The 55454-nt window shown below is 61.8% G+C and carries 57 protein-coding genes (1 of these 57 running past the window's edge); 22 read left to right on the top strand and 35 right to left on the bottom strand.

Annotated elements, in window-relative coordinates; genetic code table 11:
- On the bottom strand, positions 1-838 hold the 5' portion of the coding sequence (locus tag E5X88_RS18150) for a lytic transglycosylase domain-containing protein (RefSeq protein WP_292163672.1). Its footprint begins 68 nt before the window's first position; 838 of the gene's 906 nt are visible here — the first part of the coding sequence; the start codon lies at positions 836-838; its stop codon lies beyond the left edge, outside the window.
- A gap of 180 nt (positions 839-1018) precedes the next feature.
- On the opposite strand from E5X88_RS18150, the gene E5X88_RS18145 reads away from it, so the two are divergent.
- Complete coding sequence (locus E5X88_RS18145) at positions 1019-1588, top strand: methylated-DNA--[protein]-cysteine S-methyltransferase (protein ID WP_292163670.1); 570 nt, start codon at positions 1019-1021, stop codon at positions 1586-1588.
- 12 nt (positions 1589-1600) lie between these two features.
- Here E5X88_RS18145 and E5X88_RS18140 read toward each other — a convergent pair whose 3' ends face one another.
- Complete coding sequence (locus tag E5X88_RS18140; RefSeq protein ID WP_292163669.1) at positions 1601-1927, bottom strand: hypothetical protein; 327 nt, start codon at positions 1925-1927, stop codon at positions 1601-1603.
- Positions 1928-2256: 329 nt separating this feature from the next.
- On the opposite strand from E5X88_RS18140, the gene E5X88_RS18135 reads away from it, so the two are divergent.
- Entirely contained in the window at positions 2257-2469 is a 213-nt protein-coding gene (locus E5X88_RS18135; RefSeq protein WP_023678332.1) for a cold-shock protein, read from the top strand.
- Between the two features lie 328 nt (positions 2470-2797).
- Here E5X88_RS18135 and E5X88_RS18130 read toward each other — a convergent pair whose 3' ends face one another.
- From E5X88_RS18130 to E5X88_RS18120, 3 genes are all read right to left on the bottom strand, one after another.
- Positions 2798-3409, bottom strand: a complete 612-nt coding sequence (locus E5X88_RS18130) for a glutathione S-transferase family protein (RefSeq protein ID WP_292163668.1) — start codon at positions 3407-3409, stop codon at positions 2798-2800.
- Positions 3410-3522: 113 nt separating this feature from the next.
- Positions 3523-4377, bottom strand: a complete 855-nt coding sequence (locus E5X88_RS18125; protein WP_292163667.1) for an EAL domain-containing protein — start codon at positions 4375-4377, stop codon at positions 3523-3525.
- Entirely contained in the window at positions 4374-5267 is an 894-nt protein-coding gene (locus tag E5X88_RS18120) for an EAL domain-containing protein (RefSeq protein ID WP_292163665.1), read from the bottom strand. The genes E5X88_RS18125 and E5X88_RS18120 overlap by 4 nt, the downstream gene beginning before the upstream one ends.
- A gap of 210 nt (positions 5268-5477) precedes the next feature.
- Here E5X88_RS18120 and E5X88_RS18115 point away from each other — a divergent pair, with 210 nt between their 5' ends.
- Positions 5478-6680 carry a pyridoxal phosphate-dependent aminotransferase gene (locus E5X88_RS18115; RefSeq protein WP_292163663.1) on the top strand — a complete coding sequence of 401 codons (1203 nt, stop codon included), beginning with the start codon at positions 5478-5480 and terminating at the stop codon, positions 6678-6680.
- A gap of 67 nt (positions 6681-6747) precedes the next feature.
- On the opposite strand, the gene E5X88_RS18110 is transcribed toward E5X88_RS18115, so the two are convergent.
- Both E5X88_RS18110 and E5X88_RS18105 read right to left on the bottom strand, forming a co-directional pair.
- Positions 6748-8265 carry a DHA2 family efflux MFS transporter permease subunit gene (locus tag E5X88_RS18110; RefSeq protein WP_292163661.1) on the bottom strand — a complete coding sequence of 506 codons (1518 nt, stop codon included), beginning with the start codon at positions 8263-8265 and terminating at the stop codon, positions 6748-6750.
- Between the two features lie 91 nt (positions 8266-8356).
- The gene (locus E5X88_RS18105; RefSeq protein WP_292163659.1) at positions 8357-8752 is read right to left on the bottom strand and encodes a cupin domain-containing protein; all 396 of its coding nucleotides are present in this window, start codon (positions 8750-8752) and stop codon (positions 8357-8359) included.
- Positions 8753-9095: 343 nt separating this feature from the next.
- On the opposite strand from E5X88_RS18105, the gene E5X88_RS18100 reads away from it, so the two are divergent.
- The 3 genes from E5X88_RS18100 (at position 9096) to E5X88_RS18090 (ending at position 12488) form a co-directional block, all read left to right on the top strand.
- On the top strand, positions 9096-11147 hold the full coding sequence (locus E5X88_RS18100) for an elongation factor G (RefSeq protein ID WP_292163657.1): 2052 nt from the start codon (positions 9096-9098) through the stop codon (positions 11145-11147).
- Between the two features lie 478 nt (positions 11148-11625).
- A complete protein-coding gene (locus E5X88_RS18095; protein ID WP_292163655.1) occupies positions 11626-11991 on the top strand; it encodes a hypothetical protein in 366 nt (121 codons plus the stop codon).
- Positions 11988-12488: an isoprenylcysteine carboxylmethyltransferase family protein gene (locus E5X88_RS18090; protein WP_292163654.1), complete on the top strand. Its 501-nt coding sequence runs from the start codon at positions 11988-11990 to the stop codon at positions 12486-12488. Before E5X88_RS18095 ends, E5X88_RS18090 begins: the two co-directional genes overlap by 4 nt.
- 52 nt (positions 12489-12540) lie before the next feature.
- Here E5X88_RS18090 and E5X88_RS18085 read toward each other — a convergent pair whose 3' ends face one another.
- Complete coding sequence (locus tag E5X88_RS18085; protein WP_292163652.1) at positions 12541-13437, bottom strand: LysR family transcriptional regulator; 897 nt, start codon at positions 13435-13437, stop codon at positions 12541-12543.
- Between the two features lie 87 nt (positions 13438-13524).
- Positions 13525-14499 carry a thioredoxin-disulfide reductase gene (gene trxB / locus E5X88_RS18080; RefSeq protein WP_292163650.1) on the bottom strand — a complete coding sequence of 325 codons (975 nt, stop codon included), beginning with the start codon at positions 14497-14499 and terminating at the stop codon, positions 13525-13527.
- Positions 14500-14760: 261 nt separating this feature from the next.
- On the opposite strand from trxB, the gene E5X88_RS18075 reads away from it, so the two are divergent.
- Positions 14761-15246: an Lrp/AsnC family transcriptional regulator gene (locus tag E5X88_RS18075; RefSeq protein ID WP_292163648.1), complete on the top strand. Its 486-nt coding sequence runs from the start codon at positions 14761-14763 to the stop codon at positions 15244-15246.
- A gap of 99 nt (positions 15247-15345) precedes the next feature.
- Here E5X88_RS18075 and E5X88_RS18070 read toward each other — a convergent pair whose 3' ends face one another.
- From E5X88_RS18070 to E5X88_RS18045, 6 genes are all read right to left on the bottom strand, one after another.
- Entirely contained in the window at positions 15346-16005 is a 660-nt protein-coding gene (locus E5X88_RS18070) for an HAD family hydrolase (RefSeq protein WP_292163646.1), read from the bottom strand.
- A complete protein-coding gene (locus tag E5X88_RS18065) occupies positions 15998-16570 on the bottom strand; it encodes an SIS domain-containing protein (RefSeq protein WP_292163645.1) in 573 nt (190 codons plus the stop codon). Before E5X88_RS18065 ends, E5X88_RS18070 begins: the two co-directional genes overlap by 8 nt.
- A 7-nt stretch (positions 16571-16577) precedes the next feature.
- Complete coding sequence (rfaE1, locus tag E5X88_RS18060) at positions 16578-18068, bottom strand: D-glycero-beta-D-manno-heptose-7-phosphate kinase (protein WP_292163644.1); 1491 nt, start codon at positions 18066-18068, stop codon at positions 16578-16580.
- A gap of 151 nt (positions 18069-18219) precedes the next feature.
- Complete coding sequence (locus tag E5X88_RS18055) at positions 18220-18867, bottom strand: LysE family translocator (RefSeq protein WP_292163643.1); 648 nt, start codon at positions 18865-18867, stop codon at positions 18220-18222.
- A 129-nt stretch (positions 18868-18996) separates the two neighbouring features.
- Positions 18997-19878 (bottom strand): alpha/beta hydrolase, encoded by an 882-nt coding sequence (locus E5X88_RS18050; protein ID WP_292163642.1) that lies wholly within the window; start codon positions 19876-19878, stop codon positions 18997-18999.
- On the bottom strand, positions 19871-20299 hold the full coding sequence (locus E5X88_RS18045) for a thioesterase family protein (protein WP_292163638.1): 429 nt from the start codon (positions 20297-20299) through the stop codon (positions 19871-19873). The genes E5X88_RS18050 and E5X88_RS18045 overlap by 8 nt, the downstream gene beginning before the upstream one ends.
- Before the next feature lie 348 nt (positions 20300-20647).
- Between E5X88_RS18045 and rfaD the strand changes: the two genes are divergently transcribed.
- From rfaD to waaC, 3 genes are read left to right on the top strand one after another with little or no spacing between them, the layout of a single operon-like run.
- Positions 20648-21598 carry an ADP-glyceromanno-heptose 6-epimerase gene (gene rfaD / locus E5X88_RS18040; RefSeq protein ID WP_292163636.1) on the top strand — a complete coding sequence of 317 codons (951 nt, stop codon included), beginning with the start codon at positions 20648-20650 and terminating at the stop codon, positions 21596-21598.
- Positions 21571-22578, top strand: coding sequence for a lipopolysaccharide heptosyltransferase II (gene waaF / locus E5X88_RS18035; RefSeq protein WP_292163634.1), 1008 nt, complete (start codon positions 21571-21573; stop codon positions 22576-22578). The genes rfaD and waaF overlap by 28 nt, the downstream gene beginning before the upstream one ends.
- Positions 22575-23564 (top strand): lipopolysaccharide heptosyltransferase I, encoded by a 990-nt coding sequence (gene waaC / locus E5X88_RS18030; protein ID WP_292163632.1) that lies wholly within the window; start codon positions 22575-22577, stop codon positions 23562-23564. Before waaF ends, waaC begins: the two co-directional genes overlap by 4 nt.
- Positions 23565-23763: 199 nt before the next feature.
- Here the strand turns inward: waaC and greA are convergent, their stop codons facing one another.
- Both greA and E5X88_RS18020 read right to left on the bottom strand, forming a co-directional pair.
- Entirely contained in the window at positions 23764-24237 is a 474-nt protein-coding gene (greA, locus tag E5X88_RS18025) for a transcription elongation factor GreA (RefSeq protein WP_126034333.1), read from the bottom strand.
- 284 nt (positions 24238-24521) lie between these two features.
- Positions 24522-25076, bottom strand: coding sequence for a tetratricopeptide repeat protein (locus E5X88_RS18020; protein ID WP_292163629.1), 555 nt, complete (start codon positions 25074-25076; stop codon positions 24522-24524).
- A 198-nt stretch (positions 25077-25274) separates the two neighbouring features.
- On the opposite strand from E5X88_RS18020, the gene E5X88_RS18015 reads away from it, so the two are divergent.
- From E5X88_RS18015 to E5X88_RS18000, 4 genes are all read left to right on the top strand, one after another.
- The gene (locus tag E5X88_RS18015) at positions 25275-25700 is read left to right on the top strand and encodes a DUF3775 domain-containing protein (RefSeq protein WP_292163627.1); all 426 of its coding nucleotides are present in this window, start codon (positions 25275-25277) and stop codon (positions 25698-25700) included.
- Between the two features lie 166 nt (positions 25701-25866).
- The gene (locus E5X88_RS18010; protein ID WP_292163814.1) at positions 25867-26778 is read left to right on the top strand and encodes an extensin family protein; all 912 of its coding nucleotides are present in this window, start codon (positions 25867-25869) and stop codon (positions 26776-26778) included.
- Positions 26779-26982: 204 nt separating this feature from the next.
- Positions 26983-27783, top strand: coding sequence for an extensin family protein (locus tag E5X88_RS18005; RefSeq protein WP_292163626.1), 801 nt, complete (start codon positions 26983-26985; stop codon positions 27781-27783).
- Positions 27784-27871: 88 nt separating this feature from the next.
- On the top strand, positions 27872-28579 hold the full coding sequence (locus tag E5X88_RS18000; RefSeq protein WP_292163625.1) for an LssY C-terminal domain-containing protein: 708 nt from the start codon (positions 27872-27874) through the stop codon (positions 28577-28579).
- A 37-nt stretch (positions 28580-28616) separates the two neighbouring features.
- Here E5X88_RS18000 and E5X88_RS17995 read toward each other — a convergent pair whose 3' ends face one another.
- Positions 28617-29642, bottom strand: a complete 1026-nt coding sequence (locus E5X88_RS17995) for an NAD(P)-dependent alcohol dehydrogenase (RefSeq protein WP_292163623.1) — start codon at positions 29640-29642, stop codon at positions 28617-28619.
- Positions 29643-29769: 127 nt separating this feature from the next.
- On the opposite strand from E5X88_RS17995, the gene E5X88_RS17990 reads away from it, so the two are divergent.
- Complete coding sequence (locus tag E5X88_RS17990; protein ID WP_292163622.1) at positions 29770-30684, top strand: LysR family transcriptional regulator; 915 nt, start codon at positions 29770-29772, stop codon at positions 30682-30684.
- Positions 30685-30760: 76 nt separating this feature from the next.
- Positions 30761-32074 carry a hemolysin family protein gene (locus E5X88_RS17985; RefSeq protein ID WP_292163620.1) on the top strand — a complete coding sequence of 438 codons (1314 nt, stop codon included), beginning with the start codon at positions 30761-30763 and terminating at the stop codon, positions 32072-32074.
- 186 nt (positions 32075-32260) lie between these two features.
- On the opposite strand, the gene E5X88_RS17980 is transcribed toward E5X88_RS17985, so the two are convergent.
- The 8 genes from E5X88_RS17980 to E5X88_RS17945 all read right to left on the bottom strand — a co-directional run bounded on the left by E5X88_RS17980 (position 32261) and on the right by E5X88_RS17945 (position 41696).
- Positions 32261-32869 (bottom strand): DNA ligase, encoded by a 609-nt coding sequence (locus E5X88_RS17980; protein ID WP_292163618.1) that lies wholly within the window; start codon positions 32867-32869, stop codon positions 32261-32263.
- Between the two features lie 283 nt (positions 32870-33152).
- Complete coding sequence (locus E5X88_RS17975; protein ID WP_292163617.1) at positions 33153-33491, bottom strand: hypothetical protein; 339 nt, start codon at positions 33489-33491, stop codon at positions 33153-33155.
- A gap of 25 nt (positions 33492-33516) precedes the next feature.
- Entirely contained in the window at positions 33517-34077 is a 561-nt protein-coding gene (locus E5X88_RS17970) for an ATP-binding protein (RefSeq protein WP_292163615.1), read from the bottom strand.
- 2 nt (positions 34078-34079) lie between these two features.
- Complete coding sequence (locus E5X88_RS17965; RefSeq protein WP_292163613.1) at positions 34080-36392, bottom strand: SpoIIE family protein phosphatase; 2313 nt, start codon at positions 36390-36392, stop codon at positions 34080-34082.
- A 68-nt stretch (positions 36393-36460) separates the two neighbouring features.
- Positions 36461-37636, bottom strand: coding sequence for a class I SAM-dependent methyltransferase (locus E5X88_RS17960; protein ID WP_292163610.1), 1176 nt, complete (start codon positions 37634-37636; stop codon positions 36461-36463).
- Complete coding sequence (locus E5X88_RS17955; RefSeq protein WP_292163608.1) at positions 37633-38154, bottom strand: ubiquinone biosynthesis methyltransferase UbiE; 522 nt, start codon at positions 38152-38154, stop codon at positions 37633-37635. The genes E5X88_RS17960 and E5X88_RS17955 overlap by 4 nt, the downstream gene beginning before the upstream one ends.
- 278 nt (positions 38155-38432) lie before the next feature.
- On the bottom strand, positions 38433-40061 hold the full coding sequence (locus E5X88_RS17950) for a bifunctional diguanylate cyclase/phosphodiesterase (protein ID WP_292163606.1): 1629 nt from the start codon (positions 40059-40061) through the stop codon (positions 38433-38435).
- Positions 40062-40505: 444 nt separating this feature from the next.
- Complete coding sequence (locus E5X88_RS17945; RefSeq protein ID WP_292163604.1) at positions 40506-41696, bottom strand: helix-turn-helix domain-containing protein; 1191 nt, start codon at positions 41694-41696, stop codon at positions 40506-40508.
- 182 nt (positions 41697-41878) lie between these two features.
- Between E5X88_RS17945 and E5X88_RS17940 the strand changes: the two genes are divergently transcribed.
- Positions 41879-42181 (top strand): hypothetical protein, encoded by a 303-nt coding sequence (locus E5X88_RS17940; protein ID WP_292163602.1) that lies wholly within the window; start codon positions 41879-41881, stop codon positions 42179-42181.
- 112 nt (positions 42182-42293) lie between these two features.
- Entirely contained in the window at positions 42294-42524 is a 231-nt protein-coding gene (locus tag E5X88_RS17935) for a hypothetical protein (protein WP_292163601.1), read from the top strand.
- A gap of 455 nt (positions 42525-42979) precedes the next feature.
- On the opposite strand, the gene E5X88_RS17930 is transcribed toward E5X88_RS17935, so the two are convergent.
- The gene (locus E5X88_RS17930; RefSeq protein WP_292163600.1) at positions 42980-43585 is read right to left on the bottom strand and encodes an NADPH-dependent FMN reductase; all 606 of its coding nucleotides are present in this window, start codon (positions 43583-43585) and stop codon (positions 42980-42982) included.
- A gap of 92 nt (positions 43586-43677) precedes the next feature.
- Between E5X88_RS17930 and E5X88_RS17925 the strand changes: the two genes are divergently transcribed.
- Positions 43678-44046, top strand: coding sequence for a helix-turn-helix domain-containing protein (locus E5X88_RS17925; RefSeq protein WP_292163599.1), 369 nt, complete (start codon positions 43678-43680; stop codon positions 44044-44046).
- A gap of 30 nt (positions 44047-44076) precedes the next feature.
- Here E5X88_RS17925 and E5X88_RS17920 read toward each other — a convergent pair whose 3' ends face one another.
- From E5X88_RS17920 to E5X88_RS17895, 6 genes are all read right to left on the bottom strand, one after another.
- Positions 44077-44361, bottom strand: a complete 285-nt coding sequence (locus tag E5X88_RS17920; protein ID WP_292163598.1) for a hypothetical protein — start codon at positions 44359-44361, stop codon at positions 44077-44079.
- Between the two features lie 171 nt (positions 44362-44532).
- Entirely contained in the window at positions 44533-44928 is a 396-nt protein-coding gene (locus E5X88_RS17915; protein ID WP_292163597.1) for an acyl-CoA thioesterase, read from the bottom strand.
- A gap of 274 nt (positions 44929-45202) precedes the next feature.
- Positions 45203-45733 (bottom strand): dihydrofolate reductase family protein, encoded by a 531-nt coding sequence (locus E5X88_RS17910; RefSeq protein ID WP_292163595.1) that lies wholly within the window; start codon positions 45731-45733, stop codon positions 45203-45205.
- 379 nt (positions 45734-46112) lie between these two features.
- Positions 46113-46661, bottom strand: a complete 549-nt coding sequence (locus tag E5X88_RS17905) for a dihydrofolate reductase family protein (RefSeq protein ID WP_292163592.1) — start codon at positions 46659-46661, stop codon at positions 46113-46115.
- Between the two features lie 229 nt (positions 46662-46890).
- Positions 46891-47817 (bottom strand): SRPBCC family protein, encoded by a 927-nt coding sequence (locus E5X88_RS17900; protein WP_292163590.1) that lies wholly within the window; start codon positions 47815-47817, stop codon positions 46891-46893.
- On the bottom strand, positions 47814-48155 hold the full coding sequence (locus tag E5X88_RS17895; protein ID WP_292163587.1) for a metalloregulator ArsR/SmtB family transcription factor: 342 nt from the start codon (positions 48153-48155) through the stop codon (positions 47814-47816). The genes E5X88_RS17900 and E5X88_RS17895 overlap by 4 nt, the downstream gene beginning before the upstream one ends.
- 614 nt (positions 48156-48769) lie before the next feature.
- On the opposite strand from E5X88_RS17895, the gene E5X88_RS17890 reads away from it, so the two are divergent.
- A complete protein-coding gene (locus E5X88_RS17890) occupies positions 48770-50962 on the top strand; it encodes an adenylate/guanylate cyclase domain-containing protein (protein ID WP_292163585.1) in 2193 nt (730 codons plus the stop codon).
- 11 nt (positions 50963-50973) lie between these two features.
- Here the strand turns inward: E5X88_RS17890 and E5X88_RS17885 are convergent, their stop codons facing one another.
- Together E5X88_RS17885 and E5X88_RS17880 are read right to left on the bottom strand one after the other, a co-directional pair.
- The gene (locus tag E5X88_RS17885) at positions 50974-51432 is read right to left on the bottom strand and encodes a YHS domain-containing (seleno)protein (RefSeq protein ID WP_292163812.1); all 459 of its coding nucleotides are present in this window, start codon (positions 51430-51432) and stop codon (positions 50974-50976) included.
- Positions 51433-51514: 82 nt separating this feature from the next.
- Entirely contained in the window at positions 51515-52105 is a 591-nt protein-coding gene (locus E5X88_RS17880) for an ankyrin repeat domain-containing protein (RefSeq protein WP_292163811.1), read from the bottom strand.
- Positions 52106-52455: 350 nt separating this feature from the next.
- On the opposite strand from E5X88_RS17880, the gene E5X88_RS17875 reads away from it, so the two are divergent.
- Together E5X88_RS17875 and E5X88_RS17870 are read left to right on the top strand one after the other, a co-directional pair.
- A complete protein-coding gene (locus E5X88_RS17875; RefSeq protein ID WP_292163584.1) occupies positions 52456-54072 on the top strand; it encodes a GMC family oxidoreductase N-terminal domain-containing protein in 1617 nt (538 codons plus the stop codon).
- A complete protein-coding gene (locus E5X88_RS17870) occupies positions 54069-55280 on the top strand; it encodes a mandelate racemase/muconate lactonizing enzyme family protein (RefSeq protein ID WP_292163582.1) in 1212 nt (403 codons plus the stop codon). Before E5X88_RS17875 ends, E5X88_RS17870 begins: the two co-directional genes overlap by 4 nt.
- Positions 55281-55454: the final 174 nt, after the last annotated feature.

Below are 55454 nucleotides of genomic sequence, written 5' to 3'. Positions count from 1 at the left end.
TGCGCTTGGCGTCGTAATAATAGCCGCTCTGGTAGAGCCGGTCGGCGCGCTTGGCGTTGCCGCCGGCCACCAGCCAGGCGCCGCGCAGATATTTCACCGCATATTTCAGATTGGTCTCGGCGTCGAACAGCCCGCTCGCTGGCCCGTCATAGCCCATGCCGCGCGCCGTCGCATGCTTGATCTGCATCAGCCCCCAATGGCCGCGATTGTAGGCCTTGGGATTGAAGGTGCTCTCACGCTTGACGACGCGGCGCACCAGATCGACCGGCACCTCATAAAGCGCGGCATACTTCTCGATCAGCCGCTCGATCTCGCCGCGCGGTCCCGTCGAGTACTCCCTGGCAGGGCTGGTCGAAAGCAGGGCGGACGGATTCTCAGGCACGGCATAGGCGACCTGCTGAACGCCGGGCATCGTCTTGCCTGTCTCGCCGGTGGCCGGCACGGCGGCAGCGGCCGTCGCATAGACAGGCGCTGCGCTGGCTGGCGCAGCATCGGCCCTCATGCCCGAAGGTGCTGTGGCAGCCAGCGGGCTCGGGCCGGCAAAGGCGGCCGGCTGGGCAGCTGTCGCGGCGGGGTCGACAGGCAATGCCGCCGTCTGGACAGGCAGTGCTGCCGTCTGGACAGGCAATGCTGCCGTCTGGACAGGCGCGATGCCGGACGATTCCGGCAGCACCGAAACCGTGTCGGGCAGCACCAGCGCAAAACCGGCATCAGCGTCCGCGGCGGCGGTTTCAGTCAGGGAAGGCGCGGCCTTCATCTGCGCGGTCGAAGTACAGCCGCTGAGACCGGCCGCAGCGAGCATCACGCCGATCGCGGGAAAGATGATTTTTGCTGGCAAGCCGCGCTCGGGTCCGGTTCGTCTGTTAAGAAGTCCTTACACCAGCACCTTGGCCCGGGCAATCCGCAGCCTGTTGTGGACTTCAGATGGTTTTCGGGTGGCAACAGCAGCCTGAAAATGCGATATCTCGTTCTCGATATGTACCGGATTCCCATCCGTTTCTTCGGAAAGGAGCACATCATGGAAAGCACCTCCCAGGCCACCGCCGGCCACGCGGTCTTCGAAACCGTGATCGGCTTCATGGGCATCGCCTGGAGCGAGGCCGGACTGACCCGGCTCTGCCTGCCCCAGCGCAACCGCGACGCGGTGGAACGCCGGCTCTTGCACCATGCCGGCATCGCCGCTTCGAGCGCCCGACCGCAATGGGTCACCGAGCTGATCGCAGCGATACAGGCCTATGCGGCCGGCGAAGACGTCGATTTCTCCGGCGTGCCGGTCGATCTCACCGGCGTCGACGATTTCCGCCTCGCCATCTACGACGCGGCGCGAAAGCTCGCCTTCGGCGAGACCACCACCTATGGCGAACTGGCCAAACGCGCCGGCCATGCCGGGCTGGCGCGTGAGACGGGAGCGGCGCTCGGCGCCAACCCGGTGCCGCTGGTCATTCCTTGCCACCGCATTCTTGCCGCCGGCGGCAAGATCGGCGGTTTTTCCGCACCGGGCGGCTCGACCACCAAGGAAAAGATGCTGGCGATGGAAGGCGTGCGTGTAGGCCCGCCGCCACCGGCACAGGTGTCGTTCGGCTTCTGAGACCAGGCGTCGCTAGTCCTGCAGGATGCGCCGGCGGAAACGCCGGTCTGTGTCCACCCGCTTGCATTTATAGACGATGCAGGACTTCGTGTCGGCGCTCGGCACCGAAGCGCGTGCCCTGACCTCGCCCATGTTGCAGAAACGCTGGCTCCGAACATAGCGGTCGTAGAGCGGCAATCCCGGGGTGCGCGTCGACTGGTAACGCAGGATGACCGCGCCTTCCTGCGCGATCGTCGCCCGCACCCTGCCGCAGCTCATGCGGCTCGGGTCATAGCGCGAGATCGCCTGCGCCTCGGCGGCCACCAGCGTCAGGCAGGCCGCAAGCAGAACTGTTTTCATGGTTCTCTCCCAAAACAGGACCGGACGCGCGAAGGCGGCACGATCCTTCCCCGCAGCGTGCGCGACAAGCGATGCGCCCCTCCGCAACACGCGACGCTGCAACGCTTTCACGCGATTGGGGCGGCCGTTGGGCAGCGCCACATCAGCGCCTTTTTTCGCGCAGTCTTGTTTTTTGCCGAGAAGCGGACTATATCAGGTCCATTGATATTTCGGCCGATCGATCCGGGCCTCGCGATATTCGCGTTTGCTGACGTCTATCTCCAAAATCTCGATACAAACCGGCTGGACTTCGGTTCGGTCAAGCTAAAGCAAACGTAAGGACTATCGAAATGGCTACAGGTACGGTCAAGTGGTTTAACTCCACCAAGGGTTTCGGCTTCATCCAGCCTGACAGCGGCGGCGCGGACGTTTTCGTCCACATCTCCGCAGTCGAGCGCGCTGGGCTGTCGACCTTGGTCGAAGGCCAGAAGATCAACTTCGAGATCGAGCAGGACCGCCGCACTGGCAAGTCGTCCGCTGGGTCTCTGAGCAAGGCAGCCTGATTTTGCGAATGGCGCGCGCCGGAGCGACAGCTCGGGGCGCGCGCGGCAAGTCACGGATGTACTGACGGTCGCGCGAGAAGCGCGCCGGAGCGGAAAGACCCCGACAAGCCGAAGCAGCAGATTGCTGCCGGCCCGGCCAAAACGCTCCCAATCAGGCTACCAAGCATGGGAAGGCGGGATTTTGTCCCGCCTTTTTGCTGTCCGGATTTCATCTCTGTTCGGATTTTCCGCCACGGCCGAAGGCCGCAAGCCCGACCGGGCGTCGCGCCCGTTGGCGCGCCCCGTCCGGAGCGAGCCGCGGAGCGGCGACGAGCGTGAGGACTGAGAACTACCCCAGCCACTCCATCGGCACATGCCCATCATCGGCCTCGACCCGTTTCAGCCAGGCCGCCACCGCCGGATAGGCGTCGAGCTGAAAACCGCCCATCTCGGCCGTATGCGTATAGGCGTAGAGCGCGATGTCGGCGACGCTCAATGCCTCACCGGCAAAGAACGCACTGCCTTCCAGATGCTTGTTCATCACGCCGAGCGCCTTGTTGCCGCGCTCCAGCGTCGCCGCCAGCCGTTCCGGCGTCGCGTCCTTGGCTCGCTCGGGAAAGGTCAGCAGCGCTCTGCGCACCGCGATATAGGGTTCGTGGCTGTATTGCTCGAAGAACAGCCATTGATAGGCCAGTGCTCGCTCGTATCTGTCGGCCGGGAGGAACCGCGTGCCTTCAGCGAGATAGAGCAGGATGGCGTTGGATTCGGCCAGCCGCCGGCCGTCGTCAAGTTCGAGCAGCGGCACCATGGCGTTGGGGTTCTTGGCGACATAGTCGGGCTTGCGCGTGTCGCCTGTATGCGAGCTCACCTCGACATTGGTGAAGGGGATGCCGAGCTTGGCCATCAACAGGCGCGGCTTGTAGCAATTGCCGCTGTCGATCATTCCATAAAGTATGGTCATTTTTGCTCCCATCGCCGCGCGCCTGTGGGGCACGCCTTTACCGGCAATTATCCCGGCAGCAACGGCTTCATCCAGTGATTTGTTTTGGCGCAACCATCAGCGCCGCTGATACATCACCCAAACAGCGGCACGACCTTGTTGTCCATGCCAAGCAGCATATCGATGGGCAGCGGCTCCTCGTCGAAGACCGTGCCGGCCAGCGCCGGCCGCGCCAGATGATAGCCCTGCAAAAGATCGACGCCGCCATCCAGCGCGACGCGCAGATGGGTGGATTGCTCGATCCCTTCGACCAGCACCTTGGTGCCGCGGTCGTGCAGCGCGGAGACCAGCGGCCGGAAAAATCGTTCGGCGGCGGCATGGCGGCAGAATTCCGCGAACCAGACGCCGTCGATCTTGACGATGTCGGGCTGGACAAGGGCCACCCGTTCTTCCGTCGAATGCCCGGTGCCGAAATCGTCGATGGCAATGCGGATGCCGTCGCGCCGCATCTCGCGCACCAGGCTGACGAGCACCTTGTCGTCGGCCGCCTGCTCGGTGATCTCGCAGATCAGCATGCCGGGGTGCAGGTCGAACTCGGCGAGATGCCGGGTCATCAGCCTGATCTCGGCCAGCGCCCGCCCGGGGTGATCGTTGATCAGCGGATTGTAGTTGAAGAACAGGTCGAGTCCCTCGACGCCGATGTTGCGGAAGTTCCGGAGATGCAGCACGCGGCACATCGTCTCGACGAAGAGGCGATCCGGCATGGGTACGCCCTCGAAAAACGCGGGTGGCGCCACCGGCCTGCCGGCGCGGTGCGGCTCGATCAGGCCTTCGACCGCGACGGCCTTCAAGAACCTGCCGCGCGGCGCGAAGATCGGCTGATAGGCGCTCCGCAGCCGGAACGCGCCATAGACGCCGTATTCGATCCCGACCTCGTCGGCAAAGATCGCCTCGCCGACATTGCGCCGCCTGTCGGGCCGCCCGGTCATGGCGCCACCTTGCGCCCGAAAGCCCGTTTCGGCCGCGGCGAAGGCGAGACGGCCGCCGGCGCCCCGCCGGCATCGGGCACGGTCACAGGCGTCTGCTTGTCCTTGCCGAAGACATGAAAGCTGGTCGGCGCAAGCTCGGGGCGTGCCAGCGCGAACCCCTGCACCATCGAGGCTCCCGATTTCTCGGCCAGTTCAAGCTGCCAGCCTTCCTCGATACCCTCGAACACCGTGCGGATGCCCTGCTCTTCGAAACTTGCCACCATGGCGGTCAGCAAGGCGAAGCCAGCCCCTGACTCCATCAGTTGCATGATCCAGTGGGCATCGAACTTGACGATGTCAGGCCTGAGTTCCTTGATGCGGTTGATGTCGGACTCGTCGGCGCCATAATCGTCTACGGCGATGCGAAACCCATTGGCCCTGAGCGCCTCGATGAAATTGTAGAGCGTTTCCTGTGACGCCGATTTCTGCTCGGTCACCTCGCAGACGACGCGGTTCGCATCGATGCCCGCTTCATGCAGCACCAGCCGCATGTCACGCAGTGCGCTGTCGGCGATGCTGCGTTCGGTGAACACCGATGGATCGAAATTGATGAAGATGGATGCCTCTTGCGGCAGGCAGGCGCCGGCGTTCAAAAGATGCAGCGTCCTTGTCAGGGCCTCGATATGCAAGCGGTCGACCGTCGGACAGGTGCTGAAAAAACTCATCGGCGACTGCGGCTCGCCGTCACGGAACGGCCGGATCAGCCCCTCGAATGCGGTGACGGACAATTTGCCGTTGCTGAAGGCGAAGATCGGCTGGAAAGCGCTCTGCAGCGTGTAGATGCCCCAGACACCTCTGGCGGTGCCGTCATCATGACGGACGATATGGGCAAGCCCGATGCTGCGCGACACGGTTCCTCGCTTTGCGAGACTGGCGGAATGGTGTTATCCGGCAACCCGGGGTTTTACCGCCAGTAGGTGAATTTATTGTTGCCGGATTTGTCGTTGCCGAGGATTTGAGGCCTGGCGCATCCGACAATGCTTGCGCTTGGCGGAATGATGCGACATGAGAGACGCCGCGGTCGGACGGACCGCCTAAGCCCACAAGGAGACACCATCGTCATGGCCTTTCTTGCCGACGTCCTTTCCCGCGTAAAGCCTTCCGCGACCATCGCGGTGACGCAGAAAGCGCGCGAGCTGAAAAACGCCGGCCGTGACGTGATCGGACTGGGTGCCGGCGAACCGGACTTCGACACGCCGGACAACATCAAGAACGCCGCGATCGAGGCCATCCGCCGCGGCGAAACGAAATATCCGCCGGTTTCCGGCATCGTACCGCTGCGCGAGGCGATCGCGAAAAAATTCAAGCGCGAGAACAATCTCGACTACCGGCCGGAGCAGACCATCGTCGGCACCGGCGGCAAGCAGATCCTGTTCAATGCCTTCATGGCGACGCTGAACCCCGGCGACGAGGTCATCATCCCGAGGCCGTACTGGGTCAGCTATCCCGAGATGGTGGCGATCTGCGGCGGCACCCCGGCCTTTGCCGACACCGCCATCGACAACGGCTTCAAGCTGACGGCGGCGGCGCTGGAAGAGGCGATCACGCCGCGTACCAAATGGCTGTTGATGAACTCCCCGTCGAACCCGTCGGGCGCCGCCTACACCGAGGCGGAATTGCGCGCTCTGGCCGACGTGCTGTTGAAGCATCCCCATGTCTGGGTGCTGACCGACGACATGTACGAGCACCTGATCTATGGCGACTTCGTCTTCAGGACCATCGCCGAGGTCGAGCCGAAGCTTTATGAGCGCACGTTGACCATGAACGGCGTCTCGAAGGCTTATGCCATGACTGGCTGGCGCATCGGCTACGCGGCCGGGCCCGTGGCGCTGATCAAGGCGATGGACATGATCCAGGGCCAGCAGACCTCGGGCGCCTGCACCATCGCGCAGTGGGCGTCGGTGGAGGCGCTGAACGGCCCGCAGGATTTCATTGCGAAAAACAAGGCGATCTTCCAGGCTCGGCGCGATCTCGTCGTGTCGATGCTCAATCAGGCGCGCGGCGTCACATGCCCGTCGCCCGAAGGCGCCTTCTATGTCTATCCGTCGTGCGCCCAGTTGATCGGCAAGAAGACCAAAGCCGGCAAGGTGATCGACAGCGACGAAGCCTTCTGCTCGGAACTGCTCGAGGCCGAGGGCGTGGCGGTCGTTTTCGGTTCGGCGTTCGGCCTCGGCCCGAACTTCCGCATCTCCTACGCCACGTCGGAGGCGTTGCTCGAAGAGGCCTGCACGCGCATCCAGCGCTTCACCGCCTCGCTGACCTGATCAGGCGCATCTCGAACACCAAAAACCCGGCCGCGAGCCGGGTTTTTCGTGGCGATAGGCATCAGCCTCATCCCTGCTGATTGGTTTCGCGCGCCGAACGTGCCTCGGCCGGCGCCAGAACGGCGACCAGAAGCCCGGCCGTGACAAACGAAACGATGGCCGCCGTCAGCATCGCCGCATGAAAGCCTCCGGCGTAGGCGGCTGCGAACAGATCGCGCAGGCCCTCCTCGCCCGTCGCCACATCGGCTGCGAAATCATGTCTTGAAACGGCGGCTCGGGCCACCGCTTCGGCATTGGCGACACCGGCATTTTCAAGATGCGCCGTCAGCAGGGTTGTTGCCCGCATGCTCATCAAGGCGCCAAGCAGCGCGATACCGATGGCGGCGCCACCCTGGCGGGTCGCGTTGATCACAGCCGACACCATGCCCGAACGCTCGCGCGGCGCAAACGACATCGCGGCGGCGCTGCCTGTCGGGATGGCCAGCGCGTTGCCGAGGCCGCCGACGGCAAATAGCAGGCCGATCGTCAGATAAGGTGTCGAAGGTCCAGCCCAGCACATGCCCAGCATGGAAATACCGGTCGAAACATAGCCTGACGTCATCAGCGCCGAGTGTCCGTAGCGATGACTGAGCCTGCCGATCGCCGGCGACACGACCATCTGGACAAGGAACAGCGGCGCCATGCGCAGGCCTGTCTGTGTCGGCGACCAGCCCTGTGCCTGCTGCAGGAACATCGAATAGAGGAAGACGCCGGTGTAGGAGGTGAGGCCGAGCGCGAACGAGGCGACATTGGCGACGGCAAAGCGAATGTCGCGGAACAGGCCAAGCGGCAGCATCGGCCTTGGCGTACGCGCCTCGAAGACGAGGAAGGTTGCCAGGCCGGCCAAGCCAACAATAAGGGCCGTGACCGTCCGCCGATCGCCCCAGCCGTTTTCGCCCGCCGATATCAGGCCGAAGGTCAGCGCGCCCAGCCACAAAATGCTGAGCGCCAGGCCGACAAAGTCGAGATGGGCATGCTCGGGATGCGCGGTTTCCCCGATCGAGACCGCACCCAGCGCGATCGTGACCAGGCCGAGTGGCAGGTTGATCAGGAAAATGCTCTGCCATCCGGCGGTTTCGACCAGGACACCACCGAGGATAGGACCAGCAAGCAGCGAGACAGCGGCAAAGGAAGCCCAGCCGCCGATGACGCCGGCGCGCTCGCGGGTATCGGGAAACGCCTGCGTCAGGATCGACAGCGCACCCGGAATGAGCACCGATCCGGCTATTCCTTGCACCACCCGGCCCGCCAGCAGCACCTGCAGGTTGGGTGCGATGGCACAGATGGCGGAACCGGCCATGAAGATGCCGACGCCCGCCAGCCAGGAGCGCTTGCGCCCGTAGCGGTCGCCGATCAGGCCTGCCGACAGCATGAAGGCCGACAGGCAAAGCGTGTAGGCGTCGATCACCCATTGCAGCCCGGCGAAATCGATACCGAGCGCAGTCTGGATCGTCGGCAGGGCGACGTTGACGATGCTGATGTCGAGCAGTGCGACGAATGTGCCGAGATAGACGGTGGCAACAAGAGGCAGGCGACGGTTCGACATGGCGACTCCAGACATGAGGTGGACCAAGGCCGCGCACCAAGCCGGCCAGGCAGGCGTTAGGACCGATCACAATCGCCCGTCGCGCCCCGGCTCAGCCGCCATATTGCTCGTCGGTCACCTTCTCCAGCCATTCGGCATGGACGCCGTCGAGCGCCTCCTGCATGGCGATATGCTCCATCGCCGATTTCGGACCGGCGCCGTGCCAGTGCTTTTCATCGGGCGCGAACGAAATGACGTCGCCGGCCCTGATTGCCTGTATCGGTCCGTTCCAGCTTTGCGCGAGGCCGGCGCCCGATACGACATAGAGCGTCTGGCCTAGCGGATGCGTATGCCAGTGGGTACGCGCGCCAGGCTCGAAACCGACCATGACGGCGCGCAGCCGCGCCGGCGCTTCCTTCTCGATGATCGGCGTCTGCAACACACGGCCGGTGAAGTACTTTTCCGGCGCGATGATGGTCGGCACGCTGCCGCAGGCAATGATCTTCATCGTCGCGATTCCTCAAGCTGACGGCGGACCGGTCGGCGACGGCCGTTCCTTTTTGCCGCAAGAAACGGGCACTTTCGTCCGATAACCCTCATGGCGCAACCGCTTTTGCGGCTTTTCGGCGACTGGCCTGTCGCGGGATTTGATGGGAAGCCTAGGCTCGCATCCGCAATTCGCCGATCATCGCTCAACATCCGCGACATCAGGCCATCCTCAAATCCCTTGCCCTCCCGGCTAACCCGTGGGACGATGCTCTTGGGTAGGTGGCAAACTGAAAAAAGCCCCGCCCGCGACGGTCGACAGGCCGGCCGCCGCTCCCAGGGAAACGCCTGAGTGGAGGTCTGTCATGGGAACTCGCGCCGGAGGACGACGCACGGGACCGAAATGCATTGCCATAGTCGGTCCCTTTGCAAGCGGTAAGACGACACTTCTCGAAGCCATATTGGCCCGCACGGGCGCCATTCCCCGCCAGAATCCCGTTTCCTCGGGAAACACCGTTTCCGATCATTCGCCCGAGGCACGTGCCCACGCCATGAGCGTCGAGGCGACCTTTGCCACCACCGAATTCATGGACGAGCAGCTCACCTTCGTCGATTGTCCCGGCTCCATCGAATTCTCCTTCGAGGCAGAGCCGGTGCTCGCCGCCTGCGACATCGCCGTGGTCGTCGCCGAAGCCGACGAGAAGAAGATCCCTGCCCTGCAGCTGATCATGCGCAAGCTCGACGATCTCGGCGTGCCGCGCATCTTGTTCCTCAACAAGGTCGACAAGGCGATATCAGGCGTGCGCGACACGCTGAAGATGCTGCAGCCGGCAAGCTCGGTGCCGTTGCTGCTGCGCCAGATTCCGCTGCGCAAGAACAGCGTCGTCATCGGCTCGATCGATCTGGCGCTGGAGCGCGCCTACATCTATCGCGAATATGCCGAAAGCGAGATCGCCCAGATTCCGGGTGATGACAAGGCACGCGAGCTGGAGGCGCGCTTTTCCATGCTGGAGACGCTCGCCGATCATGACGACCAGTTGATGGAACAGCTGCTCGAAGAGATCGAGCCGCCGAAGGACGCGATCTTCGACGACCTCGCCGCCGACCTGCGTGACGGCGCGGTGACGCCGGTGCTGATCGGCACCGCCGAGAAAGGCAACGGCGTGCTGCGCCTGCTGAAGGCGATCCGCCACGACGCGCCCGACGTCGAGGCGACCCGCAAGCGCCTCGGCGCGCCCGACGGAAACATGACGGTGGTCCAGGTGATGAAGACCATTCACACCGCGCATGGCGGCAAACTGTCGGTATCGCGCATCCTGTCCGGCCAGCTTGCCGACGCCTCCGAGCTCTTCCTTTCGAACGGCGCCACGGCAAAAGTCTCCGGCATCTACAGAATGCTCGGCAAGGATCAATCCAAGCTCACCTCGGCCAAGGCCGGCGACACGGTCGCGCTCGGCAAGCTGGACGACGTCACGACCGGCCAGACACTGAGCTCGGCCAAGGGCGGCATCAAGCCGCTGGTAACGCTGGCGCCGCCGCAACCGGTGTTCGCGTTCGCGCTACGGCCGAAGGAACGCAAGGACGAGGTGAAGATGTCGGCGGCCATTCAGCGCCTTGCCGAGGAAGATCCCTCGCTCAGCCTGCGCCACAATCAGGATTCGGCCGAAACCGTGCTGTCGGGCCATGGCGAGATGCATCTGCGCGTCGTGCGCGAGCGGCTGGAGGGCAAGAACCAGATTCCGGTCGAAGGCCATCCGCCGGCCGTGCCCTATCGCGAGACGATCCGCAAAGCGACGCAGCAGCGTGGCCGCCACAAGAAGCAGTCGGGCGGCCATGGCCAGTTCGGCGACGTGGTGATCGAGATCAAGCCGCTGCCGCGCGGCTCCGGCTTCCAGTTCACCGACACCATCACCGGCGGCGCCGTGCCGAAAACCTATATCCAGTCGGTCGAAACCGGCGTGCGCGACTATCTGAGATCCGGGCCGCTTGGCTTTCCGGTGGTCGATGTCGCCGTCAACCTGTCCGACGGCTCCTACCATTCCGTCGATTCGTCGGACATGGCTTTCCAGATGGCGGCGAAGCTGGCGATGAAGGAAGGTATGGCCGCCTGCTCGCCAGTGCTGCTCGAACCGATCATGAAGGTCGAGATCGTCACGCCGTCCGACGCGACCTCGAAGATCATCGCCCTGATCCCACAGCGGCGCGGCCAGATCCTCGGCTACGATGCGCGGCCCGGCTGGCCGGGATGGGATGTCGTCGAGGCGACCATGCCGCAGGCCGAGATCGGCGACCTGATCATCGAGCTGCGTTCGGCGACCGCGGGCGTGGCCAGCTATCGTGCCGCCTTCGACCATATGGCCGAACTCACCGGCCGCCTGGCCGACGAGGCATTGAATGCCAACGGCAAGGCTGCCTGACCCTGGATTTGGCCGACAGTATCTCGGCCAATACACGCAAGCGGCGTCCGGAATGATCCGGACGCCGCTCTCCTGCGGACCGTCTTCGTGGGAGGCGAAACGGCAGGTCCGCCGCATGTGCCGCCAGCGCCTGATGGCTGCAGCGGAAGAATGGTTGGGACGCGGTAGCCGCCTGAGCCCGGTTCGTCCGAGTGATGCCCCCATCTCCCGCACGAACCACACCGCGTCCTATCATCTGCTTAGTCGATGCCGGGCGCTTACGATATGTTACCTGAGGTTACATGTCACTGTTACGTGACAATTTCGGTCGGCCTTCCGTCGGCACCGGCAGCTTTCGGGCAACAAAAAAGCCGGATCAACGAAGATCCGGCTGAGTTTGATTGGAAGTGCCTGTTAAGGCTAACCTCCAGAGGGGAACACTCGAGGGCGCAAATGGGAGGAGAACGCGCCCAGGAGATGATCTATATATGTGCTCATCATGCCCAAGAAACAAGCATCTATTTTGCAACACACGCATGCAAAAAGACGCAGGCTGTGGTCTAACCCATTCTTTGACCCCATAGGACCAGCAGAATCATCGAAATGCAGTGCGCAGCCAGCCAAGAATCATTGGGAAACGGCGAATCAGAGCCGATTCTTGCTCCAGGCGCAGAAAACAACGAATGACGTCGAATCGGGCAGCACGCGTTTATTTTTGCGGCAATCCCGCACCGCCCCGAAAATCGGTTCCTATTTTGCTGCGCTGACCTTCGCTTCGGAAAGCGCGATGCGCAGATTCGAAAAGTACAAGAGCGCACTTGTGCATCCAGGTGAACGCACGTCGCTCTGGAAGGAGCCTCGATGAAGACACGTCAGGCGATCGCCGGCAGCGCGCTGTTCTTCATCGCAGCGCCCGGCGTGGTCGCGGGATTGCTGCCCTGGCTGTTGACCGATCGCTATCATCTGCCATGGTCGACCCTGCCCGGCTTGGTCCCGGTCGGCTGGGTGCTGGTTGTCGTCGCGACGGCCCTGCTGCTTCATGCCTTCGCCCGTTTTGCGCTCGAAGGCCTGGGCACGCCGGCCCCGGTCGCGCCGACGGAGCGACTGGTTGTCGGCGGCATCTACCGCCATGTCCGCAACCCGATGTATGTGGCGGTGCTGTCGATCATCCTTGGCCAAGCGCTGCTGTTTTCGAGCTGGATCCTCCTCGCCTACGCCGCTGTCGCTGCCATCGCCATGGTCTTGTTCGTGAAGTTCCATGAGGAACCGACGCTCGCCCGCCGCTATGGCGCTGACTACGAAGCCTACCGCCATGCTGTTCCCGGCTGGCTGCCCCGCCTGACGCCGTGGCGCGGCCAGTAAAAGATGATCGTCTGCGATGCAGAGCGGAAAGCGGTTTGCAGAAGGGATTGGTTTAGAACGACCAGCTACGCGCCTTGGCAATAATGAAATCGCGAAAGACATGCAGTTTCGCCTGGTTCTTCATCGCATCGGGATAGGCGAAATAGGTGTCGAAGGACGGTACTTCGGTCTCCGGCAGCAACTGCACCAGCCCTGAGTCCTTGCTGATGACATAGTCGGGCAGCATGGCGATGCCGGCGCCACCCTGTACCGCGCGCTTGATCGACAAGATGTCGTTGATCTGCAGCGTCGGCACCCTTTGCCCACCCTCGAAATCGCCGACCGTTTCCAGCCAGTTCAACTCCGACAGATGCGCCGGCACCGGCACGCCGAAGGTGACGATGCGATGGGTTCTCAACTCGGCGATCGACGCCGGCTTGCCATATTTGTTCACATAGGAGGGAGCCGCGTAGAGGTGGAAATGCACGGTGAACAGGCGGCGCTGGATGAGATCCGGCTGCTGCGGCTGGCGCAGCCGGATCGCGCAGTCCGCCCGGCGCATGGTGAGGTCGAGTTCCTCGTTCGCCAGGATCAACTGCAGGCTGATCTCGGGATAGAGATCGATGAATTCCTGCACGCGCTCGGTCAGCCAGCCGGCGCCGAGCCCTACCGTGGTCGTCACCCTGAGCACGCCGGAGGGCCGGTCCTTGGCCTCGGTCAGCCGCGACTTGATCGTCTCCAGCTTCATCAGCACGTCATGCGCCGTGCGGAACAGCATCTCACCCTGCTCGGTCAGCACCAGACCGCGGGCATGGCGATTGAACAGCGGCACGCCGACGTCATGCTCGAGCGCGCTGACCTGCCGCGAGATCGCCGATTGCGACAGATGCAGCGTCTCGGCGGCATGGGTGAACGACCCCGCCTCCGCCGCAGCGTGAAACACGCGTAGCTTATCCCAGTCCAACGCCATGATGCCCCTCGTTCTGTTTTTGGCGTCTGCCTGTTTTTAGCCCCTGAATGAAAAATCAGGCTTTTGCGCGGCTTTTCGGCCGCTTCCTTACTCCGCCGCTTCGCGGTGAACTTCGATCCCGGCGAGATACTTTTCCGCCTCGAGCGCGGCCATGCAGCCGAGCCCTGCCGCCGTCACCGCCTGGCGGTAGATGTCGTCGGTCACGTCGCCGGCGGCGAACACGCCCGGCACGTCGGTGCAGGTCGAATCCGGCGCCGTCCACAAATAACCGTTCGGCTTCTGCTTCAGCTTGCCGGCGAACAGCTCGACCGCCGGCGCATGGCCGATCGCCACGAACACGCCGTCGACCGTCAGATGCATCTCCTGGCCGGTCACCAAATTGCGCAGCTTCAGCCCTTCCACCGAAGGCGGCAGCGGCATCTTGCCGGACTGACCGGTGATCTCGTCGACGACGGTGTCCCAGATGACGCGGACATTGTCCTTCTTGAACAGCCGCTCGCTCAGGATGCGCTCGGCGCGGAAGTCGCTGCGCCGGTGGATGACTGTCACGCTCTTTGCCAGGTTGGAGAGGTAGAGCGCCTCCTCGACCGCCGAATTGCCGCCGCCGATCACCGCGACATCCTTGCCGCGATAGAAGAAGCCGTCGCAGGTGGCGCAGGCCGATACGCCGAAGCCCATGAAGGTCTGTTCGCTCGGGATGCCCAGCCATTTCGCCTGCGCGCCGGTGGCGATGATCAGTGCGTCGGCGGTATAGACGGTGCCGGAATCGCCCTTGGCGCGGAACGGCCGCACATTGAGGTCGACCTCGGTGATGATGTCGTTGATGACGTCGGTGCCGACATGCTCGGCCTGCTTCAGCATTTGTTCCATCAGCCACGGACCCTGGATCGGATCGGCGAAGCCCGGATAGTTTTCGACGTCGGTGGTGATCATCAGCTGACCACCCTGCTGCAGGCCGGCGACCAGCATCGGCTTCAGCATGGCGCGGGCGGCGTAGATTGCCGCCGTATAGCCGGCGGGGCCGGAGCCGATGATGAGAACGGGTGCATGCTTGGTGGTCATGGACTGGCCTTCACAACAACCGGACGCGAATGAAGCGTCCGGCACAGGGGTCTAATATCGGCTCTAATCTAGGTGTTGCAGACGACGCCAGCAAGACGACCTGGCCTTCGTCCCCGGAAAGCTTGGGCACAAACAGGCGATCCATGAACATCTTGCATGGTAACTGTCCGAAAATCACCGGCTGAAGGGGATGGAATGGACACCAAAGTCGTTTAATTACAAAATCACGAAAGATTCTTGCGTGAAGCGCCGAAGGTATCCATGCCGCTCAAAGCCGATCTCGACGCCATCGACTGGAAGATCCTGCGCGAGCTTCAGCAGGACGGGCGCATGACCAATGTCGAGCTGTCCGGCCGCGTCGGCATTTCGGCGCCGCCGTGCCTGCGTCGTGTCAGGCGGCTGGAAGAGACCGGCATCATCCGCGGCTACCGCGCCTTGCTCAACGCACCGGCGCTCGGCATGGACGTCGTTGCCTTCTGCCTCATCGGCCTGCATCACCAGGCCGACGCCGAGCTGAAAACCTTCGCCGAGCGCACACGCGGCTGGCCGATCGTGCGCGACGCCTGGATGGTGTCGGGCGAATCCGACTTTTTGCTGCATTGCGTTGCGAGCGACCTCGGCACCTTCCAGACCTTCGTCATCGAGGAGCTGGCCTCGGCGCCGAATGTCGATACGGTGCGCACGGCACTGACCATCCGCCGCGTAAAGGACGAGGGCCTGGTGGCTTTCAATGGGGTGAGAGCTTAGAGCATTTTGCAGCCAAGTGGGTTCACTTGGCGTCATAGAAATGCGGCTAAAACAAATAGATAGAGCGGGATGCCCAGTTCAGTTTGAACGCGTCCCGCGCTAACCCTTGCCGAGTTCGGCGATGGCGTCGCAGAGTTTTCTGTGATCATTGCCGGTCATCAGTCTGCGCGTCGCGAAAGCACCAGCGCCGGCGATCCGATTGGATCCGCCGCGCACCAGCCAGCCCTCGCCCAGCCCGGCTCGCCGGCCGGCTTCCATGTCATCGGCCTTGTCGCCAACGATGATCGATCGGCCGATATCCACGCCCAGCAGATCGCGGGCGCGCAGAAGCATGCCCGGATTGGGCTTGCGCATCGGATGATCCCCTGCTGCCAGTTCACCGGTCCCGCTCGAATGGTAGGCGCAGGCGAGCACCAGATCGATCCGGCAGCCCTGCACTTCGAGAAGCGCCAGCAGCCGGGCATTGACTGCGGCGAAATCCGACCAGCCGAAATAGCCGCGAGCTATACCTGACTGGTTGGAGACCACGATCGCAGGAAGGCCTGCGATGTTGGCCGTTCGGATCACCGGCAGCATCTCCGGCCGCAGCACGATGTCGGCCGGATCGCTGGGATAACCGGTATCGACATTGATGGTGCCGTCGCGATCGAGGAACAGTGCCGGTGTGCCGGCTGGAAAAATCGCGGTGCCGATCCGTTCGACCCACAAACCGGGCTCTTCGAGCGGATACGGCTTCACGACAGCGTCCCTGTCAGCCATCGCAGAGGCGCGCTTCGACCATTTCGCACAGATGATGATAGAGGCACAGATGTCCCTGCTGGATGATCGGCGTCGAGGTCGAGGGCACGTTGAGCAGGACATCGCAGAGCGGCTTGAGCCTGCCGCCGGTATCGCCGGTCAGGCCGATCACCGTCATGTCCATCATGCGTGCCTGTTCGGCGGCGGCGAGGATGCTGGGCGAGTTGCCGCTAGTCGAGATGGCGAGCAGCACGGCACCCGCCGAGCCATGCGCCTCGACCTGGCGCGAAAACACCGTGTCGAAGCCGTAATCATTGCCCCAGGCGGTCAGCACCGCCGCATTGGCCGGCAGCGCGATGACATTGTAGGCCTTGCGCTCCTTCAGGAAACGGCCGACCAGTTCGCCGGCGATGTGGATGGCGTCGCTGGCCGAACCGCCATTGCCGCAGATCAGCAGCGCCTTGCCCTGCGAAAGCGCCGCGACGACGGCGGTAACGGCCCGCTCCATCTCGCTGGTGAGGTCGCGCTCGACCATCGCCGAGATCGCGGCCGCCGAGCGGACCAGGTAATCGTTCAGTTCGGACATGAAAACCTCAGTTTGTATTGCCGGCGCGCAACTTGCCGATGGTGCCCGTCGTGCTTTTGCCGGCGACGAGATCGACCAGCACGACGCGTCCACCCGCCTTCTGCACCACGTCTGCACCGACCACCTGATCGATCGTGTAGTCGGCGCCCTTGACCAGTATGTCGGGCGTCAGCGCCTCGATCAGGGCGAGCGGCGTGTCTTCCTCGAAGACGACGACGGCGTCGACCGAGGCAAGCGCCGCCAGCACGCAGGCCCGGTCATGCTCGTCGTTGACCGGACGCCCCGGCCCTTTTAGCCGGCGCACCGAGGCATCGCTGTTGAGACCCAGAACCAGCCGGTCGCACTGGCTGCGTGCCGCATGCAAAAGGCCGACATGGCCGGCATGGAGGATATCGAAACAGCCATTGGTGAAGCCGACGCTCAGGCCTTCGTCCTTCCACGCCGCCACCAGCCTGGCGGCGGCAGTGGCATCGAGGATCGCATCCTTGTGGGCAACCGGTCCGTGCGAGCGAAACAGCGCGCCGGTGAGTTCCTCGACCGTCAGCCGCGCGGTACCACGCTTTCCCACCACCACGCCACCCGCCGCATTGGCGATGGCGGCGGCCATGATGCGGTCGGCGCCCGCGGCAAGAGCCAGCGCAAACGTCGCGATCACCGTGTCGCCGGCGCCCGAAACGTCGAACACTTCCCGCGCCTGCGTCGTGATGTGGCGGGCATCGTCCCGGCTGACGACGCTCATGCCTTTTTCGCTGCGCGTCGCAACGACGAAATCGAAGCCATGTGCCGCGATCAGTTCACGCGCCGCGGCCACGATCTCGTCGTCAGCAAACACCGCGCGTCCGACCGCCTCGCCGAGTTCCTTGCGATTGGGCGTGATTGCCGTCGCCCCGGCATAGCACGCATAATCACGCCCCTTCGGATCGACCAGAACCGGCTTTCCCACCTCGCGGCAGATCGAGATCAGCTCGCTTGCGACGCCGTCGAGCAACATGCCCTTGCCGTAGTCGGACAGGATAACGATGTCGGCTTGCGTAAGCGCGGCGCGGAAATGCCGGATCAGCGTCGCGCGCTCCGCATCGTCCAGCGGCTTGATTTCCTCTTCGTCGAAGCGCAGCACCTGCTGGTTGAGCGCGCTGAAGCGGCTTTTCGACGACGTCATGCGGTTCGCGTCCTGCGTGAGGCCGCCGGTGTCGACGCCAGATTCCCCAAGCATGCGCATGAGATTGTCGCCGGCCTGATCGTCGCCGATCACCGAGACCGGTATCGCGGCGGCGCCGAGCGAGACGATGTTGGAGACGACGTTGCCGGCGCCGCCCATCGCCGACGTTTCGCCACGCCCGCGCAGCACCGGAATAGGCGCTTCAGGCGAAATCCGCTCGATGACGCCGTTGACGAAACGGTCGAGGATGAAATCGCCGACCACCAGCACGGTGACGTTGCCGAACCGCGAGATGGCGCGGTGAAGGGGGTCGGGAGAAGGCAGGTATTGCTCGTTCATGTCATCCGCGACGTGCAATGAAAGCCGGTCCCGATGCTGTGAAAACGCCGGACTGGCAGGGCTGGTCGTTCATGGCGAAGCCGATATACCGCAATTCGGCCCAGCGCAACGGCAGGCATCGAGCAAGTCACAGCCGACTGCCGTTGACGGATCAGCTTTTCTGCAAAGCGACATGAACACCCAATCCGACGAGCACCACGCCGCCCGCGCGCCGCATGAGGCGCTGCGCGTGGCTCGAACGCCGCAGCCCGGTGATCAGCGCGCCTGCCAGCACCACGCACACGACATCCGCAGAGGAGAACATCAGATTGACGATCGTCCCGAGGACGAGGAACTGGAGCCAGACGGGAAATGTCGCCGACGCGTCGATGAATTGCGGCAGGAACGCCATGAAGAAGATCGCGGTCTTGGGATTGAGCACTTCGACGGTGATGCTCTCGAAAAAGGCGCGGCGGGCAGATTTCGGAACCATGCCTGAGGCAACGGAGCCTGAGAGGACGGCATCGTCTTGCGCCTTGGCGCGAAACAGCGAAACACCCAGCCAGATCAGATAGAGCGCGCCGGCCAGCTTGACCGCCACGTAGAGCGTCGGCACGGCGTGGAAAAGCACGGACAACCCGGCAGCAGCGGCGATGACATGCACATAGCCGCCAAGGTGAATACCCAACACCGCCATCAGGCCGGACCAGCGGCCACGCGCCATGGTTTGTGCAGCCGCGTAAAGCATGGCCGGGCCGGGGATGTAGGCGAAGATCGCCGTGGTGGCGAAGAAGGCGATAAGCAGTTCGGTCGATGGCATTGCCTTGCTCCTGTCGCGCTTCGCTGGCGGGTCGTCGACTGAAGCGAGAGCTTTGCGGCGGCACTGTGACGCTCCAGCACCGGTCTTGTGACGATGGGGATGGTCGTGAGGTACGCCCGGTTCCCGAACTCACGCGAGATCGGCCAAAAACTCTCTCAGGCGTCGCGCCGTTTCTGCCGGAAATTGATCGACGAAGAAATGGCCTCCCGGAAGCGAGGCTTCGGTCACATTGGAACAGCGCTTGCGCCACTCCGAGGGAATATCGAACAGGGACGCCATTGTGCCGGACGAGCCGTAAAACACGAGCGTCGGGCAAACGACCTTCCGGTCGAGATCGGCTGTATCGTGCTGGAGATCGATGCTCGCCGCCGCCCGGTAGTCGGAGCATGAGCCGTGAACCATGTCGGGAGCGCGCCACGCACGCCGATACTCGGCCATCATCTCGGGGTCGAAATCCGAGATCTTGGTTGCACCCCAGCCAACAAGGCAGGTTTCATAGAAGAAGTCGGGATCGCTGCCGATAAGGCGTTCGGGGAAAGGTTCGGGCTGCGAAAGAAAATACCAGTGCCAATAGGCGCCCGCGACCTTCCGGTTGGTGTCCATGAACATCGCGTAGGTAGGCACGATGTCCATCACCGTGAGCGACAGCACCGCGTCGGGATGGTCGAGCGCCATCCGGTGTCCGGTACGCCCACCCCGATCATGGCCAACCATGTGAAAGCGGTTGAATCCAAGATGACGCATCAGGCCGACCTGATCGGCCGCGAAAGCGCGGAAGGCGTAGTTCGAACAATCCGGCAAGCATTTCGGCTTCGCAGAATCGCCGTAACCGCGAAGATCGGCACAGACAACGGTGAAATGGCTTGCGAGTTGCGGAGCAACCCGCGCCCACATGGCCCGGCTCTGCGGAAATCCGTGCAGCAGGAGCACTGGTGGTCCGGAGCCACCCACGTCGCAGGCGACATCGATTCCCTCGACCGAGACGATCTTGTGCTCGAAGCCCTCAAACATGACCGGTCTGCTCCGACTTGGCCGAAACGCGCGCCAGGAATTTGAGATGGTCGACGACCGCCCTCTCGTGGAAGCCTTCGCCGATCAAACCGCATTCGTCCCTGCAGGACACCTTGAAGCGCAACTTGCGCCCTTCCACGGCGACCAGTTCGACCTCGGCGGTGACCGTCATGCCGACCGGCGTGGCGGCGATGTGACTGACGTCGACAAGGGTGCCTACGGTTCTTTCGTGGCTGCCGAGAAACGGGCGCAATGCCTCGACGCATGCCCACTCTATGAAGCCGACCATGAAGGCTGTCGCAAAGACCGGCGGCATGTCGCCGAAGCCCGTGAAGGCCGGCGCCATGGCCGGAACCGTGAGCGTGCCGTCGACACGCAGGCTCTGGAGGAAGCGAAGACCGGGCTCTAGATTTGATGTCATGGTTGTATTGAAGATATGCGAGAACTTGACCGCCGATAGCGCGGCTGTCGCTCGGCGTTGATGAAAACCCGGTATAGGGCTTCCAACGGAAATGAAGAGCGATTCAACTACCGGTACGGCAGACCTTATTTCGAAAACAGTCCCGTCGATCCATCCCTACATTCGTCGTAGCTGGTCCCGACAATCCCGCTTATGTCGCCGTCGAATTTGAACCGGAATCAATACGGACTGTTGGCGCAATTGCGGCGTCCGGCCAGTCCGGACAGCCAGTGTCTTTATCGACAGGCCTGCCAGCGTCCCCTATAAGGGCCGGATTCGGCAAGCAACCGCAGGTCAGGGCCTATTAACATGATCATCGTCACGGGCGGCGCCGGCATGATCGGCTCCAACATTGTCGCCGCGCTTAATGCCGAAGGGATTAGCGACATCCTCGTCGTCGACGACCTGACCGACGGCCACAAGATCGCCAATCTCGCCGACCTCCAGATCGCCGACTATCTCGACAAGGACGATTTTCTGGCGCGCCTCGAAGACGGCGGACTCGGCCGCATCGAGGCTGTTTTCCACCAGGGCGCCTGCTCGACCACCACCGAGTGGAACGGCAAGTTCATGATGGAGGTGAACTACGCCTATTCGAAGCGGCTGCTGCATGCCTGCCTCGAGCTGCGCGTGCCTTTCCTCTATGCCTCCTCCGCCTCGGTCTATGGCGGCGGCGCCGACTTTCGCGAGGAGCCGGAATGCGAACGCCCGCTCAACGTCTATGCCTATTCAAAGAAACTGTTCGACGACTACGTCCGCCGCACCGTCTTCGACACCGATCATTCGCCGGTGGCGGGCCTTCGCTATTTCAACGTCTATGGACCGCGCGAGGCGCACAAGGGTGCCATGGCCTCAGTCGCCTTCCATCTGTTCAACCAGGTCGAGCAAGGCCAGAACCCGAAATTGTTCGGCGCCTATGATGGATTTGGACCCGGCGAGCAGAGCCGCGACTTCATCCATGTCGGCGATGTCGCCGACGTCAATCTGTGGCTGTGGAAACGCGAATTGAGCGGCATCTTCAACTGCGGTACCGGCCGCGCCCAGCCGTTCCGCACCATTGCCGACACGGTGATCGGCACGCTGGGCAAGGGGCAGATCGAGTTCATCGACTTCCCCGACCACCTCAAGGGCAGCTACCAGAGTTTTACCCAAGCTGATATGTCCCGGTTGCGCGCTGCCGGTTACAATGGTCAGTTTCGCACAGTGGAAACCGGCGTCAGAGACTATGTCGAATGGTTGAAAGCCCAGCGATCCTCGTGATCGGCCCCCGCTGGGTGGGCGACATGGTGATGGCGCAGTGCCTGTTCTCGGCGCTGAAAGAGCTTCACCCGACCACCGCGATCGACGTGCTGGCCCCGGCATGGGCGGCACCGCTGGTCAAGCGCATGCCCGAAATACGCCACCAGATCGATCTGCCGCTGAAATCCGGCGTGCTGGAATTTCGCATCCGAAGGCGCTTCGGCCGCCGGCTGCGCGGCCGCTACGACATGGCCTATGTCATGCCGGGAAGCTGGAAGTCGGCGCTGGTCCCGTTCTTTGCCCGCATCCCGCGCCGTGTCGGCCATCTCAAGGAAATGCGCTACGGGCTGCTGACCGACATCGTTCCCTTGCCCGACGGTGTGAAACGGCGCACGGCGCAAGCCTATTTCGGCCTCGCGCAAGGGGGCACGTTCCGCGCCCCAAGGCTTGCTGTCGACACGAAAACCCAGGCGGCATTGCTGGGCCGCTTCGGGCTGGAGGCGGAAAAATTCGTCGCGCTGATGCCGGGCGCCGAATTCGGCCCGGCCAAACGCTGGCCGAGTGAACACTATGCCGGCCTTGCCCGCGCCATGATGGCGAAAGGGCTGAAGGTCGCGCTGTTCGGATCGAAGAACGACGCCGACGTCACGGCGGAAATCGCCACGCTTGCGCCGGGTGCTGTCGACCTCGCCGGCCAGACGCGGCTGGAGGACGCCATCGACCTGATCGCCGCGGCCAGGCTCGCGGTGTCGAACGACAGCGGGCTGATGCATGTTGCCGCAGCGGTCGGCACGCCGATCGTTGCCGTCTACGGCTCGACGTCGCCGCAGAATACGCCGCCGCTCGCCGAGCACCGCGAACTGGTCTGGCTCGGCCTGTCCTGTTCGCCCTGCCACCAGAAAATCTGCCCGCTCGGTCATCTCAACTGCCTGAAGACGCTTGAGGTCGCGCAGGTCGCGGCGGCTGTGGAACGGCTGCTGGAAATACCGGCCGCCGTATGAAGGTTCTCATCGTCAAGACATCCTCGATGGGTGACGTCATCCATACCTTTCCGGCCGTCGAGGATGCGCGCCGGAACCGGCCCGATGTGTCGTTCGACTGGTGTGTGGAGGAGGCTTTTGCCGGCATCGTGGCGCTGCATCCGGCGATCGCGACCATCCGCACCGTGGCGATCCGGCGCTGGCGCAAAAGCCCGCTCGGCCGCGGCACATGGCGCGAGGCGGCGGGCTTGCGCCGCGCCTTGCGGGATTGCCGCTACGATCTCGTCATCGATGCGCAAGGATTGCTGAAATCGGCCCTGGTGGCGAAACAGGCCGCGGCGCCGATCGCCGGCTTCGATGGCTCGAGCGCCCGCGAACCTTCGGCGGCTTTGTTCTACGACCGCCGCTATGCCGTGCCGCGCGACCTGCATGCCATCGAACGCACAAGGCGGCTGTTCGGGCTGGCGCTCGGCTATGAACCGGATTTTTCCGGGATCGAGTCCGGCATTGTGCCGCCGGCCGGCGGTTCGACCTTTGTCGGCGAAAAACCCGCCTTCCTGCTGCACGGCACCAGCCGCGAGGACAAGAAATGGCCGGCCGACGACTGGATCGAGACTGCCCGGCTTCTCGTGGAGAGAGGCATGACGCCGGTCACCACCTGGTCGAACGACAGGGAAAAGGCGGTTGCCGAAGCGGTTGCCGAGGCCGTTCCGCAGACCGTTCTGGTACCGAAATCGCCGCTTGCCGAGATCGCCGCGATCATCGGCCGGTCAGTGCTGGTCATCGGCGCCGACACCGGCCTCACTCACCTCGCCAGTGCTTTCGGCCTGCCGACCGTCGCCGTGTTCCTGGCGACGGAACCCGGCCTGACCGGCCCGCGCGGGCCGTTCTCGTCAACGCTTTTGGCCGCGCCCGGGGGGCGTGTGACGCCAGCGGAAGCGATGGCGGAGGCCGAGAGGCTGCTGGAACGCCGGGCGCCTGGTCGGGCCGGCGCCGGCAAGAATTGATTTGTTCAATCAATTCAATCGGAAAGATCAGCGCCGCCCCCCAATCGCCTGCCGGCACCTTCTCCCCGTATAGTGACGAGGAGAAGGGGGCTGGCCGCGAGCTCGACGCTTATTCTGCAACGCCGGTGATTGGCGAAACCCGGCGCAATCCTCGGGTTAAAACAACGCGATTCAGGAGCAAATCCTGCCCGTTTTACCCCTAGATAAATTGCACCTGGACGATCTCGTAACCCCGCGCACCGCCTGGCGCGTTGACCTCGATCGCGTCGCCGACTTCCTTGCCGATCAGCGCCCGCGCGATCGGTGAGGAAATCGAGATACGGCCGGACTTCACGTCCGCTTCCTGGTCACCGACGATCTGGTAGGTCTTCTTCTCTTCCGTGTCCTCGTCGACCAGTACCACGGTCGCGCCGAACTTGACCTTCTCGCCGCTGAGCTTGGTGATGTCGATCACTTCGGCACGCGCGATGAAGTCCTCAAGCTCGTGGACGCGGCCCTCATTGAGGCTCTGCGCCTCTTTCGCCGCGTGGTACTCGGCATTTTCCGAGAGATCGCCATGCGAGCGCGCTTCGGAAATTGCCTCGATAATGCGCGGCCGCTCTTCCTGCTGGCGCCAGCGCAGTTCTTCCTTCAACGACGCGAACCCCTCGCCTGTCATCGGAACCTTGTTCATGATGCCTGACCTTTCCTGCCGCCGCCCCCGCTTTCCGGGAGCGACCTTGTCGATGGTACAAAAAGAAAACGGTCCGGCAGCCTCGGGCTAACGGAACCGTCTCACCGCAATTTTTCCCAATATAGCAATCTTCGCGGGTTTTTCACGCCAAAAAAATCGGTTTTGAGAAATTCACCCGTCATTTGTGGAAATGCCGTCGCGGCAGCGCGGCTGGCAGGACGCGCGGCAACAAAAAACCGGCTGCGATTGCTCGCAGCCGGTTTGAGGAGCGTTCGGGGGTCGAGTCAGCTCCTCGTGAAGTGGTCGATCTGCTGGGACAGCATGCCGTATTCGCGAGATCCCTTGCCGGTGCGCTTCTCGATCTCGCGGAGCTGTTCCTGGGCGCCGGCGAGATCGCCGATCTGCAGATGGGCCTCGCCGAGATATTCGCGCACCAGCGTGTAGTTCGGGTCGATGCGCAGCGCTTCCTCGTAATAGCCGAGGCCGACGGTGACGCGGCCGGAATGGCGATGCGAGTAGCCGAGATAGTTGAGGATGCGTGGGTCTTTCTTGTCCGCAGCCAGGCTGAGCACGGCGATCGCCTCGTCATAACGTCCGGCCATCGCCAGGGCGCGGCCGGCTTCATAGATGTTGTCGTCATCCAGCATGCCTTGCTTGGGTGCCGCGCATTTCTTCAGTTTCTTGTCGTAGACGTAGCCTTTCTTGCATTTCGTGACGGTCTCGTTGCCGCCACCGCCTCCGGCGCCACCTCCGCCGCCCTCGCCCGCCGAAAACACCGGGGCCGCAAACAGCGGCAGGGCGGCAAGCGCCAGAACCTGGATCAGCAATCGTCTGCGCATCGAAACCTCCTTGAAACACGACAATGCGAGGCTAACGCCGGGCAGAAGCCGTTTCATCCCGAAAAAGAGTGCGGCCGCCAGAAGCTTTTTGAAACCGTCCGCAACGGCCGCAAAATTGAAGAACCGAAGGTGACGTGACGAGCGCCGCAAATTCGCTATCATCCAACACACGATAAACGGAGCATGCGGAGAAGGCCAGTGCGGCGGCGCGTTGAAAGGGAATGGGAACTTTCGATCGGTCCCGACACCGTGCGCCTGTTTATCCTCAAGGCGAAGGCGCTGAGTGCTGCCGTCAACGAAGACTATGCCGATGGCGCCGAGCACGAGATAGAGTTCGACGGCGAGCAGCACGACAACCATCACCATGACGGCCTCGCAGAGGAAAGTTCCGAAAACCTCACCGAAGAAGAACTGCGCGAACTGATCAACGACCTCAATGTCGACGAGGCGGCCGAACTCATCGCGCTGGCCTGGGTTGGCCGTGGCGACTACGACGCCTCGGAATGGGCGGACGCGGTGACCGCCGCGCGCGAGCGCGTCAACAAACGCACGGCGAAATATCTGCTCGGCATGCCGCTCCTGGCCGATTGGCTGGAGGAAGGGCTGGAAGCGATCGGCGCGTAACGCCGCGGTTACTGTTCGTGATCGGCCAAAACCCTCGTCCAGGGCAACTTCCGCACGCACCCGCCGTTAAGGACGAATGGCGGCGCTAACCCCTCCCGGATCGATCGGATCGGTCGGATTGACCAGATTGGCTGGACTGAGCAGATTGGCGCCACCTTTGGCGGTGATGATGCTGTTCGCGGGTGCGGCCCTGGCCAAAGCTCCAAAATTGCCTGAAAGCGTGCCCGTCCCGGAGCTCAATCAATCGCAACCAGCGCAAAAAGCCGCGCCCGCCGACGCGCCGGTCCCCGAGCCGCGCCCTGCGGATGCGCCAACGCCTGGTCAGCCCGCGACCGACAAACCGAACCAGCACAGACCCGACCAGCACGAGGAAGCCCGGCCGGAGCCGCCGGCAGTCGCTCCAAAACCGGCCGAAAAGCCCGCTGAGGCGGAGCCGCCGGCCACCGCCCCGAAACCACCGGAAAAGCCGGCGCAAACGCAGGAGAAAGAAATCCCTCCCGACCCGCGCTCGGCCTCCGTGCCGCAGGAAAAAATGCCGGAAGAGGAACTTGCCTGCCGCAGGCGGCTGAAGTCGATGGGCGTCGACTTCGAGGAACGCAAGGCCGAGCACGATGCGACGGTCGGCTGCTCCATCCCCTATCCGATCGCGCTGAAGACGCTGGGCAAATCATTGGATATCAACCCCGAAACCGAGCTGAACTGCCAGATGGCCGAGGCCGCCGCGCGCTTCGCCGCCGATGTCATCCAGCCGGCGGCCAAGGCCGAGTTCGGCGCCAATCTCAAGTCGGTCGGCCAGGCATCCGCCTTCGTCTGCCGACAGCGCAATGGCGGAGGGAAACTGTCGGAGCACGCCTTCGGCAACGCGCTCGACATCGCCGGCTTCACGCTTTCGGACGGGAAAAGGATCGATATCGGCCCGGCGCCGCCGGAAAAGGACGCGAAATTCCTGAATGTGCTGCGCAAGGCAGCCTGCGGACCGTTCAAGACCGTGCTCGGCCCGGGCAGCGATGCGGATCATTCGCTGCATTTCCATCTCGACCTCGCACCGCGCCGCAACGGCGGCACCTTCTGCCAGTGAGATCACCCCGGACTAAGGTTCGCGCCGCAATTTGGCCTCAGGCGTGAATGCCGCTGCTGATTTTTCCTTTACTCTTGGCGACTAAACTCTGTGCCATCTGGACCATGATCCCGAAAAAGTGGGGACCGGTTTTCGGAAAAGGTCATGGTCAAACAAACAGGCAGAACCTGATCGGGATCAGGTTCGGGGACAGGGAACCTGCCTATGGCCGGGATATTTCGCGCCGCGTTCATCGCCGTGCGGCAAACGAGACGCGCGCGCATGGTTGCCGGCGGGCTTGCCATCGCTGCGATCTCGGCCTGCACCACCGGCAGCGTGCTTTCGCTGGAACCGGCCGTCGATGTTGGCAGCCAGACCGCTGCTGTTTCCACATATTCCGGCATGCAGACCCTCGTCCCGTCCAACCCGTATATGACCGCCGCCTATCCGCGCATGGACGAGCCGATGGCGCCGGCTGAACAGATGCCTGCCAGCGAGGTCGACTGCCGCAAGGAGTTGAAGCGCCTCGGCGTCGTCTACACCGATCTTGCGCCGATCCGCGAAGGCCAGTGCGGCATCGACTATCCGGTCAAGGTCTCGGCCATCGGCAACATCGGGATGAAGCCGGCCGCGACGCTGACCTGCGACATGGCCGCCACCTTCGCCGGCTGGGCCAGGAACGAACTCGTCCCGTCCGCCCGCTGGCGTTATTTCTCAGGGGTCAAGACCATCCGCCAGGGCTCGAGCTATTCCTGCCGCAGGATCGCCGGCGAAGGCGTGCTGTCGGAGCACGGCAAGGGCAACGCCCTCGACATCATGAGCATCGAGCTCAACAACGGCAACGATATCGACGTGCGCAAGCCCGGCCTGTTCGCTTTCCGCACGCGCGGCTTCCTCAACACCGTGCGCGCCGACGGCTGTCAGTATTTCACCACCGTGCTTGGTCCCGGCTACAATTACGACCATCGCAACCATTTCCATTTCGACATCAAGAACCGCAAGAACGGCTACCGCGCCTGCCGCTGAGCCCTGGCGGTGCCCTCTGCCCAAGGTCCGTGGCGTCGCGTAGAATGACGCCACATGAAGTGATGCCATATCGCCTGGATGGTATCTCGTGAGCCGACGAAGCCTTCGACGACGCGCAACGATCTGGCTGGTGGCGTTCTCAGTCGGCTATCTCGTGCTCGCCTATTTCGCCGCGCCGGAATTCTGGAGCCTGCGAGACCGCAACTTCCGTACGCAGCGCTTCGAGATGGTGACGCACACGCCGCAAGGCATTCCTGGCGACCCGATCAATGTCGGCCTCGTCGGCACCGAAAAAGAGCTGGTCCACGCCTTCGCCATCGCCGGATGGGACACGGCCGATGCCGTCACGCTGAAGACCGCGATCGAGATCGGCGAAAGCGTGCTGTTTGGCCGCCCCTATCCCGACGCGCCGGTCAGCCGGCTGCTTTTCGACGGCCGCGCACAGGATCTCGCTTTCGAAAAGCCGGTCGGCGTCAGTGCCGACCGGCGCCATCATGTCCGCTTCTGGCAGACCGATGCGACCGGAGACGATGGCCGGCCGCTGTGGTTGGGTTCGGCAAGCTTCGATCGCGGCGTCGGCCTCAGCCACGATACCGGCGCGATCACCCATCATATCGCTCCCGACATCGACGCCGAGCGCGACTTCCTGATCCACGACCTGTCCGCGGCCGGCATGCTGGTCTCGACCGGCGAGATATCAGGCATCGGTGCGACCAAGACCGGGCGCAATGGCGGTGGCGACCCCTATTTCACCGACGGCAAAGCGGTGGTCGGCGTGCTGCTGCAGTTGCCGTAGACGCAAGACGGACCGCCGGCCCTCCGCCTCATCGCCGCTATCGGGACCCGGCGATCACGATCTTGCCGAACGGTCCCGTCTCCAGATGTTCGAAAGCCTGCGGCACCTCGTCGAAACCATAGATCTTGTCGATCACCGGCTTGATCGCAAGGGTCTCGATCGCCTCGTTCATCCGCTCGAAAGCGCGGCGGTGACCGATCGATATGCCCTGCACGACAATCCGGTTTTGCAGGAACGGGATGATCGGAAAGCTGAGCTCCATGCCGCCCAGAAGGCCGATGACCGACAGCCGGCCGTCGGCGCCTAATGCATTGAGCGATCGCCGGGCATTGTCGCCGCCGACCATCTCCAGCACATGCCTGACGCCGGCGCCATCAGTCATGTCGCGCGCAGCCTCGTCCCACGCCGGTTGGGCACGATAGTTGATCGCCTGCCAGGCGCCGAGTTCTCTTGCCCGCTCGAGCTTCTCGTCACTGCTCGACGTGACGATGGCGCGCAGGCCGAAGGCTGCAGCGAACTGCAGCGCAAACAGCGACACGCCACCCGTGCCCTGGATGAGAACGGTCTCGCCCGGGATCGGCTTTGTCGCCTCGACCAGCGCGAACCACGCCGTCAAGGCCGCGATCGGCAGCGTCGAGGCCGCGGCATCGCTGAGGGACGGCGGCGCCACCACGGCGGCATCTTCATGGAAAAGCACATAGTCGGACAACGTGCCGGGCAGCGACGATCCCAGCGTATGCTTGTGCAACACAGGCGGTGCGTCGCCGTCCAGCCAATCGGCGATCACCTGGCCAAGCACGCGCTGTCCGACGCGGAAGCGGGTGACCTCGCTTCCGACGGCCACCACTTCGCCCACGGCGTCGGATGTCGGCACGAAAGGAAAGGCAAGATCCGGGATCAGCACGCCGTCGACGATCATCCTGTCCTTGTAGTTCAGCGAAACGGCTTTGATCCGCACCAGAAGGTCGCGTGGCCCCGGCTCGGGAATCTTCCCTTCAGCCGGCTCCAGCCTGGACAGGCCGAAACCGCCCATCTGCCAGGATTTATTGATTTCAGGTCTCATCTTCGGTCCGCGCTCCGTTATTGGTGGTCACGCGAGACATCTATGCGATTTAACTATAGATAAAAGCGCTTCCATGCGGCATATTTGGAAACAAATTGAGGACCTAAATTCTACAATAGGAAAGCGAATGGAATCGGCCAGTCTGCAAGGCATCCTCGCATTCGTTCAGACGGTCGAGGCCGGCAGCTTCACCGGCGCCAGCCAGCGGCTGCATGTGACGAAGTCGGCGGTCGGCAAGGCTGTCGCGCAACTGGAGCAGCGACTGGGCGTTCGCCTGCTCAACCGCACCACCCGCAGCCTGAGCCCGACCAGCGAAGGCTTGGGCTACTACGAAGCCTGCGTCAGGGCACTGTCCGAAATCGACGCCGCCCAGTCGCTGCTTGCCGCGCGCCAGCTGGCGCCTTCTGGCCGGCTTCACGTTGACGTGCCCCTGGCCTTCGGCCGCAGATGCGTGGCACCCGTGCTCTTCGAGATTTCCAGGCAGTTTCCCGATCTGACGATGGAGATCTCCTTCAACGACCGGCGCGTCGACCTGATCGAGGAAGGCATCGATCTGGCGGTCCGCATGGGCGACCTCGATGACAGCCTGTCGCTCGCAGCGCGCCGCATCTACGCCCAGCGCTCGGCCATCTGCGCGGCCCCCTCCTATCTCGAAAAACAGGGCAGGCCGCAATCGATCGAGGATCTCGCCAACCACAGCGTCATCGGCTACGGCCGCGACGGCATTGTCAGGCCTTGGACCGTAAGGCATGCCGATGGCCATGTTGGAAAATTCGTGCCAAGGGCGCGGCTTGTCCTAGGCCACGGCGAACCCATGCTGGATGCAGCCCTTGCCGGCTGCGGCATCGTCTTTCTGCCGACCTGGCTGGCGGCCGACAGCCTCAAGAGCGGCGAACTCGAGACGGTCCTGTCGGACTGTCTCGTCGAAGACATCGTCGTGCATGCAATCTGGCCGGTGACGCGCAGCCTGACGCCAAAAGTACGTGTCGTCGTCGACGCCCTGATCGAGCATTTTTCGTCGCCGCCATGGGATGCCGCATGAGATGACTGCCTGCGCCGGCATGAAAAATGACGGTCATCTATTTTCGAAGACCTCGCCGCAATGCTATTGACCCCGCATGCTATACGCTGAAATCGCCATCGTGGTCGTCCTCATCTGCGTGAACGGCCTTCTGGCAATGTCCGAACTTGCCATCGTCTCGTCGCGGCCGGCCCGCCTCAAGGGGATGATCGACCGCGAGGTCAAGGGCGCCGGCCGCGCCCTGGCGCTCGGCTCCAATCCCGGCAAATTCCTGTCGTCGGTGCAGATCGGCATCACCCTGGTCGGTGTCTTGTCCGGCGCCTTTTCCGGCGCCACGCTTGGCGAGCGGCTGTCCGTGTTCCTGGCATCGGCCGGCGTCCGCGAAAGTCTTGCCGACCCGATCGGCGTCGGCATCGTCGTCGCCCTCATCACCTACTTCTCGCTGATCATCGGCGAACTTGTGCCCAAGCAGATCGCGTTGCGCGATCCCGAACGGGTCGCCGCCAGGGTTGCTCCGGCGATGACCATCCTTGCCACCGTCTCGGCACCGTTGGTGTTCCTGCTCGACATCTCCGGCCGCGCCATCCTGTGGCTGCTTGGCCAGCGCGGTGAAAGCGAGGAGAAGGTCACCGACGAGGAGATCAAGATGCTGGTCGCCGAGGCCGAACATCACGGCACCATTGAATCGGACGAGCGGCGCATGATCGCCGGCGTCATGCGGCTCGGCGACCGCGCCGTCCGCGCGGTGATGACGCCGCGCACCGAGGTCGACTGGATCAATCTGCAGGCTGACGACGCGGCGACCCGCAAGCTCCTGATGGAGACCCAGCATTCGCGCCTACCGGCCGGCGACGGCAGCGTCGACGCCATGATCGGCGTCGTCCAGACCCGCGACGTGCTGGCCGCGATGCTTGGCGGTCGCGCGCTCGACCCGCGCCGGCATGTGCGCGCCGCTCCCATCGTCCATGACCAGGCCGACGCGCTGGATGTCCTTTCGACACTCAAGGAATCCGACGTGCCGATGGCGCTGGTCCATGACGAATACGGCCATTTCGAAGGCATCGTCACTCCGGCGGACATACTGGAAGCCATCACCGGCGTGTTCCGGGCGGACCTCGACGCCGGCGACGAGGAGGAAAACGCCGTCAAGCGCGACGACGGCTCATGGCTGCTCGCCGGCTACATGCAGGCTGACGAGATGGCGGACGTTCTCGGCATCGACCTGCCCGAGAACCGCGACTACGAGACCGTCGCCGGCTACGTGCTGTCGCACCTGCACCATCTGCCGACGACCGGCGAATGCGTCGATGCGCAGGGCTGGCGCTTCGAGGTCGTCGACCTCGACGGCCGGCGCATCGACAAGCTCATCGCCACCCGCCTGCCCGGCGGCCATCGCGAGATCGTGCGGTGACAACACGATGTAGGCTGTTCGGGGTGTTGGGTCTTGGACCCAAAGGCGACTTACCTCTGCTGCAACGTGGACGACTGCTTTGCGCCTCCATGTCGGTCATTCCGGCCGCCTTGACCGCCTACGAAAAGCGGAAATTGCTGGTGCCGACGCTGAGGTCGCGGTTGCGCCAGAAGCGGTCGTCGATGCTCAGAAATCGGCTTCCTCGAAATGTTTGGCCTTCAGCCATGTGTTCGACGGTCCGCTCCTATAGCGGCTGTCGGCGCGCTTCGAGATGATGCTCTCGAGCCCCACCTTCCCGATGGCGCGAAAGATCGCTAACGCACTGCCCTCGAAATGCTCGCTGTACTGGATCTTGCCGAGGCCGTGCTCAACCAGTTGCCACAGCGCCTGCTTGCGCTGCAGTAGGGGCAAGGAGGCTAGATTGCGACCGTCGAGATGGAGGATGTCGAACGCGACGAACACCAGCCGGCTCGGTTCGTTCCAGATCGCGGCTTCCAGCGCAGGGCAATCGGGAGCGCCCTGCTCGCCTGACACAACGATCTCGCCATCGATAATGGCAGCCCGGCATGGCAGCTCGACAGCCAGCGCGATGGGCCAGTATTTCGTGGTCCAGTCACGACCGTTCTTGCTGTAAAGACGCACGCCGCCTTTATCTATGATGATTTGCGTTCGGTAGCCGTCAAGATTGACCTCGTGAACCCATCCCTCATCTTCGGGCGGCTCCTTGACCCGAGTCGGGATCTGCGGCGGAATGAACTCCAGCCAGCCGCTGTTCACCTTGGCACGCTTACTCAATGACGCCACCTTTTACCGCGCAGTGGCGGCTGATCGGCACAGGCAGCCCGACATCCCCCCAACCGGAACGCCTGCCGCCTGTGCCGAGCCCCCGCTAAGCCACTGTGGCCGAGCCCCCGCTAAGCCATCCCGAACATCTACGAACAAGGCCGGGTTGTCGTTACCTTCGCGTCCTAATACTTATCTTGGCGTACATATCTCGCTCGGCGCGGCGCACTTGCACCGTCCCGACTGGCCTGTGCCATCCGGATTGCCGCCAGCCCACGCAGTCCGGGGGACCTGGTCAGTTCATCAAAAGCACCAGGGCGGGATGTAGCTTCTTCAGATTCGGCAATGATTTCGATTGCCAGGGTATGTCAGGCGTTCCACGTACGATGAGTCGAACATCGGGATGCTTGCGCACCTCGATGGTAAATTTCGCCAAGAGGTTGATGCCTGAAGAGTTGAGAAATTCAAGGTCCGTTAAATTGAGCGTAATAGAAGTAGGTTTCGAGTCAAGAACCTTCATCAACAAAGACAAAATTGGCGCATAGGCCTCAAAACTGGCCAACCTCATGATGCCATCAAAAAAAATCTCGCTCGCTTCGCTCCACACGCGATATTGTGCTGTCGTTATTTCCATGTTGTGAGTTCGTTTCATTTAGTTATCAGTTATGAATTTGTGTGATCGGAATCGAAGCATATGTTTCCAGGCAAACCAAATCCCTTTCATCGACTGGGCTGAAGATCCAGGCCAGACTCGCGCCATAATCGCTCATCAACGTTAGCAATCCAAGACCGGAACGTGTCGTCTCAGGGTCCGCGGCATTCGCTTCGATCCGTTGAATCAGGAGTTCACCCGGATCACCGACTGTGATCTCCGACAGAAGATTTTGAAATTCAACGGTGGTTTCGCCATCGACAACGTTCGAGACCTTGACCTTGAAACTTTCTGAGTCGATGGCCGCCTCGATCGTGATCTCGCCCGGTGCACGAAACTTGACCGCATTTTCAATGAGTTCGTTGACCAGATAGCCGATGCTGTGTCGTACTTCCCTGTGGTCGTTGCGAGATGACAGAAAGCGAAGGGCGAAAAGGTCTGCGATGAAGTCCGAGGTCGTAGCGCAATGATGCCAACTCAGGTCGAGAGGTCCGTCGAACAGTCGCACGCGACTGGCCCTCTCCCCCATTCCGATTGCAAGGCCGGCTGTTCCGAACAGTGTTGTCATTCCTACTTGTGCCTCATGATCACGAGGGTGATGTCATCGTGGATTTTCTGAGTTCCGATATGGGCCATCAGATCCTCAATAATTCCAGTTTTGATCTCCTCGGCGCTCCCGCGATAATAATGGCGCGCGCTGAAGCAAAGGCGTTCTAAACCGAACAGTTCGCCACCCTGATCTTCCGCTTCGGTTACGCCATCGGTGTGGAGCACGATCACGTCGCCACTGTTGAACGGAATGTCGCGTGTTGCGATGAACGGCAAGATGTCACGTTCGAGGCCGATCGGCAGACCCAGATCGATCGTGTCGATCCGCTCGATCTCTCCGTTTGCACGAACGACAAGAACCTCCTCGTGCTGCCCTGACAGGGTCACCTGCTCATTCTCAAAGTCAAGAAAGGCTAGGGAGAGATGCTTGTCGGTGCTGGTCCGTTCGATGTTTTTATAGATGGCTCTGTTCAGTCGATCGAGGAACTGACGTGGATTGTCCTCGCCAGTCTCCTGCAGTGCGCGTGCGACGGATTGAACCATCAACATCAGCACACCGCTCGCCAGCCCATGACCTGTCACATCGCCGATCCCGATCTTGACCCGCGACCCTTCTTGCAAGACGTCGTAGTAGTCGCCGCCTACTTCGTCGGCCGGCCGCATGTAGGCGGCGATTTCTACCCCTGGGATCGCTTCGAGTTCGCTGGCTCTCGGCAGAACCATCATCTGGATCTGTTTGGCAACTGCAAGCTCTGCACCAAGGCGGACGTTCTCATCTCGCAGTTTGCCGTTGAGGGCGGAGATCTCTTGATTTGCGCCTTCAAGCTCCTTCGTTCTTTCATCAACGAGATGCTCGAGGTTTTCCGTATGGAAGCTGATCTGCTCTGCCATCCGGTTGAACGCCTCCCCAACCTCTCCAACTTCGTCGCGCGTCGGAATGCTTACCCGGACTGAATAGTCTTTCGCCTGCAGCCGCTTGGCGGCTCCGGCAAGCGCACTGAGGCCTGCAGTGATCCGCTTTGAAATTCCGAAGACAGCCGCAAAGACGATCAGGAGCGAAACGATAAGTGCGATGACCTGGGTGATCAGGATCCGGTTGGTCGCGCTGGAAATGCTCTGCTGCGCTGCAAGGAGGGAAGCATAGATTTCCCGTTCGGGGACGACGAAGCCAAGCATCAGGGTTTCGGCCGTGATGGACCCCTTACTATTCCAGAGATTGACTGCGTTTAGCCGGCGAAGTGCGACCATGTAAGGTTCGGCCTTGCCGTTCTCCTCAATCGAAATATGCTTGATGACCGTCTTGTCGTCGACGGGAAGTTCGAGCGCTGCGACGGTCGCGTGCGTACTCTTTTTGAGCGAGCGGTCGAGGCCGGTAACGCCTTGACCTGCCGCACCACTCGCGATCTTGAGCCCGAGCGTTTTCTCGCCTTCAGGCTTGATCGCGAGCACATTGCCGTTCGACATGGTGAGAAAACCGAAGCCCGTATCGGCGACCTTCACGCTTTCGACGATGTCAGCGAGCTGATCGAGCGTCACGTCGGCAGCGACCATGCCGGCGACATCACTGCGGTCTTTCGTCCAGAGCGGATGGAAGAAGCTCACGATGAGCTTGCCGGTAATCGCGTCGATATAAGGAGCAGTCGCAGTGATGTCGTCGCCCTTTACGGGGCGCGAATCCGGCTCCCTGATCCAGCCCTCCCAGCCTTCATAGACGCCAGGAAAGAAGAAATCCCAGAAATTCGCGTTGTTGTGGCCCGGATAGAGCTTGTCGAAGGTCTGCGCCTGATCGGAATAAGGTGTCGTGCGCATGATCGGTCCTGCCTTCGGCCCAACGTAATAGACCTGCAGCTTCTTCGCGCCTGTTGCCATCTGGCTCGTGCCAAAAATATCGAAGACTGCACTCTCCTGGATGTCGCGGAGAATTTCGGGCTTCGGTTGGTGATCTGCGGAGAGGAGATATCCCCAGACACTCATGACCGAAGGTGACCCTTGCCGGGTCTGCACCCAGTTTCCCGTGGCGTCATAGACAAGCGGCGCATTAAAATAGGGGTTCTTCGCCAGCGCCTTGCCGATCGCATCTTTCGCTTCCGGATCATCGATTAGTCTCTGCATGGAGCCTGCAAGTGCGGTCACCTCGGAGTGCATGCGGTCGAAGAGCAGATCGGCGCGCAGCGCCGTCGTCTCGATATAGTTCTGGAGGTATTCCTGGGTCGCCTTGGTGAGGCCGCTCTCGATCTGCTGCGTCGCATCGCGGGAAAGCCGGTTCACGTTCCACAGGGCGACGCTGCCGCCGACGAGGAGATCGAAGAGCACCGCCCCACCTACAATGAACATGAATTTCGCGCGGAAGCTGTTTAGGTGGAAGACGGACCAGGGTCTAGGCGGAGTTACATCCGAGTCGGTCATAGCGGCTTGCGTCCCGATGCAACCCAGATCGGCCAGCCGGCATAGCCCTTGGGGTGGAGCGCAGCGAAGATATGATCCTGGAAGCCCTGTCGGAACCGTCTGATAAATGCCGGTGGGTCACCTCGCTTGGTCGCCATCTCGCCCGCATAGACGTTCTCCCATGCCGCAATGACATCCGCGAAGTCTTGCGGATCGCCGTCGTGGTTGGTGACCATGAAGGATTCGACTCGAATGTCTTCGAATCCCGCTTCGATCAGGTATCGTCGGCTCTTGGGGCCAAGCTCGATATCCATCTGGAAGTGCGCCCAGAGCTTGGCAACTTCGTTATAGGTCCACTGGATGCTGTCGGCACGCGGTTCGCCCAGACAGTGCGAGTTCTTTTCATTTGTGATGTAGACGCGTCCGCCCGGCTTGCAGATGCGGAAGAGTTCTTTGAGGATCAGCTCGGGGTTATTGAACACCTGCAGCGAATGGCGGCACGTGACGAGATCGAACTGATCGTCCTCGAGCAGCATTTCTGACGCATCGCCATAAGTGTACTCAATCCCCTTGATGTCGAACTCCGCCGCCACGATTCGCGCATAGGCGAGGCTTGTCCTGGCGTGATCGAGGGCGACGATCCGCGACGGCTCGAACTCCCTCTGCACGAGCACGGCGAAATCCCCGATTCCGCAACAGATGTCAGCCATGACAATACCGGGTTGCATGCCATGTCGCGGCAGAATTGTGCGCTCGTGACGCCAGGTCAACTTCGTCTGTGTGCGGAGGATCGGAATGAACCCGCCTTCTTCAAGGAAGGTCTGTCCCGGATAGAACTCGCTGTCATACTCCTCAACCGTGATGTTTGGTTCAATTCCGCTCAAGCGACCGAATTTTCGCGTCGTCCATCCGACGACGCTTGACGTGATGACCACAAATTTTAGATCGGATCGCGCGCGACAGGCGTCAATGATGACCCGCGAGAAGGCGTGAAACGCGGTGTTGTTCATTTGCGTCAGGCGTCTGATATTCACATATAGTATACCGCGCACACGATCGATGGAGTCCTTCAACAGGGCAATGCTGGGCGCAAGCTCATCAATTGACTGAGGCCGCACTATCCCCGAAATAGAGAACTCCTGATCGTTGATGTCGTATTGCGTTTCGAAACGCGGGAGAAGGTAATGGTTCAATTTGGCAGGCCCTCAAGCGGAAGATCCACGACAAGCGTGATCGTATCAGCGCCGGCTTCATCGAGTCGGAATGTCGCGTTGTAGTCAATGGCCAGTTCCAAGAGTACAACTTCACGGCTGGGCGCGAGGTCCCCGGACACCGAATTGAGGTATCGCTCCCTGACCTCGGATCCTGCGACTTGCGACACGGCTTCTTCGTAGAATTGGCGCTCTTCCGGCACGCAAGGGAATGTCAATTCGATCCTATCCGTCGCGCCATGGCGAGACACCCTGCATGCCAATTCGCCGTCGGCATGGCGCGTACGAAAGGCGACTTCCAGCAATTCGTTGAAGGCAGAAGAAAAGAGATTTGAATGCCGGACCGAGTCTGATCTGTTTTGACTGATCATACGGGCCATGTATGTCGAGACATAATCGCAGTGTCTCCAGGCGGAGACAAAAGTTTTTATTTCCATGTCGATCTGGATCATGGGCGCAAAAGTCGGCTCGCCAGCCAGCTCATGATGAACAGGTCCCATCGGCATCCTCCCTTGTTCCATCAGTATTGAGCCCTCGCGCGGTGATGGCCTCCGCGACGAAGAATTTCACCGCGCGCCGTGATGAGTCACTCTCGCACCGACTCGAAGAATTGCGCGGTATCTGCCTCGATCGTTTCCACAAATCTCCACTTCAGCGTTAACAAAGGGTGCAAGGCGCTAGAACAATTCCTAGAAAAGTGCGTAGCGGTTTTCCGTCAGGAATTGCGTAAAAGCAAATACTTAGAGCGGATCGGCGATTCTATCAAAGCTGAACCGCCCTAAACTGCCCGATTTGATTCCTCCATCGCTCGCACCAACCTCAGTGGGGACCGTCTGATGAAATCGCTGGTTGCCTCGGCTCCGAGCGGCCGTCCCAGGAAATTACCTTGCAGGCAATCGCAATTCTCCTTGATCAGCCACCGGGCCTGCGCCGACGTCTCGACCCCCTCGGCGGTAACGCTTATTCCCAGGCCGTGCGCCAGATTTATGATCGATCGCACGATCGTCTGGCTTTTGAGATCGGTCGTCAGGTCCGCAATGAAGTACTGATCTATCTTCAACGTATCGAAGGGAAAGTTCTTGAGATAGCTCAACGATGAATAGTATGTCCCAAAATCGTCGAGCGATATTCGTATTCCCAAGACGTTTAGAGTGTTTAATGTGTCGATATTGTCGATCGTCTTCTCGAGAAGAACCGTCTCGGTTATCTCGAGTTCAAGTCGGTCGGCCCGGATTCCAACTGCGTCGATGATCTGAGCGACTGTGTCCGTCAGCGAACCGCCAAGGAACTGAGCCGGCGACAGGTTCACTGCGACCGTCAGCGAGGAAGGCCACGTCAATGCCTGGCGACAGGCTTCCTCGAGCACCCATCGTCCAATCTCGTCCATCAGACCGTCGGCTTCGGCGATCGGTATGAACACGCTGGGTGGAATGACTCCGGTCTCGGGGTGCCGCCACCGCAGTAGCGCTTCGAAACCGATCACCGACGCGGGAGACCGAATGAGCGGCTGATACTCCAGATAAAGCTCGCCCCGTTCCAGCGCGGTTCGAAGGCTGCGCCTCAGGTTCTCGCGCTGCTCGAGCAAGAGCAGCATCGAACGATTGAACGTTCGAGCGCAACCGCGTCCATCCGTCTTGGCCGCGTAAAGAGCAATGTCCGCGGCTTTCATCAGCTGCTCGCCATCGGTCCCGTGCTCCGGCCCGAAAGCAATTCCGATACTTGAGCCGACGAAGACGGGAATGCCGTTGATGACGAACGGCTCCTTGAACGCGTCGACCAGCAATCCGGCGAGGCGCTCGGCTTCCGCGGGCTGATCCTTTCCCAATTGGATGACGGCGAACTCATCGCCGGCATACCGGTATGCGGATTCGCCGTCCTGCAGCGCGTCGCGGATTCGACCCGCCGCGAGCTGGAGAAGCGTGTCGCCTGCTCCATGACCGAGCGTGTCGTTGACCGCTTTGAAATCGTCAAGGTCGATTTGCAGCAGGGCGGCTTTCAGCTTTGGTCTGCCGATGGCCGCCAGTGCCTGCTGCAGCCGCTCGCCGAATCGCCGCCGGTTCTGCAGTCCGGTCAGCACGTCGTGCGTCGCCTGATGGAGCAGAATAACATGCTCCTGCTCCTCCGCTGCGCTCCGCCCGCCGTGCCCCCTTGATTCGATAATTCCGACACCATTCGCAGTGCCGAAGACGAAAACGGACCGGGGCACTTCGCCCGATGATCGCGGCAGGTCGATGCTCGCCGGAGAGCCGCCGTGGAATACACGAAGAAATTCGTCGCGATACCTCGCATCGAGGAAGCTCGGGTAGATCTCCCAGACGGCGACGCCCGGGGCCACCGCGCCTCCGTACACGCCTTTGAACCTGGCTGCGTAGTGCGTCAGTTGGAAGTCGCGGTCATAGAACGACAAGAGTTCGGTCGTGTTCGCCAAAAGGTCAGCGAGAAGCGCTTCGCCGGCACCAGGACCATCGCTCGAGGAAGGCCCATCACTCTCCGTGCCGACACCTGATGCCTCCGGGTGCAAGAGCCACCTCCATGGGCGGTGCAGATTCGCGTCCCCCAGTCTAGAAATAGCATAACTGGCAAGCTTGGCAAACTTTCGAACCGCATTCTCAACAAGCGCCGCGTGCGGCGTAATTGCAATGCACGCTCCGCTTCGATTGGCGGTAAATTATTGATAGTGATAGACAGTCACGGTTCGTTGATAAATCGGGAAATGGTGGGAATACAGCTATATGATTGACGCTGCGGTGGACGCGATTCGAATATTGTGTCCATGAGGCGACGCGGCCTTCCCGGTCCGGCAAGCCTGTTTTGAGCCCGCCGCATCTCAAAACATCGCCCGATCCTAGACTCAGCTTCCGAGCGCTTTTAGCCAACCTTCAAAGGACGAGGCCTTCTCGTGCTCCGCAGGCGAGACTGAGTAGGAGGGGCGCGGCAACACCACCGAACTTCGGACTTCGCGGGGGCTGTAACCGAATTCCTTGCTGAATGCCCGGCTGAAATTAGCCGCTGAACTAAACCCGACTGCTTCGGCGATAGTGACAATGCGCCGGCTGTCCACCGGATCGCTAAGCGCGACATGGGCTGCCAGAAGCCGGCGACTTTGTATGTAGTGGAGAACACCACCGCTCGGTTCGAACAACTGATAGAGACGAGAGCGCGAAACGCCGAGCGCCCGGCACATTGAATCCGGCGTCAGATGAGCCGCATCCAGATTGTTGTGGACGTATCGACGCGCCCGCTCCATCAGCGCGACACTCGCCAATTGCTCGGTGGCCGCGGCATGTTCCGCCGGGGGCGAGAGGCAGGCGATGATCATGCTGCGTGTCGCGTGTACGATGCGGGGAAGATCGTCAGCCGTGAGACTGCGCAGTCTTGCTTCGATGCTGTTAAGGTAGTCAAGCAAGAGGTCGGCAAAGTTGCCAGACAGAATTGAATTGTTCTTTGCGTCCAGGCTTGTCGTCGCATCGGAGAACAAGTCACGCGGCAAATAGAGGAAGAGACTTTCGGATTCCGTCGTCCTCCCGCGAAACGGGTAGCCAAGCGATCTGATCTCCAATTTGCCCGGCAGGTTTTCCACGACGCGGCGATCGACCTCCGTCCACGACCGGCCAGTATGTGGCACAGCGATGTACCAATGATCGATTGAGCTGGACCGAAGCTTCGCGGCAGAACGCACATAACTATGTGCCGGTGCGCGCTGTTGAACGATCAGCATGCCGCCGAGGTTCCAAGTGGTGTGGGCGGCGGGAAAGCCATCGTCGAGCGATTTGTCATCCGGCAATTTGACCTCGACGAGCGGTGCCATATGCGCCTGCCAAGCGGCGAATTGATCCCCTGGCGCCAGTTCGAGCGTTGAAAAGAGCAAAGGTACGAGCGCCGGCGCAAGTGACGGGGCAGCCTCATTGTTAGCTTGAACGTCGCGCGGCCAACGACGTCGATCACGCTTCGGCGCCTGCCTCGCAAGCGCCTCGTCCTGCCTCTTAGCGTTCATCGCGTGGTGCCATATCCGATTCGGGTATGCCCAGCCCGCCTCAATCATGTGGTGTACCACAGGCATCTGGCAAGACTAGCGGAACGCGAGTCCACAGAAGCGGTCATCACGCCGGATTGCAGTAAGAAATGCATTCGGAGATAAGTTTCTGGATGCGGCGCTAACGACACTCTTCAACCTGGTGCGTATAGAATCTGGCATCATGAAAGCGTAGTTGAGGAGACCACGAAATGAACGCAAAGCTCAAAGGAGAAGCCCGCCGCAAGATCATTCTTGATGGATATTTCAATAACGAACCTTTGAAAGATATTGCCGCCAAGGTCGGATGCTCGCTGGCGAGTTTAAAGGTCAGCGCCAGTAAACTCGGCTGCACTCGCACCCCAAGGGCGGCGGCTGAATTTCGACGCGGCTTCCATGTCCCCGAACACAAACGGCAAGATTACTACCAGCTGATGATCGCTGGGCAGTACAAGGCCCGCGAGTGCGCGCAGATCTTGGGACTCTTGACGATGGAATCATCAGGGGCCGAGTAGTCGTACTACAATTCCGTCGACGAAGTCGTCCCTCAGGCATTCCATCGGTTCAGCGGATCAGTAGGAAGCCCGCCGCAAAGCACGGGTGACGGGCCCTGAAAGGTTCGCACAGATGCTGCGTCGGCGTTTCAATCGCACCTGCCTCAGCCCTCACGACTTGGCTATCTGCGAACGCGTGTTCAATAAGGTCTGCGCGGATGAAAATCTCGACCCGTTGGAGCCGGACGCCGAAATTCTGGCGGTGATGGTTGTGGCCATCTTTCGAAATGCTCACACCAGCGAGCGCGAACTGCTGGAGACTGTCAGGTCTCGACGGCAAAAGGGCGCGGGAACCGCGCATTAGTGCATGTCGTCCAAAGGTGCGCAGCGGTTTTGCTACAACGAGATGGATAAAAGCAATAACCTAAGGCGCGTCGCATGAATCCGTTCAGTCGCGACGCGCTTTGGCCAAGGCACCGGACTTGAAAACCGGCGCGGGCACAAGTTCACGGTGGTTCCAATCCTTCAACCCCACCTGCTTGTCCCACCTGCTTGAATGTCTGCCATCGCTTTTTGGATGCTGGAAGCTGCCTGTCCGTTCTTCGGCCCCGTAGCGGTCATCATATGACCCCGCATCCGACTGGCCGCCCGCATCGGCGCGGCCAGCACCACGCCGTAGAGCTGAACGAATTGGACCGCCTCGCCGGTTGCATCATCAGGCCTGGGCAGGCGCTACAACCGGCCAATGGCCTTCACAAACCAAAGGGGCGACGCAAGCGCCGCCCCGGATCCTTGGGAGGATGATTTCGAACCGGCGGTTCAGGCCGCCTTGACTTCTTCATTGATCGCGTCGGCCTGACGCGCTGCCTTCAACGCCCTTGCCCACCATGCGATGTCGTTGATGAGAGCGGTGGCGGACTGGTTCAGGTGCTCGATCTCGTCGAGCTTCTTTTCACCTTGCCTGACGGCGAGGAAATCGGCCCACGAAATATGGACGGCAGACTTGACCGGCGCCATCTGCAGCTCGACGGCATGCATCCGGAGCTGCTCGACGGCACGCGCGCCGCCGACGGCGCCATAACCGACGAAGCCGGCTGGCTTCTTGTTCCATTCATTGGCGGCGTAGTCGATGGCGTTCTTCAGGACGGCCGTCGGACCATGATTGTATTCGGCGGCGGTGAAGATGAAGCCGTCGAATTCGGCGACCTTCTTCTGCCAGCGCTGCGCCACTTCGTTCTGCGACGGCGCCCAGGCGGACGATGCGACCTCGTCGAAGAACGGCAGCGGGAAGTCGCGCAGGTCGACCACTTCCACGTCGATGTCGGCATGCGACTTGGCGATCTTGGCGATCCACTGGGTCGGCACGTCGGCGAAGCGTGCGGCGCGGGTCGAACCGACGACAATGGCGATTTTGGGTTTGGACATAGAGGGGCTCTCCTTTAGGCAAATTTCTGGTATCGTTTAGATACCTGAGCTATATGAGTGACTGTGCCCACGAGGCGCAAGGAGGCACCTTTTTGATACCAAGGCACCCGCACCGCACCGAGGACTGCCGCGCCATCTCGGAAATCCTGCAGCGCGTCGGCGACAAATGGACCGTGCTCGTCGTCGGCAAGCTCGGTGACGGGCCGCTGCGCTTCAACGAATTGCGCAGCGCCGTCGGCGGCATTTCGCAGAAGATGCTGACCACCACCTTGCGCGGGCTGGAGCGCGATGGCTTCGTCACCCGCACCGTGTTCCCGACCATTCCGCCGCGCGTCGACTATGAGCTGACCGACCTTGGCTACGAGCTTCTTGTGCCGGTCGGTGCACTTGGCGAATGGGCGCGCAAGAACACCGAACGCGTCAAGGCGGCGCGCGAAAAGTTCGACAGTATGCACGCTTGAAACCCTTGACCTGCAAGGGTTTTCGCACGGCTACACTCTCGCAGTTGAGTCCTGCTGCGGTATCTGCATGTTGGACTTCGGCAGTTCTCGATCCGGGTCCATTTTCGGGTTGACCAGCTTGCCGCCGACCGTGCACGCCGTCTCCTGCGGCAATGGCTCACCGTCGTGCCGCCGCACGGCGTCGCCCGTGCGGATTTCGCGCCTGGCCACCTGCCCGTTGATGATGCGGTTCTGCGACACGCAGGCGGCGCCTAAGTCACTCTTTTTGACCTCGGCAAAAGCGGCTGCGGATGGCAGGGGAAGCAACACGGCCAAGCGCTCGCCACGGCAGCGTTCAGGATGTGTTGACGCATTGTCTCTCCTGGGAGGTCCTTCGGCCGCGCCCACGAACGCTTGGCGGGGACACGGTCAGGCAAAAACCACGCGAGATCGCTGCCCGCGCGGCAGAGACGGCCATTCAATTCGGACTGTGAAAAATCGAGCCGGTCAGCCTTCGGCCGGGACCGCCTTCGGCCTGCCTTCGCTGTCCAGCGCTACCATGACGAAGTCGGCATGGGTGACCTTCTCCATTAGGTCGGAGAGGTAGCGTTGCGCCCAGGCCTCGACCTTGAGCGTCATCGAGGTGCGGCCGACGCGCTCGACATGCGTATAGATGCACAGCGTGTCGCCGACCTTCATCGGCTTGGCGAACGACATCTCCTTCACCGCCGCCGTCACGACGCGGCCCTTGGCACGCTCGGCGGCACGGATGCCGCAGGCAAGATCCATCTGCGCCATCACCCAGCCGCCAAAGATATCGCCCGCCGCATTGGCGTCCGAAGGCATGGCCAGCGTCCTGAGCGTCAGATCGCCGAGCGGCCGTCCATCCGCGTAATGCACCATGCGCCAAATTCCTTGAGATCGATCTACTCCCGATCCCGTATCGGGATGGCGGTGACCCGTCAACGCGCCACAAGCCGGGGGTAGCATGATTTGAAATTCGGCAACCGGGTGGGACGTTGCCGTTCGGCTCATCTGCCCAGAACGAGCACGTTGCGCCAATTGCAGAAGCTTGGTGACAACATGCTAACGTCTTGAGCGCGAGAAAGCAGACCTTCCGCTGACGACCCGAAGCGGACCTGACGCGTCGGCGCAGTCTGTCGGGCGAGTCGCGTGATCAGGCAGGAACGTACGTCAACCTGATCGCGTCCTCGCCAATTCGATCGCTGGCCATAAGGCGGAGCGGCGGCCGGGGACCGGCGAAGAATGGCTTGCCGCGACCAAGCACGACGGGGTGGAAGTAGAGTCGATACTCATCAACAAGACCAAGGTCGGTCAGGCTTCGCGCCAGGTCTGGTCCGGAAACGGCAATCTCCCCAGCGAGCTGAGCCTTCAGCCCGCGTATCACCGTCTCGATGTCATCCGAAACAAGCGTGGCGTTGGGGCCGACTGACTTCAACGAGCGCGATACGACCCACTTCGGTTGGCTCCTCCACGCCGCCGCGAACTCGTGTTGTTCTGCACTCCACTCAGGACGGTCTTCGTCCCAATACCGCATCACCTCGTACATGCGGCGACCGTACACACTGCCGGTCAGGTCGCGCACGTGCTCTATCCAGTGACGAAAGAGCGCGGGATCAGGCGCAAATTGCTGGTGGTCGACGTAACCGTCCAGGGACTGATTCATTCCGAAGACGAGCTTCGCCATGCTGCAAAATCTCCATCCCAGGGTCTTCAGAATAGCTTGAGCCGCGGTTACGCGGAAGTGAGGTTGGGCACAAACTGCGCGCCGCCTTGTCGGTATGACGAACAGCCAGAGGTCCGCTAACACCCGATGGAGCCTTATATAGCTGTTCCAGTTTGGGCCGACCGCGGATCGTCCGATTCCGGTCCGCGTCCAAGGCTGCCGCTCAGCTACCCGTCCCCATTCAGCTGTTCCGAGCTGGCCGCGCCAAACCCATAAGCGGTCATTCGCACATTTAAGGTGATGGCAGCTACGCTCCTTGGCCGCCGATCGTCAGGAACGCGCCGCTTCCCCAGGCCCTCCTTTCGACAAGCCTGGTAGACGGGAAAGGGAGGATCGATCGTCATTGTCTGCTCTCCGGCGCGTAATGGAGGATGACAACACCTGACTTGAGCGTCCTCGTCTCCAGATGCTTCAGGGGTATCCGGTTCGGGCCGCCCTTGAAGAGCGGCGTGCCTCTCCCGAGAATGACGGGGTTGATCCCGAGGTGATACTCGTCGATCAGGCCGTGCTCCAACAGGGTCGCCGTGAGGTCGGCGCTGCCGAACACGAAGATGTCTCCGCCGTCCCTGGTCTTCAGCTTGGAGACTTCTTCCGCGACATTGCCGTTGAAGAGCTTCGTGTTGTTCCAGTCGGCGCTTTTCAGCGTGCGCGAGAAGACCACCTTCTCGATCTTGTTCATGAAGTCCGCGATCCAGCCTTGCTCGGACGGCCAATAGGCTGCCATGAGCTCGTAGGTCACGCGGCCGAAGATCAGCGTGTCGGCCTTTTCCTGGGTCTCACGAATGTAGTTCTCGAGTTCTTCTTCGAAGACGAACCAGCTGATGTCCCTGTCCGGACCTTCGAAGAAGCCGTCGACGGTCACCATGTCCCATATGATCAGTTTTCTCATAGAACCCTCCGCCTCGTGTATCCCTTTGTGAATTCTCGGCTCTGTCCCGCGAAGCGGAAGCGCATGTTGGTGATCCGCCCCGCTTCCGAGACCTCGGTCTTCTCCAGCCTGACCAGCTCGATGCCCTTCTGACTGAAGAGGCGGATGCCGTCGCTGATGAGGACGGCGCGATATGGATGAGGACCTCGTCCACAAGCCCTAATTCGGGCCGACGGGAAGTCGCGGCATTTCAGCGGGAGGCGACGAAGCGTTCCAGTTTGCCCAGAGTTTGCAGTCCCAGTTCCACGGCACCGAAGCCCTTCGCCTCCTGGAACTCGGCAGCCGTGCTGAATACCATGCCCAGCGTTACCTTCGTTGCCCCGTCCTGATCCTCGAACGAGGCCCAGGCGTCGGCATGTTTCGGCCCGTTCTCGCCCCAATGCAGCGTATAGCCGATCCTCTCCTCGGGCCGGACCTCGTCATAGAGATGGTGGTTCGGGAAGACCGTGCCGTCAGGCGCGATCATGTCGAATACCCATTCGCCGCCCGTTCGCAAGTCGATCCTCTTCGTTCGACAGGAGAAGCCTTCCGGCCCCCACCATTGCGGCAGCGTTTCAGGGTTCATCCACGCGCCCCACACGATGGACCGCGGCGCCTGAATCACCCGCTGCAGCACCATGGTCCGTTCAGCCGCGCCCGCGAGGTTGTCTAGTCCCGCGCCGAAGCCTTCTCGATAGCCTGCCTCCATGTCCTCCGCCAGCGAGGAAAGCTGCACCGTCAGGACCAACCGGCTGCGTTCGTGCGTGCCTGAAAAATCGGCCGTCACCAGCGCTGCCGATTGCGTCACTCCACCGGACGAGACCACCTCGTAGTTCACGCTGCGCGCCGCTGGCTGCAACTCAAGCCAGCCGCACTCGCAACGGATGTCTGGCTGACCCTCCACCTTGCAGAGCGAGACCTCGCGTCCACCCACCCTGGTGTCAGCTTCCAGAAACTCCACAGTCACGGAGGGCGATGGCGCAGCCCAGACCGCCCGCGCGACGGGAGCCGTCCAGGCCTGCCACAGTACGGCCAATGGCGCGGCCACGTCCCGTTCGAAGGTGAGCGTCGCAAAGCGGCCCTTCCTATCATCAAGCACCGCACGGGCCGCACTGTCTGTAGCAAGGTTCTGTGTCATTCTTCGCTTTCCTTCATCACTTGCATCACAAATGCATCCAACCGGTCGAGCCGAGCCTCCCAGATGGCCCGCTGTTCATCGAGCCATGTCCGCACCGGATCCAGAGCCTCGGGTACGATGGCGCAGGTGCGTATCCGCCCGTCCTTGGACGTGGTGATCAACCCTGCCTCCTCCAGCACGGAAAGGTGCCGCATCACCGTGGGCAGCCGTAGTCCCGTGGGCCCAGCCAGATCCGTCACCCGTGCGGGTGTTTCGGCGAGCCGGGTCAGGATCGACCGGCGGGTCGGATCAGCGAGCGCGTGGAAGAGCAACGAGAGATCCGGATCATGCTTAGCCATGTCGCTAACTATCGCCCAATTGCCGGTGGCGCAAGCGAAAACTTCGTCAAGTCGCTAAGTTTTTTCCGCCCAAACGCGCCGAGTGGAGCAGGCGGCTTCCGTTGCCGAGTCCGCTGAGAAGTTGCTCGCAGCAATGCGAGCGCAGGCCGACACCTGCAATCGAAGGCAAATTCCTGAAGCCGCCAGTCCGCTTTCCGCCAGTTCGCGGCGTTGCCGACACTGCGCTGGTGGATATGGAAGTGGAAGTAGGTTTCCGTCTCGATTGGGGCACGGAAGCGGACGGTCGGCTTTCAGCCCGTTAAAGGGGTGGAAGCGGACATTCAGGACCTTGGGGAGCATCGACGCGATCTGACCCCATTCCGGTCATTCCCAGAGCATTTCGGCGTCTCCAAAGCGGACACTCAGCCAAGCCGGCGCTGATGACCTAATCGGAAATCTTGTCGAGAGAGCTTTCCGTTCAGAACTCTCGTGGATGGAAGGACCGGCGCGTTGCGTATGCCGAGTAACCCCGCCATCCGCTAGCTATAGCTAAAGCACGCTCGCGTCCGAAGCAGGACTAGAATAGGGTGAAAGGTAAAGCCGCTACGACCGACCAGGGAAGGCGCACGGCACGTATGGACCGACGGCTTACGGCAATACTTGCTGCCGACGTGGTTGGCTACAGCCGCCTCATGGGCGAGGACGAGGTAGGCACGCTCGAGGGACTGAAGAGCTGCCGTCGCGAACTGATCAACCCCGAGATCAAGAAGTACCACGGCCGCATGATCAAGCTCATGGGCGACGGCGCGCTCGTCGAGTTCGCCAGCGTCGTCGATGCCGTCCAGTGTGCTGCTGTAATCCAGCGCCGGATGGCCGACCGCAACAAGGGCACCGCCGAAGCCCGGCAAATCCGGTTTCGCATTGGTGTCAATCTCGGTGATATCATCGTTGAGGGTGACGATATCTACGGCGACGGGGTAAACATCGCCGCCCGTCTGCAGGCGATCGCAGAGCCCGGCGGAATTTGCATCTCCGGCACGGCGTTCGATCACGCAGCGCACAAAGTGGATGTAGGCTTTGCCGGTCTGGGAGAGCAGCGCCTCAAGAATATCGCCGATCCGATTCGCGTCTATCGGGTCCTGCTAGATCCCGGACAATCGGGGAAGATCGTGGCCGCGCCACACCGGCCGGGCTCATGGATCATGATTTTGGCAGGAATCGCGGCGGTCCTGTTGATCGGCTTGGTTGTAGGCATCTTTGCCTGGCAGAGGCCCTCCGCGCTTCAACGACCATCCGTTGCGGTCCTGCCATTTGCAAACCTAAGCGGCGATCCGAGCCAGGACTATTTTGCCGACGGCATCACCGAGGACTTGATTACCGACCTTGCCAAGCTTTCAGGCCTCGATGTCATCGCTCGCAATTCGGTTTTTGCCTACAAAGGAAAGCCCCTCGTTTTGGCCGATGTCGGACGCGATCTTGGCGTGCGGTTTGTCGTTGACGGCAGTGTAAGGCGGACCGGCGATCAAATCCGCCTCAATGCGCAGCTAATCGACATAGCCACTGGCGACAATCTGTGGGCCGATCGGTTCGATCGCGGCATCGCGGAAGTGTTTGCCGTCCAGGACGAGATGGGCCGGGAAATCGCCAAGGCGCTCGGCGTCCAAGCTTCGGCAGCCGAGAGCGAGCGAATGGCACGCCCGCCGACTGCAAATCTCGAAGCCTATGATACCTACCTGCGTGCGGAGCGGGAGGCGCGCACCGGTCGAGGCGACGGATTGCGCGAGGCGCTTGCGCTCTATGAGAAGGCGCAGAAGCTCGACCCTGCCTTCGCCGAGGCCTTCGCCGCCGACGCACGGCTGAGTGTCTATCTTTGGCGCACTGCCTCCGATGATATCATTCAGAGCGCGCTTGCGCGAAAGAGAGCATATGAGAAGGCAAGCCGTGCTTTGGAGCTCGATTCGGAGTTTTCATCGCCCTACGCCGTTCTCGGGATTATGCAGGTCATGGATCGCCGCTATGAAGATGCGATCATCTCGGCGGAGCGTGCTGTCGCATTAGGCTCCGGAGACGCTGCGACGCAAATTGCCGTTGGTTATATCCAGCTGTTCGCCGGCAATCATAACGAAGCGGCATTAGCCGTCGAGACGGCATTGAAGCTTGATCCCAATCTGGCTCCGATAGACCGCGAGGTTGTCGGAGTTGTCTTTCTTTTGCTCGGGGACCCCAGGAAAGCCATTGAGACTCTCGAGCGCGCTCGCGACGATGCTCCAGAGGCGGGCAGCCTTAGGATTCTGCTCGCAGCGGCCTATGCCCGCGCCGGCCGCTCAGAGGACGCCAAAGCGGCGATTGCGGACGGCCTCCGGCTGGTGGGGAGGACCGAATCCTTGGCTCGACTGCGGTCGTTGGACGCGTTTCGGAATCACTATGCCCATCTTCGCCACGCTGAAGATTTGGCGCCGATCATCGACGCCCTACGCCTGGCAGGATTGCCCGAATGGCCGTTCGGCTTCACCGCTGATGAACAGGACCGGTTGAACGGCGCGGAAATCGCATCTCTTGTTGTTGGCAAGACCTTGACAGGCAACCTCGAACCCGACGGGCTTCCAGCCATTATGCAGATAGAACAGGACGGCACGGCAGTCTTCCGCACGATGACACGAATGCTCACCGAGAGGGTCTACGTCGATGGCGACCTCTTATGTGAGCAGAGCGAAAATATGTTTGGTCGCCCCATCTGCGGTCCCGTCTACAGACGCAGCGACGCTGCCGGCAACGGGTATTCTTATGTCAATACAGGTATGGTGTTTCACTTCGTGACAGTGAATTGAGCTCGCAAGTCTCAGGGGTTATTGATCACGTTCCAATCCGGCTCATCGACTGCCAACTTTGCTGCGACGACCGGCCATTTAGCGTCGCCCTTCGGAACAAGATCATCGGCATTGTCCGCAAAGGCGGCCGCGTTCCCTTCGTCGTAGATCAGGTAGAGCTTGCCATCGATGATCTTGAACGCTTCCGGATCGACATTGACGGTGACGGATTCATTGAGTGCGACCTCGCCCGCGCAGTAACCACCGTATTGAGGAGCGTATTTGGCAGGTTCGCTCTTGAACATTTCCTTGTGTTCCTTGCTGGCGAAATGCCATGGCGTGCCAACCCACTCGTAGGAAAATTCTTCGGAACCCTTTACGGCCTTGCCTTCAGTGAAATAAGCGACCGTGTCGTAGCCCATGATCGCCACGCCGCCGAAATAGCCAGTGTTCACCGAGTCGTCGGCGAAAGCGGAGCCTGCACCGGCCATCAGGCCCAGCGCACACACGACTGCCGACGCCGAATTGCGAACCAGTCTCCTCGTGATCGATATGTTCATCTGCGTTCTCCGTTCAATCGTGGATGGCTTCGCACTTCGCAGCGTTCGCTTCGCCAAGGACTTTCGCCTGGCACGTGGCGCCATGCCGTTTGAATAGTTTTATGATGTCGGTATTACCCTTCCAGAACGCGCGGGTAATCGGCATGTAGCCATGACCCTCGGCACGGTTCACATCCGCACCTTGCGCAATGAGGAATTCTGCCAGTTCGACATGGTTTTCCTCACCCGCTATCACCAAGGGTGTGACCCCAGACTTGTTAGCCGAGTCCTCGAGCACCGCGCCCTGTTCGAGCAACAGCTTGGCGATCGGGAGGCTTCCAGAAAACGCAGCCGCATGGAGGGGGGTAAACCCACCGGAATTGCGCGCCATGACGTCGGCGCCCTTGCTCAGCAGGAATTCCGCAATGGCAAGCTGATCGTCGAGAGCAGCAGCGATGAGGAGCGTTGCCTGGTCGCGTGCCCGGCTGTCGACGTCGGCACCGCCTGCCAAGGCTTGCTCCACGGCACTCTTGTCGCCAGCAGCGATGGCGTCGAACAACGACTCACCTGCGACTACTCTTGTAGCCGCCAATACCAGCATAGTAAGTGCCAGCAGTCCGCGCATCGTGTAGAATAGCATATTAGCTTCGAGTCATACAAGCTGCATTGGGCTCACCGGGGCAGATGCCGGCGGACAGCGCGGCCGGATGTCCGCTTTTCGGATGCGGCTATGGTCTGCTCATCGGCCGATATCAGGCGCGAAGCCGACATCTCTGATGGGTGTCGCAAACGTCCGCTTTGGGTCATCGGCATGAATTCGGCCGGGGCGAACGAGCGTCCGCAATGGTCGTAAGCTGAAATTCAACTGAGTCCCGCCGGTCGCTTTTTTCACAAGCCATGCCGGAAGGCACGGTGACGCGGCGCGCTCACCCCGTCTAGGGTAGAACCAGAATTCCGGAGCCGGCCACATCCACCATGCAGACCTATGATTTCATCGTCGTCGGCTCCGGCTCGGCCGGCTCGGTTCTGGCCGAAAGACTGTCGGCCTCGGGCCGCTTCTCGGTTTTGGTGCTCGAAGCCGGCGGCACCGACCGCCGTTTCTACGTGCAGATGCCGCTCGGCTACGGCAAGACCTTCTTCGACCCCGCGGTCAACTGGAACTACAAGGCCGAGCCGGATCCGGGCCTGACCGGCAACAGGGATCACTGGCCGCGTGGCAAACTGCTCGGCGGCTCCAGTTCGATCAACGCCATGGTCTGGATCCGGGGCGCGCGCGAGGATTTCGACGCCTGGGCGGCGGCCGGCAACCCCGGCTGGGGCTTCGACGATCTCCTGCCCGCCTTCAAGGCGCTCGAGGACAATGAGGCCGGCGCCGATCGCTGGCGCGGTGTCGGCGGCCCGCTGCACATCACCGACTGCTCGAGGGCCGTCCATCCGCTGACCAAGCACTATCTCGCGGCCGCCAACCAGGCCGGCCTGCCGCTCAACCCGGATTTCAACGGCACGTCCCAGGAGGGCGTCGGCGTCTACCAGATCACCACCAGGAACGGCCGCCGTATGTCGGCCGCCCGCGCCTTCCTGCGGCCGGCGATGAAGCGAAAAAATGTCCGCGTCGAGATGAATGCGCTGGCAACCAGAATCCTGTTCGAGGGCAAACGCGCCGTCGGGATCGAATATCTCCAGAACGGCGAGACCAGGACCGCCCGCGCCGGCCGTGAGGTGATCCTGTCCGGCGGCTCGATCAACTCGCCGCAGCTGCTCCAGCTCTCCGGCGTCGGCCCCTCGGCGCTGCTCGGCGCTCTCGGCATTCCTGTCGTTCATGCCAACGAGAATGTCGGGGCGAACCTGCAGGACCATGTCGGCATCAACTACACCTTCAAGGGCAAGCTGCCGACGCTCAACCAGATCCTGCGTCCCTGGTGGGGCAAGCTCATGGTCGGCATGCAATACATCCTGATGCGCTCCGGTCCGCTGTCGCTGTCGATGAACAATGCCGGCGGCTTCTTCCGCACCGACCCGGCGCTTTCACGGCCCAACATGCAGCTTTATTTCCAGGCGTTCTCGACCGTCATCCCGAAGAGCGGCGAGCGCCCGATCCTGACGCCCGATCCATGGCCGGGCTTTTCCATCGGCCTGTCCAACTGCCGTCCGTCGAGCCGTGGCGAGATCATGATCCGCTCCAGCAATCCGCGCGACTATCCAAAAATCGTCGCCAACGCCTATTCGACCAAGGCGGACGTGACTGAGATGCTGGCGGCGGTGAAGTTCGTGAGGAAGATCGCTTCGATGCCGGCGATGGCCGACATCATCGAGGAAGAGGTTTTGCCTGGTCCGTCGATCACCTCCGACGCCGATCTGATCCAGGATTTCAGGAAGCGTTCGGGCACCGTCTACCACCCGGTCTCGACCTGCCGCATGGGGCCGGTTTCTTCGCGCGCGGTGGTCGACCCACGCCTGAAGGTGCATGGTCTTGAGTCCTTGCGCGTCATCGACGCCTCGATCTTTCCCGATAACATCACCGGCAACACCAACGCCGCCTCGATCATGACCGGATGGAAGGGCGCCGAACTGGTTCTGGAGGATCAGAAATGAAAATCACCGACGTAAAAACCTGGGTTGTCGGCAACCCGCCGCCCGGCATCGGCGGCAAGTATTTCATCTTCGTCAAGCTCACCACCGACGGCGGCGTCGTCGGTTATGGCGAAGCCTACAACGCCACCTTCTCCGCCCACGTCACCGCGAGAATGGTCGAGGACATGGCCGAGCGCTATCTCGTCGGCCGCGATCCGCACGACATCGAGAACTTCTTCCGCCGCGCCTATTCGTCTGGCTTCACCCAGCGCCCGGACGTTTCCGGCATGGGCTGTTTCTCGGCGCTCGAAATGGCCTGCTGGGACATTATCGGCAAGGAAGCCGACAAGCCGGTCTACAAGCTGCTCGGCGGCCAGGTGCACGAGACGCTGCGTTCCTACACCTACCTCTACCCGCACACCGGCAGCGTCCATTCGGAGGACGCACGTGGCAAGAACGTCTACAACGACCCCGACATGGCGGCCGAATGCGCGCTCGAATATGTCGAGCAGGGTTTTAACGCGGTCAAGCTCGACCCGGCCGGCCCTTACACCGCCTTTGACGGCCATCAGCCGCGTCTCGTCGACATCGACCTCTCCGCCCGCATGATCAAGGCGATCCGCGAGGCGGTCGGCACAAGGGCCGACATCCTGTTCGGCACGCATGGCCAGTTCACCGCATCGGGTGCGCTGCGCATGGCCCGCGCCATAGAACCCTACGATCCGCTGTGGTTCGAGGAGCCGGTGCCGCCCGATATGCCCGAGGTGATGGCGCAGGTGGCGCGCGGCACGTCTATCCCCATCGCCACCGGCGAACGGCTGACGACCAAGTTCGAATTCGCCCGTGTCATCGAGAACCGCGCCGCCACCATTTTGCAGCCCGACCTCGGCCGCTCCGGCGGCATTCTCGAAACCAAGAAGATCGCCGCCATGGCCGAGGCCTATCACATCCAGATCGCCCCGCACTGCTATTGCGGGCCGATCGTCGGTGCCGCCAACATCCAGCTTGCCGTGACCTTGCCCAACTTCCTCATCCTGGAATCGCTGAAGCAGTGGGACGGCTTTCACGAGAAGCTGCTGAAGAAGAAGATCGAGTGGCAGGACGGCAACGTCATCCCGTCGAAGGAACCCGGCCTCGGCGTAGAGTTGAATGAAACCGTCTGCGAGGCGCATCCCTGGGCCGGCACGGATCTGCATCTGCAGATGATGCAGACGCCGTTGATGCCGTAAAGCGCTGCGCCGCCTAGTTCCTCTGCACAGAGGATTTGGCTCTTTACCTGAGCCTGAAGGAGGCCGTGATGGTTGCCGCCGACCGATCTCCAACTGCCAATCTCCAAAGCTGGCGATTGGCCATCAGCCACCATGCCTTCGTCATCCCAGGGCGGAGCAAGGAGCGAAGCGACG

This window comes from Mesorhizobium sp., assembly GCF_004962245.1.
In the GTDB taxonomy this organism is placed as follows: Bacteria; Pseudomonadota; Alphaproteobacteria; order Rhizobiales; family Rhizobiaceae; genus Mesorhizobium.
Note: the sequence above shows the minus strand (reverse complement) of the source record. Positions and strands in the feature narration are given on the sequence as shown.

What these genes read in the sequence shown, in the direction of transcription:
- E5X88_RS18145 (WP_292163670.1), top strand. Translation starts at nt 1,019, where the DNA reads ATGGAAAGCACCTCCCAGGCCACCGCCGGCCACGCGGTCTTCGAAACC.
- E5X88_RS18140 (WP_292163669.1), bottom strand. Translation starts at nt 1,927, where the DNA reads ATGAAAACAGTTCTGCTTGCGGCCTGCCTGACGCTGGTGGCCGCCGAG.
- E5X88_RS18135 (WP_023678332.1), top strand. Translation starts at nt 2,257, where the DNA reads ATGGCTACAGGTACGGTCAAGTGGTTTAACTCCACCAAGGGTTTCGGC.
- E5X88_RS18130 (WP_292163668.1), bottom strand. Translation starts at nt 3,409, where the DNA reads ATGACCATACTTTATGGAATGATCGACAGCGGCAATTGCTACAAGCCG.
- E5X88_RS18125 (WP_292163667.1), bottom strand. Translation starts at nt 4,377, where the DNA reads ATGACCGGGCGGCCCGACAGGCGGCGCAATGTCGGCGAGGCGATCTTT.
- E5X88_RS18115 (WP_292163663.1), top strand. Translation starts at nt 5,478, where the DNA reads ATGGCCTTTCTTGCCGACGTCCTTTCCCGCGTAAAGCCTTCCGCGACC.
- E5X88_RS18110 (WP_292163661.1), bottom strand. Translation starts at nt 8,265, where the DNA reads ATGTCGAACCGTCGCCTGCCTCTTGTTGCCACCGTCTATCTCGGCACA.
- E5X88_RS18105 (WP_292163659.1), bottom strand. Translation starts at nt 8,752, where the DNA reads ATGAAGATCATTGCCTGCGGCAGCGTGCCGACCATCATCGCGCCGGAA.
- E5X88_RS18100 (WP_292163657.1), top strand. Translation starts at nt 9,096, where the DNA reads ATGGGAACTCGCGCCGGAGGACGACGCACGGGACCGAAATGCATTGCC.
- E5X88_RS18095 (WP_292163655.1), top strand. Translation starts at nt 11,626, where the DNA reads ATGCCCAAGAAACAAGCATCTATTTTGCAACACACGCATGCAAAAAGA.
- E5X88_RS18090 (WP_292163654.1), top strand. Translation starts at nt 11,988, where the DNA reads ATGAAGACACGTCAGGCGATCGCCGGCAGCGCGCTGTTCTTCATCGCA.
- E5X88_RS18085 (WP_292163652.1), bottom strand. Translation starts at nt 13,437, where the DNA reads ATGGCGTTGGACTGGGATAAGCTACGCGTGTTTCACGCTGCGGCGGAG.
- trxB (WP_292163650.1), bottom strand. Translation starts at nt 14,499, where the DNA reads ATGACCACCAAGCATGCACCCGTTCTCATCATCGGCTCCGGCCCCGCC.
- E5X88_RS18075 (WP_292163648.1), top strand. Translation starts at nt 14,761, where the DNA reads ATGCCGCTCAAAGCCGATCTCGACGCCATCGACTGGAAGATCCTGCGC.
- E5X88_RS18070 (WP_292163646.1), bottom strand. Translation starts at nt 16,005, where the DNA reads ATGGCTGACAGGGACGCTGTCGTGAAGCCGTATCCGCTCGAAGAGCCC.
- E5X88_RS18065 (WP_292163645.1), bottom strand. Translation starts at nt 16,570, where the DNA reads ATGTCCGAACTGAACGATTACCTGGTCCGCTCGGCGGCCGCGATCTCG.
- rfaE1 (WP_292163644.1), bottom strand. Translation starts at nt 18,068, where the DNA reads ATGAACGAGCAATACCTGCCTTCTCCCGACCCCCTTCACCGCGCCATC.
- E5X88_RS18055 (WP_292163643.1), bottom strand. Translation starts at nt 18,867, where the DNA reads ATGCCATCGACCGAACTGCTTATCGCCTTCTTCGCCACCACGGCGATC.
- E5X88_RS18050 (WP_292163642.1), bottom strand. Translation starts at nt 19,878, where the DNA reads ATGTTTGAGGGCTTCGAGCACAAGATCGTCTCGGTCGAGGGAATCGAT.
- E5X88_RS18045 (WP_292163638.1), bottom strand. Translation starts at nt 20,299, where the DNA reads ATGACATCAAATCTAGAGCCCGGTCTTCGCTTCCTCCAGAGCCTGCGT.
- rfaD (WP_292163636.1), top strand. Translation starts at nt 20,648, where the DNA reads ATGATCATCGTCACGGGCGGCGCCGGCATGATCGGCTCCAACATTGTC.
- waaF (WP_292163634.1), top strand. Translation starts at nt 21,571, where the DNA reads ATGGTTGAAAGCCCAGCGATCCTCGTGATCGGCCCCCGCTGGGTGGGC.
- waaC (WP_292163632.1), top strand. Translation starts at nt 22,575, where the DNA reads ATGAAGGTTCTCATCGTCAAGACATCCTCGATGGGTGACGTCATCCAT.
- greA (WP_126034333.1), bottom strand. Translation starts at nt 24,237, where the DNA reads ATGAACAAGGTTCCGATGACAGGCGAGGGGTTCGCGTCGTTGAAGGAA.
- E5X88_RS18020 (WP_292163629.1), bottom strand. Translation starts at nt 25,076, where the DNA reads ATGCGCAGACGATTGCTGATCCAGGTTCTGGCGCTTGCCGCCCTGCCG.
- E5X88_RS18010 (WP_292163814.1), top strand. Translation starts at nt 25,867, where the DNA reads ATGATGCTGTTCGCGGGTGCGGCCCTGGCCAAAGCTCCAAAATTGCCT.
- E5X88_RS18005 (WP_292163626.1), top strand. Translation starts at nt 26,983, where the DNA reads ATGGCCGGGATATTTCGCGCCGCGTTCATCGCCGTGCGGCAAACGAGA.
- E5X88_RS17995 (WP_292163623.1), bottom strand. Translation starts at nt 29,642, where the DNA reads ATGAGACCTGAAATCAATAAATCCTGGCAGATGGGCGGTTTCGGCCTG.
- E5X88_RS17990 (WP_292163622.1), top strand. Translation starts at nt 29,770, where the DNA reads ATGGAATCGGCCAGTCTGCAAGGCATCCTCGCATTCGTTCAGACGGTC.
- E5X88_RS17985 (WP_292163620.1), top strand. Translation starts at nt 30,761, where the DNA reads ATGCTATACGCTGAAATCGCCATCGTGGTCGTCCTCATCTGCGTGAAC.
- E5X88_RS17975 (WP_292163617.1), bottom strand. Translation starts at nt 33,491, where the DNA reads ATGGAAATAACGACAGCACAATATCGCGTGTGGAGCGAAGCGAGCGAG.
- E5X88_RS17970 (WP_292163615.1), bottom strand. Translation starts at nt 34,077, where the DNA reads ATGACAACACTGTTCGGAACAGCCGGCCTTGCAATCGGAATGGGGGAG.
- E5X88_RS17965 (WP_292163613.1), bottom strand. Translation starts at nt 36,392, where the DNA reads ATGTTCATTGTAGGTGGGGCGGTGCTCTTCGATCTCCTCGTCGGCGGC.
- E5X88_RS17955 (WP_292163608.1), bottom strand. Translation starts at nt 38,154, where the DNA reads ATGGGACCTGTTCATCATGAGCTGGCTGGCGAGCCGACTTTTGCGCCC.
- E5X88_RS17945 (WP_292163604.1), bottom strand. Translation starts at nt 41,696, where the DNA reads ATGATTGAGGCGGGCTGGGCATACCCGAATCGGATATGGCACCACGCG.
- E5X88_RS17940 (WP_292163602.1), top strand. Translation starts at nt 41,879, where the DNA reads ATGAACGCAAAGCTCAAAGGAGAAGCCCGCCGCAAGATCATTCTTGAT.
- E5X88_RS17935 (WP_292163601.1), top strand. Translation starts at nt 42,294, where the DNA reads ATGCTGCGTCGGCGTTTCAATCGCACCTGCCTCAGCCCTCACGACTTG.
- E5X88_RS17930 (WP_292163600.1), bottom strand. Translation starts at nt 43,585, where the DNA reads ATGTCCAAACCCAAAATCGCCATTGTCGTCGGTTCGACCCGCGCCGCA.
- E5X88_RS17915 (WP_292163597.1), bottom strand. Translation starts at nt 44,928, where the DNA reads ATGGTGCATTACGCGGATGGACGGCCGCTCGGCGATCTGACGCTCAGG.
- E5X88_RS17910 (WP_292163595.1), bottom strand. Translation starts at nt 45,733, where the DNA reads ATGGCGAAGCTCGTCTTCGGAATGAATCAGTCCCTGGACGGTTACGTC.
- E5X88_RS17905 (WP_292163592.1), bottom strand. Translation starts at nt 46,661, where the DNA reads ATGAGAAAACTGATCATATGGGACATGGTGACCGTCGACGGCTTCTTC.
- E5X88_RS17900 (WP_292163590.1), bottom strand. Translation starts at nt 47,817, where the DNA reads ATGACACAGAACCTTGCTACAGACAGTGCGGCCCGTGCGGTGCTTGAT.
- E5X88_RS17895 (WP_292163587.1), bottom strand. Translation starts at nt 48,155, where the DNA reads ATGGCTAAGCATGATCCGGATCTCTCGTTGCTCTTCCACGCGCTCGCT.
- E5X88_RS17890 (WP_292163585.1), top strand. Translation starts at nt 48,770, where the DNA reads ATGGACCGACGGCTTACGGCAATACTTGCTGCCGACGTGGTTGGCTAC.
- E5X88_RS17885 (WP_292163812.1), bottom strand. Translation starts at nt 51,432, where the DNA reads ATGGCCGGTGCAGGCTCCGCTTTCGCCGACGACTCGGTGAACACTGGC.
- E5X88_RS17880 (WP_292163811.1), bottom strand. Translation starts at nt 52,105, where the DNA reads ATGCGCGGACTGCTGGCACTTACTATGCTGGTATTGGCGGCTACAAGA.
- E5X88_RS17875 (WP_292163584.1), top strand. Translation starts at nt 52,456, where the DNA reads ATGCAGACCTATGATTTCATCGTCGTCGGCTCCGGCTCGGCCGGCTCG.
- E5X88_RS17870 (WP_292163582.1), top strand. Translation starts at nt 54,069, where the DNA reads ATGAAAATCACCGACGTAAAAACCTGGGTTGTCGGCAACCCGCCGCCC.